At 70.2% G+C, this 57,671-nt stretch carries 47 protein-coding genes and 2 pseudogenes (2 of these 49 only partly in view); 23 read left to right on the top strand and 26 right to left on the bottom strand.

The window, feature by feature from the left end:
• Nucleotides 1-1,121, bottom strand: the 5' portion of a protein-coding gene (gene sucC, locus ABZ412_RS14765; protein WP_357280711.1) for an ADP-forming succinate--CoA ligase subunit beta. It extends 46 nt beyond the left edge of the window; the window shows 1,121 of its 1,167 coding nt (coding positions 1-1,121); it begins with the start codon at nt 1,119-1,121; its stop codon lies off the left edge, out of view.
• Nucleotides 1,122-2,176: 1,055 nt separating this feature from the next.
• Here sucC and ABZ412_RS14770 point away from each other — a divergent pair.
• Nucleotides 2,177-2,908 (top strand): annotated as a pseudogene (locus ABZ412_RS14770) (M23 family metallopeptidase); the annotation flags it as partial.
• 80 nt (nt 2,909-2,988) lie between these two features.
• On the opposite strand, the gene pgi reads toward ABZ412_RS14770, so the two are convergent.
• The gene (gene pgi, locus ABZ412_RS14775) at nt 2,989-4,629 is read right to left on the bottom strand and encodes a glucose-6-phosphate isomerase (RefSeq protein WP_357280714.1); all 1,641 of its coding nucleotides are present in this window, start codon (nt 4,627-4,629) and stop codon (nt 2,989-2,991) included.
• Between the two features lie 185 nt (nt 4,630-4,814).
• Between pgi and ABZ412_RS14780 the strand changes: the two genes are divergently transcribed.
• A complete protein-coding gene (locus tag ABZ412_RS14780) occupies nt 4,815-6,266 on the top strand; it encodes an NAD-dependent succinate-semialdehyde dehydrogenase (RefSeq protein WP_357280717.1) in 1,452 nt (483 codons plus the stop codon).
• A gap of 210 nt (nt 6,267-6,476) precedes the next feature.
• On the opposite strand, the gene ABZ412_RS14785 is transcribed toward ABZ412_RS14780, so the two are convergent.
• Nucleotides 6,477-6,785, bottom strand: a complete 309-nt coding sequence (locus tag ABZ412_RS14785; protein WP_357091322.1) for a chorismate mutase — start codon at nt 6,783-6,785, stop codon at nt 6,477-6,479.
• A gap of 364 nt (nt 6,786-7,149) precedes the next feature.
• On the opposite strand from ABZ412_RS14785, the gene pcrA reads away from it, so the two are divergent.
• Complete coding sequence (pcrA, locus tag ABZ412_RS14790) at nt 7,150-9,627, top strand: DNA helicase PcrA (RefSeq protein ID WP_357280719.1); 2,478 nt, start codon at nt 7,150-7,152, stop codon at nt 9,625-9,627.
• On the opposite strand, the gene ABZ412_RS14795 is transcribed toward pcrA, so the two are convergent.
• Both ABZ412_RS14795 and ABZ412_RS14800 read right to left on the bottom strand, forming a co-directional pair.
• Entirely contained in the window at nt 9,628-9,864 is a 237-nt protein-coding gene (locus ABZ412_RS14795) for a hypothetical protein (RefSeq protein WP_357280722.1), read from the bottom strand.
• 161 nt (nt 9,865-10,025) lie between these two features.
• Nucleotides 10,026-11,408, bottom strand: a complete 1,383-nt coding sequence (locus ABZ412_RS14800) for a DUF1731 domain-containing protein (RefSeq protein ID WP_357280724.1) — start codon at nt 11,406-11,408, stop codon at nt 10,026-10,028.
• Nucleotides 11,409-11,533: 125 nt separating this feature from the next.
• Here ABZ412_RS14800 and ABZ412_RS14805 point away from each other — a divergent pair, with 125 nt between their 5' ends.
• The gene (locus tag ABZ412_RS14805; RefSeq protein ID WP_357280727.1) at nt 11,534-11,725 is read left to right on the top strand and encodes a DNA-binding protein; all 192 of its coding nucleotides are present in this window, start codon (nt 11,534-11,536) and stop codon (nt 11,723-11,725) included.
• A 4-nt stretch (nt 11,726-11,729) separates the two neighbouring features.
• On the opposite strand, the gene ABZ412_RS14810 is transcribed toward ABZ412_RS14805, so the two are convergent.
• Nucleotides 11,730-13,352: an acyl-CoA dehydrogenase family protein gene (locus ABZ412_RS14810; protein WP_357280730.1), complete on the bottom strand. Its 1,623-nt coding sequence runs from the start codon at nt 13,350-13,352 to the stop codon at nt 11,730-11,732.
• A 12-nt stretch (nt 13,353-13,364) separates the two neighbouring features.
• Nucleotides 13,365-13,994 (bottom strand): TetR/AcrR family transcriptional regulator, encoded by a 630-nt coding sequence (locus ABZ412_RS14815; protein ID WP_357280733.1) that lies wholly within the window; start codon nt 13,992-13,994, stop codon nt 13,365-13,367.
• A 65-nt stretch (nt 13,995-14,059) separates the two neighbouring features.
• Here ABZ412_RS14815 and ABZ412_RS14820 point away from each other — a divergent pair, with 65 nt between their 5' ends.
• Nucleotides 14,060-14,821, top strand: coding sequence for a crotonase/enoyl-CoA hydratase family protein (locus ABZ412_RS14820; RefSeq protein WP_357280735.1), 762 nt, complete (start codon nt 14,060-14,062; stop codon nt 14,819-14,821).
• Between the two features lie 151 nt (nt 14,822-14,972).
• On the top strand, nt 14,973-16,223 hold the full coding sequence (locus ABZ412_RS14825) for a hypothetical protein (RefSeq protein ID WP_357280737.1): 1,251 nt from the start codon (nt 14,973-14,975) through the stop codon (nt 16,221-16,223).
• A gap of 6 nt (nt 16,224-16,229) precedes the next feature.
• Here ABZ412_RS14825 and ABZ412_RS14830 read toward each other — a convergent pair whose 3' ends face one another.
• The 4 genes from ABZ412_RS14830 to ABZ412_RS14845 form a co-directional block, all read right to left on the bottom strand.
• Nucleotides 16,230-17,843 carry a carboxylesterase/lipase family protein gene (locus ABZ412_RS14830; protein ID WP_357280740.1) on the bottom strand — a complete coding sequence of 538 codons (1,614 nt, stop codon included), beginning with the start codon at nt 17,841-17,843 and terminating at the stop codon, nt 16,230-16,232.
• A 332-nt stretch (nt 17,844-18,175) separates the two neighbouring features.
• Complete coding sequence (locus tag ABZ412_RS14835) at nt 18,176-18,421, bottom strand: DUF2630 family protein (RefSeq protein WP_357280742.1); 246 nt, start codon at nt 18,419-18,421, stop codon at nt 18,176-18,178.
• Entirely contained in the window at nt 18,418-19,818 is a 1,401-nt protein-coding gene (locus tag ABZ412_RS14840) for a PLP-dependent aminotransferase family protein (protein WP_357280745.1), read from the bottom strand. The genes ABZ412_RS14835 and ABZ412_RS14840 overlap by 4 nt, the downstream gene beginning before the upstream one ends.
• A 33-nt stretch (nt 19,819-19,851) precedes the next feature.
• Entirely contained in the window at nt 19,852-20,544 is a 693-nt protein-coding gene (locus ABZ412_RS14845; protein ID WP_357280748.1) for a DUF4184 family protein, read from the bottom strand.
• A gap of 77 nt (nt 20,545-20,621) precedes the next feature.
• Between ABZ412_RS14845 and ABZ412_RS14850 the strand changes: the two genes are divergently transcribed.
• Complete coding sequence (locus tag ABZ412_RS14850) at nt 20,622-21,308, top strand: pyridoxamine 5'-phosphate oxidase family protein (RefSeq protein ID WP_357280750.1); 687 nt, start codon at nt 20,622-20,624, stop codon at nt 21,306-21,308.
• Between the two features lie 5 nt (nt 21,309-21,313).
• On the opposite strand, the gene ABZ412_RS14855 is transcribed toward ABZ412_RS14850, so the two are convergent.
• The 3 genes and pseudogenes from ABZ412_RS14855 to cobF all read right to left on the bottom strand — a co-directional run bounded on the left by ABZ412_RS14855 (nt 21,314) and on the right by cobF (nt 23,686).
• Nucleotides 21,314-22,180, bottom strand: coding sequence for a DNA-formamidopyrimidine glycosylase family protein (locus tag ABZ412_RS14855; RefSeq protein WP_357280753.1), 867 nt, complete (start codon nt 22,178-22,180; stop codon nt 21,314-21,316).
• Nucleotides 22,181-22,296: 116 nt separating this feature from the next.
• Nucleotides 22,297-22,864 (bottom strand): annotated as a pseudogene (locus ABZ412_RS14860) (AMP-dependent synthetase); the annotation flags it as partial.
• 57 nt (nt 22,865-22,921) lie between these two features.
• Entirely contained in the window at nt 22,922-23,686 is a 765-nt protein-coding gene (cobF, locus tag ABZ412_RS14865; RefSeq protein ID WP_357280756.1) for a precorrin-6A synthase (deacetylating), read from the bottom strand.
• Nucleotides 23,687-23,706: 20 nt separating this feature from the next.
• Here cobF and ABZ412_RS14870 point away from each other — a divergent pair, with 20 nt between their 5' ends.
• The 5 genes from ABZ412_RS14870 (at nt 23,707) to ABZ412_RS14890 (ending at nt 27,351) form a co-directional block, all read left to right on the top strand.
• Entirely contained in the window at nt 23,707-24,513 is an 807-nt protein-coding gene (locus tag ABZ412_RS14870) for a thymidylate synthase (RefSeq protein WP_357280759.1), read from the top strand.
• Nucleotides 24,510-25,004: a dihydrofolate reductase gene (locus tag ABZ412_RS14875; RefSeq protein ID WP_357280761.1), complete on the top strand. Its 495-nt coding sequence runs from the start codon at nt 24,510-24,512 to the stop codon at nt 25,002-25,004. The genes ABZ412_RS14870 and ABZ412_RS14875 overlap by 4 nt, the downstream gene beginning before the upstream one ends.
• Nucleotides 25,005-25,109: 105 nt before the next feature.
• The gene (locus ABZ412_RS14880) at nt 25,110-25,436 is read left to right on the top strand and encodes a cupin domain-containing protein (protein WP_357091284.1); all 327 of its coding nucleotides are present in this window, start codon (nt 25,110-25,112) and stop codon (nt 25,434-25,436) included.
• A 74-nt stretch (nt 25,437-25,510) separates the two neighbouring features.
• The gene (locus ABZ412_RS14885; RefSeq protein ID WP_357280764.1) at nt 25,511-26,515 is read left to right on the top strand and encodes a Dyp-type peroxidase; all 1,005 of its coding nucleotides are present in this window, start codon (nt 25,511-25,513) and stop codon (nt 26,513-26,515) included.
• Between the two features lie 38 nt (nt 26,516-26,553).
• The gene (locus ABZ412_RS14890) at nt 26,554-27,351 is read left to right on the top strand and encodes a family 1 encapsulin nanocompartment shell protein (protein ID WP_357280767.1); all 798 of its coding nucleotides are present in this window, start codon (nt 26,554-26,556) and stop codon (nt 27,349-27,351) included.
• On the opposite strand, the gene ABZ412_RS14895 is transcribed toward ABZ412_RS14890, so the two are convergent.
• A complete protein-coding gene (locus tag ABZ412_RS14895; RefSeq protein ID WP_357280770.1) occupies nt 27,352-28,338 on the bottom strand; it encodes a DJ-1/PfpI family protein in 987 nt (328 codons plus the stop codon).
• Between the two features lie 134 nt (nt 28,339-28,472).
• On the opposite strand from ABZ412_RS14895, the gene ABZ412_RS14900 reads away from it, so the two are divergent.
• Entirely contained in the window at nt 28,473-29,063 is a 591-nt protein-coding gene (locus ABZ412_RS14900; RefSeq protein WP_357280773.1) for an isochorismatase family protein, read from the top strand.
• A gap of 4 nt (nt 29,064-29,067) precedes the next feature.
• Here ABZ412_RS14900 and ABZ412_RS14905 read toward each other — a convergent pair whose 3' ends face one another.
• Nucleotides 29,068-29,337 (bottom strand): YciI family protein, encoded by a 270-nt coding sequence (locus ABZ412_RS14905; protein WP_357280775.1) that lies wholly within the window; start codon nt 29,335-29,337, stop codon nt 29,068-29,070.
• Nucleotides 29,334-30,716, bottom strand: a complete 1,383-nt coding sequence (locus ABZ412_RS14910; protein WP_357280778.1) for a serine hydrolase domain-containing protein — start codon at nt 30,714-30,716, stop codon at nt 29,334-29,336. The genes ABZ412_RS14905 and ABZ412_RS14910 overlap by 4 nt, the downstream gene beginning before the upstream one ends.
• 158 nt (nt 30,717-30,874) lie before the next feature.
• On the opposite strand from ABZ412_RS14910, the gene ABZ412_RS14915 reads away from it, so the two are divergent.
• Complete coding sequence (locus tag ABZ412_RS14915; RefSeq protein ID WP_357280781.1) at nt 30,875-31,399, top strand: hypothetical protein; 525 nt, start codon at nt 30,875-30,877, stop codon at nt 31,397-31,399.
• 42 nt (nt 31,400-31,441) lie between these two features.
• The gene (locus ABZ412_RS14920; protein WP_357280783.1) at nt 31,442-31,837 is read left to right on the top strand and encodes an NUDIX domain-containing protein; all 396 of its coding nucleotides are present in this window, start codon (nt 31,442-31,444) and stop codon (nt 31,835-31,837) included.
• Between the two features lie 64 nt (nt 31,838-31,901).
• On the opposite strand, the gene ABZ412_RS14925 is transcribed toward ABZ412_RS14920, so the two are convergent.
• Nucleotides 31,902-33,569, bottom strand: a complete 1,668-nt coding sequence (locus ABZ412_RS14925) for an MFS transporter (protein ID WP_357280786.1) — start codon at nt 33,567-33,569, stop codon at nt 31,902-31,904.
• 173 nt (nt 33,570-33,742) lie between these two features.
• On the opposite strand from ABZ412_RS14925, the gene ABZ412_RS14930 reads away from it, so the two are divergent.
• On the top strand, nt 33,743-35,077 hold the full coding sequence (locus tag ABZ412_RS14930; RefSeq protein WP_357280880.1) for a TerD family protein: 1,335 nt from the start codon (nt 33,743-33,745) through the stop codon (nt 35,075-35,077).
• A gap of 10 nt (nt 35,078-35,087) precedes the next feature.
• Here the strand turns inward: ABZ412_RS14930 and ABZ412_RS14935 are convergent, their stop codons facing one another.
• Entirely contained in the window at nt 35,088-35,777 is a 690-nt protein-coding gene (locus ABZ412_RS14935; protein ID WP_357280789.1) for a helix-turn-helix domain-containing protein, read from the bottom strand.
• A 184-nt stretch (nt 35,778-35,961) separates the two neighbouring features.
• On the opposite strand from ABZ412_RS14935, the gene ABZ412_RS14940 reads away from it, so the two are divergent.
• The 6 genes from ABZ412_RS14940 to atzF are packed head-to-tail and all read left to right on the top strand — an operon-like array spanning nt 35,962 to nt 42,701.
• The gene (locus ABZ412_RS14940; protein ID WP_357280792.1) at nt 35,962-37,518 is read left to right on the top strand and encodes an amino acid permease; all 1,557 of its coding nucleotides are present in this window, start codon (nt 35,962-35,964) and stop codon (nt 37,516-37,518) included.
• Nucleotides 37,519-37,534: 16 nt separating this feature from the next.
• Nucleotides 37,535-37,684: a hypothetical protein gene (locus ABZ412_RS14945; RefSeq protein ID WP_357280793.1), complete on the top strand. Its 150-nt coding sequence runs from the start codon at nt 37,535-37,537 to the stop codon at nt 37,682-37,684.
• Nucleotides 37,685-37,686: 2 nt separating this feature from the next.
• Entirely contained in the window at nt 37,687-38,433 is a 747-nt protein-coding gene (locus ABZ412_RS14950; RefSeq protein ID WP_357280797.1) for a DUF1989 domain-containing protein, read from the top strand.
• The gene (locus ABZ412_RS14955; RefSeq protein ID WP_357280800.1) at nt 38,430-39,050 is read left to right on the top strand and encodes an urea amidolyase associated protein UAAP2; all 621 of its coding nucleotides are present in this window, start codon (nt 38,430-38,432) and stop codon (nt 39,048-39,050) included. Before ABZ412_RS14950 ends, ABZ412_RS14955 begins: the two co-directional genes overlap by 4 nt.
• Nucleotides 39,047-41,059, top strand: a complete 2,013-nt coding sequence (locus ABZ412_RS14960) for a 5-oxoprolinase/urea amidolyase family protein (RefSeq protein ID WP_357280803.1) — start codon at nt 39,047-39,049, stop codon at nt 41,057-41,059. Before ABZ412_RS14955 ends, ABZ412_RS14960 begins: the two co-directional genes overlap by 4 nt.
• Nucleotides 41,060-41,096: 37 nt before the next feature.
• Nucleotides 41,097-42,701 (top strand): allophanate hydrolase, encoded by a 1,605-nt coding sequence (gene atzF, locus ABZ412_RS14965; RefSeq protein ID WP_357280806.1) that lies wholly within the window; start codon nt 41,097-41,099, stop codon nt 42,699-42,701.
• A gap of 16 nt (nt 42,702-42,717) precedes the next feature.
• On the opposite strand, the gene ABZ412_RS14970 is transcribed toward atzF, so the two are convergent.
• Both ABZ412_RS14970 and ABZ412_RS14975 read right to left on the bottom strand, forming a co-directional pair.
• Complete coding sequence (locus ABZ412_RS14970) at nt 42,718-43,560, bottom strand: patatin-like phospholipase family protein (RefSeq protein ID WP_357280809.1); 843 nt, start codon at nt 43,558-43,560, stop codon at nt 42,718-42,720.
• 93 nt (nt 43,561-43,653) lie between these two features.
• Nucleotides 43,654-44,127, bottom strand: coding sequence for a MarR family transcriptional regulator (locus ABZ412_RS14975; RefSeq protein ID WP_357280812.1), 474 nt, complete (start codon nt 44,125-44,127; stop codon nt 43,654-43,656).
• 110 nt (nt 44,128-44,237) lie between these two features.
• Here ABZ412_RS14975 and ABZ412_RS14980 point away from each other — a divergent pair, with 110 nt between their 5' ends.
• Entirely contained in the window at nt 44,238-45,386 is a 1,149-nt protein-coding gene (locus ABZ412_RS14980) for a GDSL-type esterase/lipase family protein (RefSeq protein ID WP_357280815.1), read from the top strand.
• Here ABZ412_RS14980 and ABZ412_RS14985 read toward each other — a convergent pair.
• The 5 genes from ABZ412_RS14985 to ABZ412_RS15005 all read right to left on the bottom strand — a co-directional run.
• Complete coding sequence (locus ABZ412_RS14985) at nt 45,359-45,604, bottom strand: hypothetical protein (protein ID WP_357280817.1); 246 nt, start codon at nt 45,602-45,604, stop codon at nt 45,359-45,361. The two genes, ABZ412_RS14980 and ABZ412_RS14985, sit on opposite strands and share 28 nt — an antisense overlap.
• 230 nt (nt 45,605-45,834) lie before the next feature.
• Nucleotides 45,835-47,403 carry a hypothetical protein gene (locus tag ABZ412_RS14990; protein WP_357280820.1) on the bottom strand — a complete coding sequence of 523 codons (1,569 nt, stop codon included), beginning with the start codon at nt 47,401-47,403 and terminating at the stop codon, nt 45,835-45,837.
• Nucleotides 47,388-48,137, bottom strand: a complete 750-nt coding sequence (locus tag ABZ412_RS14995; RefSeq protein WP_357091369.1) for an ABC transporter ATP-binding protein — start codon at nt 48,135-48,137, stop codon at nt 47,388-47,390. The genes ABZ412_RS14990 and ABZ412_RS14995 overlap by 16 nt, the downstream gene beginning before the upstream one ends.
• A gap of 135 nt (nt 48,138-48,272) precedes the next feature.
• On the bottom strand, nt 48,273-48,842 hold the full coding sequence (locus ABZ412_RS15000; protein WP_357280823.1) for a Uma2 family endonuclease: 570 nt from the start codon (nt 48,840-48,842) through the stop codon (nt 48,273-48,275).
• A 160-nt stretch (nt 48,843-49,002) separates the two neighbouring features.
• Nucleotides 49,003-57,671, bottom strand: the end of a protein-coding gene (locus tag ABZ412_RS15005) for a non-ribosomal peptide synthase/polyketide synthase (protein ID WP_357280882.1). It continues 9,235 nt past the right edge of the window; 8,669 of the gene's 17,904 nt are visible here — the last part of the coding sequence; its start codon lies beyond the right edge, outside the window; it ends in the stop codon at nt 49,003-49,005.

A 57,671-nucleotide genomic window follows, 5' to 3' on the forward strand; every position in this document is an offset into this window, starting at 1 on the left:
ATGGTCTGAGCGAGAGTCACCAGCGGGTGGTTGAAGTCGGCGAGGATCTTGCGACCCTCCTCGACCTTGTTGCCGTCGAGGCGCACGACCAGCGGCTTGTTGGCCTCGGCGCCCAGGGTGTTCAGGGCGCCGACGATGCCGTTCGCGACCGCGTCACAGGCGGTGATGCCACCGAAGACGTTCACGAACACGGACTTGACCTGGGCGTCGCCCAGGATGACGTCGAGGCCGGCGGCCATGACGGCCGCCGAGGCGCCGCCACCGATGTCGAGGAAGTTGGCCGGCTTCACGCCGCCGTGGTTCTCACCGGCGTACGCGACGACGTCGAGGGTCGACATGACCAGACCCGCGCCGTTGCCGATGATGCCGACCTCACCGTCGAGCTTGACGTAGTTGAGGTCGTTCTCCTTGGCCTTGAGCTCCAGCGGATCGGTGGCGTCGATGTCCGCGAACTCGGCGTGGTCGGCGTGGCGGAACTCGGCGTTCTCGTCCAGGGTGACCTTGCCGTCGAGGGCCAGGATCTCGTCGTTGGGGGTGCGCACCAGCGGGTTGACCTCGACCAGGGTGGCGTCTTCCTTGATGAAGACTTCCCACAGCTTCTGGATGGTGACCGCCGCGGCATCCAGGATGTCGGCCGGCAGGTGGCCCTGCTCGGCAATGCTGCGCGCGAAGGCCAGGTCCACGCCCTTGACCGCGTCGACCGGCACCTTGGCCAGACGATCCGGCTTGGTGGCGGCGACCTCTTCGATCTCCATGCCGCCCTCGACCGAGCACATGGCCAGGTAGGTGCGGTTGGAGCGGTCCAGCAGGAAGGAGATGTAGTACTCCGCCGCGATGTCCTTGGCCTCGGCGACCAGGACCTTCTTGGTGATGTGGCCCTTGATGTCCAGGCCCAGGATGTTGGTCGCGTGGGTGAAGGCGTCGTCCGGGGTGGCGGCGTACTTCACGCCACCGGCCTTGCCGCGGCCACCGACTTTGACCTGCGACTTGATCATCACCGGCTTGCCGATTTCTTCCGCGATCGCACGGGCGTCCTCGGCCGAGTCCGTGACGCGGCCCTCCGACGAAGGCACTCCGTGCTTCACGAAGAGTTCCTTCGCCTGATATTCGAAGAGATCCATGTACTCACCGTCTCGTCTGCGTTGTTGTGACAACGTCTTGGTTGGCGGCCCGTCGTCGGAGGCGGGTCGGCTCGGACTCTAATCAGTCACATGGAGCGGAAATCAGCCGCATACAGCCTAAGTGGCGCAGGTCACGGGATTGTCTCCGGGAGTGGAAAACCCCTCGTCAATGCTACTGACGGGTAGCTTGTTGACCCGGTGCCAGGTGGAGCCCGCGAATCCCGGAGAGTGACACTGGCTACTACGTGGCGTAGTTGACAAACCTCACGCGGTTACCCAGGGCACAGTGAGCACATTCCGGATAAACGAGTGATGAATGTCACAGCAGTGTGTCGAAGCAGTCCCATCGCTTGCTGAGCCGCAATCGTTTCGTTACCGTCGTTGCGGTCGATGTCACAACCCGGTCACGGACAGGAGGACGGCAGGCTTTGAGCGACAGCTCGTTCCCTTCGCAGCACCGGCCCCGCCGCGGCCACCGCTATCGCGAGGACGCGGATCAATCCGGCGGCGCAACGACATTCGATTCTCCCGTCAGTACCCACAGCGCGGTCGCCCACGGCGAGTGGGACGCGACCCAGGCCTGGAACGGCGGCGCCCAGTGGGAGCAGCCCGCCCAGCCGTGGGAGCAGCCCGCCCAGCCGTGGAACCAGCAGGCCCAGTGGGATCCGCAGGCGCAGTGGCAGTCCGACGCCGACTGGAACGGCGGCGCGCAGTGGGATGAGCCCCAGCAGCACTGGGACGAGGCCCCGCAGTGGCAGCAGGCCGAATCCGATGACTGGCAGGCCGAACCGAACTGGGACTACAACGCCCAGACCACGGTGAACGGCTGGGCCGCACCGAATCCCACCGATTGGGCGCCGCAGTCGCGGACCAACTGGGATCCGACCGCGGACCCGACCCCCTCCGACAACTACCGGCCGGTCTACACCTTCAAGACCGCGTCCGGCGAGAAGCTCCAGTTCTCCGGTGACGGCGCCCGCGTCGATCACGGTGCGCTCGACGACTATTCGGCCGACGAGCCGCGTCCGGCCCGGACCGGCGGCAAGCGCCGCGCCGGCGGCTCGCACCGCCTACCCGCCCCGCCGAACGCCCTCAAGGGCCGGGCGGCCGTGGTCGCGGTCGCGGCCGGTGCGGTCGTGGCAGCCGGTCAGGCCACCATCGAAGCCTCGGCCAGCGACAGCAGCAATGTCGACTACCAGGCGGCCAACCAGGTCAAGGAGGTCGCCGCGACCTCCGTGGTCGGCGGTTCCGACACCACCGCGGGCTCCCCGCAGGTGCTGAACCCGAACGCGCCCGCGAACCTGGACCAGTTCAACGACATTCTGGCCAAGGGCAAGCAGTTCGCCGCCGACATGGCCAACCAGGAGGCCTCGAAGTACCGGCCGCTGTGGACCAAGTTCACCGCCGCGGGCACCTTCACCTCCGGCTTCGGCATCCGCTGGGGCGTCGCCCACCAGGGTGTGGACATCGCCGCCCCGATCGGCACCCCGATCTACGCGGTCGCCGACGGCACCGTGCTCGAGGCCGGGCCCGCTTCGGGTTTCGGCATGTGGGTCCGCCTGCTGCACGACGACGGCACGGTCACCATCTACGGCCACATCGACACCGCGACGGTCTCGCAGGGCCAGCGCGTGATGGCCGGCGATCAGATCGCCACGGTCGGCAACCGCGGGTTCTCCACCGGCCCGCACTGCCACTTCGAGGTCTGGCTCAACGGTGTCGACAAGATCGACCCGCTGCCCTGGCTGGCCTCCCGCGGCATCTCCCTCGGCCCCGAAAGGGACTGACAGCCTCCGAAACAGCGAAAAGGCGCGTCCTGCGGGACGCGCCTTTTCTCGTATCTCGCCGGGCCGGTGCCCCGGTCCGGTCAGCGCCGGTTCGCGCGGTACCAGCCGATCAGCGCGTCCGTGGAGGAGTCCGCCTGCGGCTGTGGATCTTCCGCGGCGGTGAGCAACGGCGCCAGCGCCAGCGCCTGCTGCTTGCCGAGCTCCACACCCCACTGGTCGAAGCTGTCGATGCCCCAGATCGCGCCTTCGGTGAAGACCTGGTGCTCGTACAGGGCGATGAGCTGTCCGAGTACCGACGGGGTCAGCTGGGGCGCGAGAATGGCCGTGGAGGGCCGGTTCCCGGGCATCACCTTGTGCGGCACCAGGTTCGGGGCGGTGCCCTCGGCGGCGATCTCCTCGGCGGTCTTGCCGAAGGCCAGCACCTTGGTCTGGGCGAAGAGGTTGCTCATCAGGATGTCGTGCATGCTGCCCGTGCCGTCCATGGTGGGCAGATCGTCGGTGGGACGGGCGAATCCGATGAAGTCGGCGGGCACCAGCCGGGTGCCCTGGTGCAGCAGCTGGTAGAAGGCGTGCTGGCCGTTGGTGCCGGGCTCGCCCCAGAAGATCTCGCCGGTGGAGGTGGTGACCGGGGAGCCGTCGGCGCGCACCGATTTGCCGTTGGACTCCATGGTCAGCTGCTGCAGGTAGGCCGGGAAGCGGGCCAGGTCGTTGGAGTACGGCAGCACCGCGCGGGACTGGGCGCCGAAGAAGTTCGAGTACCAGACGCCGAGCAGACCGAGCAGGACCGGCGCGTTCTCAGCCAGGGGCGCGTTCCTGAAATGCTCGTCCACGGTGTGCATTCCGGCCAGGAACTCGGCGAAGCGCTCCTTGCCGACGACCGCCATCACCGACAGTCCGATGGCCGAGTCCACCGAGTAGCGGCCGCCGACCCAGTCCCAGAACCCGAACATGTTGGCGGTGTCGATGCCGAAGTCCGACACCCGCCGCGCGTGCGTGGACACCGCCACGAAGTGCTTGGCGACCGCGTCCTCACCGAGCGCCGCCACCAGCCAGCGGCGGGCCGCGGTGGCATTGGTGAGCGTCTCCAGGGTGGAGAAGGTCTTGGAGGCGACGATGAACAGCGTGGTGGCCGGGTCCAGGCCGTCGAGCTTCGAAACCAGGTCCGCCGGATCGACATTCGAGACGAAGCGGGCGGCGATGCCGGCGTCGGCGTAGTGCCGCAGCGCCAGGTACACCATGGCCGGGCCCAGATCGGAGCCGCCGATGCCGATGTTCACCACCGTGGTGATGCGTTCGCCGGTCGCGCCGCGCCACTCCCCCGATCGCACGTCGTCGGTGAACGCGCCCATCCGCTCGAGCACGTCCTGCACCTCGGGGACGACGTCCTCGCCGTCCATGTCGATGCGCTGCCCGGCGGGAACCCGCAGCGCCACATGACCGACCGCGCGGTCCTCGGAGGTGTTGATCCGTTCCCCCGCGAACATGGCGTCGCGGCGTCGCTCGACCCCGGCCGTCTCCGCCAATTCGACCAGCAGATCCAAGGTTTCGCGGGTGACTCGGTGCTTGGAGTAATCGATATGCAGGTCACCGACCCGCACGATCAGCTCCCGGCCGCGCTCAGGGTCCTCGGCGAAGAACTCGCGCAGGTGCCGCGAGGCCAGGGAGGAGTGGTGATCGTGCAGTTTCCGCCAGACCGCCGACGCGGTGATGTCGCTGCTCACTCTCGGCAGGTTACAACCACCGTGCCGAATTTGCCCTCCGCTTCGCTACGGGCGGGTTCGCGGCCCCGAGGTCTCGATTCTTCCCTCCTCCGCTCCTCCGCTTCGCTCCCCCGCTCCGTCGGTCCAGAATCGAGACGGCCGCGAACCTGCGGGCGAGGCTGTCCACACGGTCCTACGCTGAGGACATGGTGTCTGAGACTGAGCTTCTTTCCTCCATTCCCACACAGCTCTGGATCGGGGGGCCGGTGGATGCCACCGGCGGCGCGACCTTTCCCGTCCACAATCCGGCCACCGGCGAGATCATCGCCCAGGTGGCCGACGCGACCCCCGAGGACGCTGTGCGCGCTCTCGACGCGGCGGCCGCGGTGCAGGCCGAGTGGGCCGCGACCCCGGCTCGCGAGCGCGGGGAGATCCTGCGCGAGGTCTTCGAGGCGATCACCGCGCGGGCCGACGAGTTCGCTCTGCTGATGACCCTGGAAATGGGTAAAGCCCTGCCGGAGAGCCGCAATGAGGTCCGCTACGGCGCCGAGTTCTTCCGCTGGTTCTCCGAGGAGGCGGTCCGGGTGCACGGCCGCTACCAGGCCGCCCCGGGCGGGACCGGGCGAATCCTGGTGCACAAGCAGCCCGTCGGGCCGTGCCTGGCCATCACGCCGTGGAACTTCCCGCTGGCCATGGGAACTCGCAAGATCGGCCCGGCGCTGGCGGCGGGCTGCACCATGATCGTGAAACCGGCGGGCGAGACCCCGCTGACCATGCTGCTGCTGGCTCAGCTGTGCAGTGAGGCCGGGCTGCCGGACGGCGTGCTGTCGGTGATCACCACCTCGCGGTCGGGCGCGGTCACCGCTCCCCTGCTGAACGACCCGCGCCTGCGCAAGCTGACCTTCACCGGGTCCACCCCGGTCGGCAAGAAGCTGGTCGAGCAGTCGGCGCACGGTCTGTTGCGCACCTCCATGGAGCTGGGCGGCAATGCCCCCTTCGTGGTCTTCGACGACGCCGACCTGGACGCGGCCGTGCAGGGCGCGGTGCTGGCCAAACTGCGCAACGGCGGTGAGGCGTGCACCGCGGCCAACCGTTTCCACGTCCAGAATTCGGTTCGCCAGGAATTCACCGACAAACTGGTGGCGGCCATGGCCGAATACCGGCTGGGCAATGGCGTTGACCCGGACACCACCCTGGGCCCGCTGATCAACGAGAACCAGCTCGACACCGTGAGCGACCTGGTGGACGACGCGGTGTCGGCGGGCGCGCAGGTGAAGCTGGGGGGCAAGGCCCCGGGCGGGGCGGGCTGGTTCTACCCGGCCACCGTGCTCACCGACATTCCGTCCCAGGCCCGCATCCTGCGGGAGGAGGTGTTCGGCCCGGTCGCCCCGATCGTCGGTTTCGACACCGAGGCCGAGGGCCTGGCGGCTGCGAACAACACCGAATTCGGCCTGGTCGCATACGTTTACACGCGCAGCCTGGACCGGGCGCTGCGGGTCGCCGAGGGCCTGGAGACCGGCATGGTCGGCGTCAACCGCGGTGTCATCTCCGACCCGGCCGCGCCCTTCGGCGGCGTGAAGGAATCCGGCTTCGGCCGGGAGGGCGGCTACGAGGGCATCGAGGAGTACCTCGACATCAAGTACATCGCCCTGCCCTAGGAAGACGAAGAACCGCCCCGGGGTAAAGACACCCGGGGCGGCCTGGGGGTGCTGCATCCGTGGCTCCGCATGCAGCGTGGCTTGTGTGCCCGCGATTCGCGACGCACCGCCTGTTGTATCGAGTCGGGCGGCGCTCAGCGTTAACGGACCTTCCCGAGTCGGAAGGGTCCGGGGTCTCAGGGGTGAAGCCCCTGAGAGTTACGAGAGTTGTCAATGCCCGAGCCGACCGCGGCCCAGACGCAGCAGGAGCATGGCGAGGGTGTGCCCCTCCTGGCCCAGCTCGCTGAATCGCTCGAGTACCTTCATCTCGCGGGAGTGGACGAGCTTGGGCCCGCCGTTCGCCATTCTGGTCCGTCCGATAATGCGCGAGACCTCGGTGCGGCGCTTGATGGCCGCGAGGATCTCGGCGTCCAGCTTGTCGATCTCCAGACGCAGCTTTTCGATCTCCGCTTCGGAGGGCAGCGGGGCGGAGTCCGAGCCGGTGGCAGACTCGGAATGTCCCGTCGTCGAGATGCTCATACTTTCAACTCCTCGTGGTCCAGAACGTGGATCGGCGGGTGGACCCAACCTGTTACCGATCGGTTCTTCACCAAGAATCTGACCTGTCGGCCATACATTGTCCCCCCTGGAAAATCATTGTCTCCCGGGGATCGGGCTCAGGTGCGATACACATTGGGTGCACAGGCGTGTCGCACCGCCGTCGAGCCGGTCATGGGACGAGTCTGCCACGGAGAGGTACCCATGCAAAACGGGTACGTTTGTGAATCTCCTGAGTTTCCTCCTGTCACACGGTTCACCAGAAGTTCGCCGGACCGGCACTAATCGGACACCTGTGCGATCCCGCCCGACGCCTGTCGGTGCGCGCCGGTAGCGTGGATGGGCGATGAATACGACGGTGGCACAGGACGAGCAGAAGCCCCAGCAAGCGCGGGGTGGCGGAGCGTTGCTCGAAGGGTTGAATCCACAACAGCGCGCCGCGGTGATGCACACCGGCACCCCGCTGCTGATCGTGGCCGGGGCCGGTTCTGGAAAGACCGCGGTCCTGACCCGTCGTATCGCCTATCTCCTCGACGCCCGCGGGGTGCGGCCGAGCGAGATCCTGGCCATCACCTTCACCAACAAGGCCGCCGCCGAGATGCGTGAACGCGTCGCCGGGCTGGTCGGACCGCGCGCGGCCGGTATGTGGGTGTCGACGTTCCACTCCTCCTGCGTGCGCATCCTGCGCACCCAGGCGTCGCTGCTGACGGGGATGAACTCCAACTTCTCCATCTACGACGCCGACGACTCCCGGCGGCTGCTGGGCATGATCATCCGCGATTTCGAGATCGACCCGAAGAAGTACACGCCGCGCCTGCTGGCCACCGCCATCTCGAACCTCAAGAACGAGCTCATCGACGCCGCCCAGGCCGCGGCCGACGCCGAGACCGAGGAGGCCGAGCTACCGCGCATCGTGGCCCGGGTCTACGGCGAGTACCAGCGGCGGTTGCGCGCGGCCAATGCCTTCGACTTCGACGATCTGATCGGCGAGACGGTGTCGGTGCTGCAGCGGCATCCGCAGGTGGCCGAGTACTACCGCCGCCGCTTCCGGCACGTGCTGGTCGACGAGTACCAGGACACCAACCACGCCCAGTACGTGCTGGTGCGCGAGCTGGTCGGCCATCACCGCGGCGGGGTGTGGGGCGACGACCCGGACACCGGCTCCGAGCATCGGGTGCCGCCGTCGGAACTGTGCGTGGTGGGTGACGCGGACCAGTCGATCTACGCCTTCCGCGGCGCGACCATCCGCAATATCGAGGAGTTCGAGCGCGATTTCCCGGACGCGGAAACCATTCTGCTGGAACAGAACTACCGTTCCACCCAGCACATCCTGACCGCCGCCAACGCGGTCATCGCCCGCAATGAGGGCCGCCGCGACAAGAAGCTGTGGACCGATCAGGGCGACGGCGATCTGATCGTCGGGTATGTGGCCGACAACGAGCACGACGAGGCCTCGTTCGTGGCCCGCGAGATCGACCGGCTGGTGGATCAGGGCGACGCCAACTACGCGGATGTGGCGGTCTTCTACCGCACCAACAACAATTCGCGCGCCCTGGAGGAGATCTTCATCCGGATGGGCCTGCCCTACAAGGTGGTCGGCGGCGTCCGCTTCTACGAACGCAAGGAGGTCCGCGACATCGTGGCCTACCTGCGGGTGCTGGAGAATCCGGACGACGCGGTGAGCCTGCGCCGGGTGCTCAACACCCCGCGCCGCGGTATCGGCGAGCGCGCGGAGGCGTGCGTGGCCGTGCACGCCGAGCAGCGGAACATCGGTTTCGCGCAGGCGCTGCGGGATGCGGCCGCCGGCAAGGTCGCGCTGCTCAATTCCCGGTCTCAGAAGGCGATTTCGGGGTTCCTGGAGCTGCTGGAGGAGATCCGGGCCGCCGGAGCGCAGGCCGATATGGACTTCCCCGATGTGGGTTCGATCGTCGAGGCCGTGCTGGATCGCACCGGGTACCGGGCCGAGCTGGAGGCCTCCGACGATCCGCAGGACGGCGCGCGGCTGGACAACCTCAACGAATTGGTCAGCGTCGCACGGGAATTCAGCTCCGAGGCACGCAACAACGTGGAGGCCGCGCGCGACGAGGGCCTGGTGCCCGAGCAGGCCGAGGGTGAGCCGGAGCCGGGGTCGCTGGCGGCGTTCCTGGAGCGGGTCTCACTGGTGGCCGACGCCGACCAGATCCCGGAAGAGGGTTCGGGCGTGGTCACCATGATGACCCTGCACACCGCCAAGGGCCTGGAGTTCCCGGTGGTGTTCGTGACCGGCTGGGAGGATGGCCAGTTCCCGCACATGCGCGCACTGGGCGATCCGGCGGAGTTGCAGGAGGAGCGCCGGCTGGCCTACGTCGGCATCACCCGCGCCCGCAAGCGCCTGTACCTGACCCGCGCGGTGGTGCGTTCGGGCTGGGGGCAGCCGGTGTCGAATCCGGAATCCCGCTTCCTGCAGGAGATTCCGGGCCATCTGATGGATTGGCAGCGGCTGGAGCCGACGCCCTCGCAGTCGCAGTCGCGCGGCTTCCGCCGCCGCGGCGAGGACGACGGCCTGGAACGGGATTGGACGCGCGGCGACAGCTGGTCGGACTCTCGTCCCGGTCTGCGCGGTCGCGGCGAGGGTCGGCCCGCTCCGGCGGCGGCCGGGGTGAAGCGCAACAACACCGGCCTGGTGCTGGCGGTCGGCGATCGCGTCAATGACGACAAGTACGGTCTGGGCCGGGTCATCGCGGCGGAGGGTTTCGGCGCGCTGGCCACCGTCACCATCGACTTCGGCACCGCGGGCAAGATCCGGCTGATCCCGTCCTACAGCCGGACCCTGACCAAGCTCTGATCAGCCGAGGCGGCTGAGGACGTCGTAGGCGCGCGCGGCGTCCTCGGGAAACACCAGAATCCGGAAGTGGTCCTTCAGGTTCCGCCACCGGTGGATGCGCGCCGGCCCCAGCGTGGCCCGCACCCCATGGCTGTTCAACAGTTGCCGCACCTGCCGTGCGGACTGCATGTCGTACGCGGTGGCGGCGGCCACCAGCAGCCCGTATTCGCCGTCGCCGGTGCGTGCCCGGAGTTTCATACTCGACTCCCGTTGTCCTGCTTCGCTTTCAGCACCATCAGCTGCGCGCGCTCCCCATGATGACTCGAGGCGCCGAGCACCCCGCGCTCGGCATGGATCCGCCGCAGTGGGAGCGGCCTCGCGGACAGGACACGCAGGCGGATGTGGGCCCGGGCTGCCGGCTACCGCGGGAGCAGGTTCGAGAGGGCCTCGTCGAGGGTTGGGTAGCGGAATCGGAAGCCGTTGTGTCGCAGCACTTCCGAGGTGGCGTGGCGGCCGGTGAGGCCGAGCGCGGGATCTGTGCGCAGCAGGACCGCGCCGACGGTGAGGGCGGCGGCGGGGGTGGGTGGCGACCAGGGGCGGCGCAGCTGCCTGCGCAGGGTGGCCATCAGTTCCTTGTTACGGACGGGGAAGTCGGTGGCGGCGACGAGGACGCCGCTGGGCAGGGCGACGCGTGGATCCAGGCCGAGGCTCGCGCGCACGATGGCCAGCCAGTCCTCGAAGTGGATCCAGCTGAACCATTGCCGGCCGTCGCCGACGCTGCCGCCCAGTCCCAGCTTGGTCAGCTGGGCCAGCCGTTTCAGGGCGGGCGCGTCCGGGTCCAGCACGATCGAGGTGCGCAGGATGGTCCAGTGGGCGGCGTTGGCCCCGTCGAAGGCGGCCTCCCAGGGTGCGGCCACGCCGGTCATCTGCGGCAGGCCGGGTTCGGGCAGCGGGGTGCCCTCGACGCAGCGGGTCTCCCCGGCGTCGGACCAGATGGCGGTGGTACTGGCCTGGATCCAGTAGTCGAGCGGCCGGTCCAGGGTCTTCGACGCCTCCACCAGCGCCCGGGTCGAATCGACGCGGCTGCGGCGCAGTTCGGCGATATTGGCGGGGGTGGGACGACAGTCGACGAGCTTGCCCGCGAGGTTGATCACCGCGGTGCGCCCCGGGTTGCGCAGGGCATCGGCCCACGCCCCGACACCGTGGCCGTCCCATTCGTATTGCGGGTAAGGCAGTTCCGGCAGGGTGCGCCGAGTGAGGATGACCACCCGCTGGCCGCGGCAGGCGAGATCGGCGGCCAGGATGCGGCCCAGCGCGCCGGTGCCGCCGGCGATCACGACGGTCAGCGCGTCCTCGGCCGGGCGCAGTCCGGCCAACTGGGCCAGGCGGGTGAAGCCGGTGTGGGTGTCGGTCTCCAGCAGGTTGCCCACGATCGTGCGCATGGCCGACGCCGAGACGCCGCTGAAGGTCAGCTGCCGGGTGAGTTCGGTGCCGCCGTCGCGCGGGGTCAGCACCCAGCGCAGCCGCATGGTCCCCGCGGGTTCGGGCTGCTCGATGGTGATTTCGCGATCGGGCACGAAGGTCGACAGCACGAACGGTTTCGCCAGCCGCCCGTGCACCGCCCCGGTGACGCGCCCGCGCGGCAGGTAGTCGCCGGTGACGCCCGCGGCGGGCGCGCCGTGCAGGGTCAGCGCGGTGACGGCGGGATTCCATTCGGGCAGCCGGGCCGGATCCCCGAGCACCGTCCACAGCTGCCGCGGCGGCAGGTCGATCCACTGGGTGTACGTCGTCGTACGAGGCATGCTTCGACGCTATGCCCGCGGCAGCGCACCGGGAAGCGTGGCCTTCGTCGCAACGCCGGACGAATGTTCGCGGGCCCGGCAGCGGGTCGCCGGACGGGCCCGCCGTCGCGGCCTAGGCTCGGGCCATGAGCGATCCGATCTGGCCGCACGGCGTCTCCGCTCCGGCGGCGCGGGCTCTGGCCTCCGCCGGATACCAGAGCCTGGACCAGCTGGCCGGGGTGCCGGAACGCGACCTGCTCGCCCTGCACGGCATGGGGCCGAAGGCGATTCGGGTGTTGCGCGAGGCCCTGGTCGCCCAGGGCCTCGACTTCGGCTGAGCGGTCAGTCCACGTAGCCGCGCTGGATGATCGATTCGACGTCCACGCCCCCGGGCAGGGTGCCGAACGCGATGCCCCAGTCGCCGCCGAACCTGGTCTCGCAGAAGGCGTCCGCGACGGCCGGGTGACCGTGCCGCACCAGCTGCGCACCCTGCAGCACCAGCGCCATCAGCTCGACCACGCGGCGGGCCCGGTATTCGATGTCGGCGAAGTCGGTGAGCTCCTTGCCGATTCGGTCGATCGCCTCGTCCAGGTGGCGGTTGCCGCCGCGAGCCAGGTTGACCTCGTTGAAGAACGCCTCGACGGTCTCGGGCTGACGGCCCATGGCGCGCAACGCGTCCAGCGCCGCCACATTGCCCGAGCCCTCCCAGATCGACATGAGCGGGGCTTCCCGGTAGAGCCGCGGCATGCCGGATTCCTCGGCGTATCCATTGCCGCCGAAGCATTCCAGCGCCTCGGCCGCGTGCGCGGGGGCCCGCTTGCACACCCAGTACTTGGTGACCGCCAGCGCGATGCGGCGCAGTGCGGCCTCGGCCGGATCGGAGTCGGCGCGGTCGGTGGCGCCGGCCAGGCGCATCATGACGGTGGTGGCGGCGTCGGATTCGATCACCAGGTCCGCCAGCACGTTTCGCATGGCGGGCTGGTCGATGAGCTTCTTGCCGAACACCTCCCGGTGGCGGGCGTGGTGGGTGGCGAAGACGACCCCGGCGCGCATGCCGGTGGCCGAGCCGATCACGCAGTCCAGGCGGGTCATGTTGACCATCTCGATGATGGTCTTGACGCCCGCGCCCTCCGCGCCGACCAGCCAGCCGATGGCGTTCTCGTACTCGAGTTCGGAGGAGGCGTTGGACTTGTTGCCCAGCTTGTCCTTCAGCCGCTGGATGCGCAGCGCGTTGCGGGTGCCGTCGGGCAGCACCCGGGGCAGCAGGAAGCAGGACAGGCCGCCGGGAGCCTGGGCCAGGGTGAGGAACAGGTCGCCCATGGGGTGCGAGGTGAACCACTTGTGGCCGACGATGCGGTAGCTGCCGTCGCTCAGCGGGGTGGCGGTGGTGGTGTTGGCGCGGACGTCGGAGCCGCCCTGCTTCTCGGTCATGGACATGCCCGCGATGAGACCGGCCTTGGTGGACGGCTCGCGCAGGCCGAAATCGTAAGTGCGCGAGGCGAGCAACGGCTCGTACTCGGCGGCCAATTCCGGATTGTGGCGCAGCGCGGGCACCACCGCGTAGGTCATGGAGATCGGGCACATGTGCCCGGCGTCGGCGATGCCCCAGGTGAAGAACTTGGCGGCGCGGGCGGTGTGCGCGCCCGGCCGGTCGTCGCGCCACGGCGCGCCGTGCAGGCCGTGGGTGACCGCGACATCCATCAGGTTGTGCCAGTACGGGTGGAATTCCACCTCGTCGATGCGGTGGCCGTAGCGGTCGTGGGTGTGCAGGACCGGCGGGTACTCGTTGGCGATCCGGCCCCACTCCTGGGCCTCGATCCCGCCCGCGAGCACGCCCAGTTCCCGCACCTCGGCCTCGGCCCAGCCCGCGCCCTCCCGGTGCAGGCCCTCGATCAGCGCGGGGTTGCGGGAGTTGTCGAACGGGGAGATGGGCGGCACCTGGTTGAAGACGTCGTGGGTGTGCATGACGGGTGACTCCTATTCGTGGGGGACGCCGTGGGCTTCGGCGGGGACGCCGAGGGCGCGCAGGGCGAAGGCGACCAGTTCCGGCAGCACCGACTCGCTCTGGAGCTGCTGGGAGAGCGGGCCGACCAGCACCTCGCCGATCGCGCCGACCAGCGCGGTGGCGGAGGTCGCCGGATCCTGAGGCGGCAGTTGGCCATTGGCGATGCCGTCGGCGATGGCGGCCACGTAGGTCTCGGCGAAGGCCCGGCGGAAGCGCAGGCGCTCGGCGTCGACGGCGGTGTCCACGGGCTCGGCGAGCAGCACGTAGGCGAGTTTGGGGTTCTTGAGGGCGCGGCCCGCGAAGGTCTCGACGGCCGCGGTGACCCGGTCGGAGGCGGTGCGGCCGGCCCCCGCCGCGCCCGCTTCGGCGACGGCGTCGACCTCGCGGGTGACGACTTCGCGGAAGACGGCGGTGACGAGTTCGGACTTGCCGCTGAAGTTCTTGTAGACGGTGCCGGTGGCGACCCCGGCCTCGGCGGCGACGGCGGCCATGGACAGTCCGGCGAAGCCGTCGCGGGAGAGGACGGTCATGGCCGCGCGCACGATCGATCCCGCCTGAGCGTCCAGTCTGGCCTGGACAGCGGGTGTTCTCCGATAGGCCATGCAAGAAGTGAACCACCGATTCATTTCTTGACGCAACCCCCGGTTTACGGCGTAACGTCGGCTTCGTGACAGTACGAGTGGAGCGCAACGGTCCCGTCTACACCGTGATCCTGCACCGCCCCGGAGCCCGCAACGCGGTGGACGGACCCACCGCGAAAGCCCTGGCCGACGCCTTCCGCGACTTCGACGCCGACCCCACCGCCGCGGTCGCCGTGCTGTGGGGCGACGGCGGCACCTTCTGCGCCGGCGCCGACCTCAAGGCGCTGGGCACCGAACGCTCCAACCAGGTCACCGAGGACGGCGACGGGCCCATGGGCCCCACCCGCATGAAACTGTCCAAGCCGGTCATCGCCGCGGTCTCCGGCTACGCGGTCGCGGGCGGCATCGAGCTGGCGCTGTGGTGCGATCTGCGAATCGCGGAGCAGGACAGCACCTTCGGCGTCTTCTGCCGCCGCTGGGGCGTGCCGCTCATCGACGGCGGCACGGTACGGCTGCCGCGCGTCATCGGCGAGGGCCGCGCCATGGATCTGATCCTCACCGGCCGCGCGGTCGGGGCCACCGAGGCGCTGCAGATCGGCCTGGTGAACCGGGTGGTGCCGAACGGCGAATCCCGGCGCGCCGCCGAGGAACTCGCACTCGAGCTGGCGGCGCTGCCGCAGACCTGCCTGCGCTCGGACCGGATGTCGGTGCTGGAGCAGGACGGACTCGAGGAGCCGGCGGCGATCTCCAACGAACTGCGGCACGGCATGAAGGCGCTGATGGACGGCGCGCTCGACGGCGCCCAGCGTTTCGCCGCCGGCGCGGGGCGGCACGGCGACAGCGCGTAGTCAGCGCAGCCGAAGCGCGGAGAGGCGCCGACGGAGCGGACCGCGCGAGCGGCGGGGCGACAGCCCGACTCGGCACGGCGTGCCCGCCTCGCGGAAGCCCCGTATACGCCCGGCAGCGCACTGCCGGACCGATCGGTACGCTAACCGTTCGATGAATCGGCTGAGCGTGCTGGACGAGATCTTCCTGCGGTCACATCGGGGTCTGGGCACCCCGATCGTCCTGCAGGGACTCTGGCGTACCGCCGAACCCGTGCACCCGGCCCTGCTGTGGCGGGTGCACCGCGATCTGCGCACCGGGCCGCTGGGCCGGCGCGTGGTCCGCTCCCGGGTGCCCGGGGCGCGGCCGCGCTGGCAGCCCAACGAATCCGCCTACCCGTTCACCATGACCAGCGAGCCGATCCCGGTCGCCGCGATCCTGGAGTGGGCCGACCGGCAGGGCGAGGACCTGAACCCGGAGACCGGGCCCGGCTGGCGGCTCTCGGCGGCGCGGCTCGACGACGGCGGCTGCCTGGTCGCGCTGACCTGCTCGCACGCCCTGGCCGACGGGCGGGCACTGACCCTGGCCATCGACAACGCGCTGTCGGGCATTCCGCTCGCGGCTCCCGTTGCGGGGCATTCGGATTGGGCCGACGCGCGCGGCATGTGGGCGACCGTGCTGGGCGGAACCGCTCGCGCGCTGCGCCGCGGCATCCCGGCGCGACCGGTCCCGAACGCCGACCGCAACACGGTATCGGGCGGCAGGAAATCCGGTGACCGACCGGCCACCCGCGCGACCGTACTGCAGATTCCGGCCCGCGACTGGAATCGCGTCGCCGTCGCACACGCGGGGACGGCCAACAGCCTGTTCGTGTACGTGATCGCGAAAATGCTGTGGGCCGGCGGATTCCAGCCCGACACCATCGCGGCGAGCCTTCCCGTCGACACCCGCGACGAACCGCGCGTGGACAACGACATGTCCATGACCGAGATCGCCATCACCCGCGACGACACCCCGGCGTCCTTGCGGCAGCAGGCCCGCCGGGCCTACGAGCACCGCATGACCAGCCCCGGCGGCATTCCCGAGGAACTGCTCCAGGTCATCCCCGACCGCTGGGCGTACCGGCTGGCCAAGGGCGCGGGCGAGCGGGACATCCTGTGCTCCAATATCGGCAATCTGCCCGAATCGCTGCTGGCGCTGGGGCCGCATGCCTGCACCGGGGTGGCGGCGCGCGCCATCCACCCCGGGTTACGGCTCGACGCCCTGCCCCGCACCCGGCTGTCCGGGTATCTGACCCGGATCGCCGACACCTACACGCTGTCGCTGGTGAGCCTGGACCCCGACGCCGTCCCCACGGCCGCGGCGCTCACGGCGCTGGCCGACTCGGAACTGTCCGCGCTCGGCCTGCCGTACACCCGGTGGTGACGCCGCTCAGGTGAGCGCCGGAATCCGGACCCCTTGCCAGGCCAGGCGTTTGGTGCGGTCCGGGTCGAATTCGACCCGGCTCGGTGCGTCGATGATGAGGGTGGCGCGCTGGTCCTCGGTGTAGGCGGGCCAGGCCGGGAGCGGGGCGCCGGTGCGGGCGAAGGACAGCCAATTGTCCTGGAACTGCTTGGACACCGACCGGAATCCGCTGTGCCCGCCCAGTGCGGTCATGGCCCGCCCGATGCCCGTGTCGACCGCGCCGAACACGGGGATCAAATCGAGGGCGTGGGTCGCGCCGAACCCGCTCACCTGGACTGCGCGCGGGGCGAAGTCGTATCGGTAGGCGTAGGTCGGCGCGAACCGGCTGTGCGCCTCCATGACCCGGACCGAGGGCCGCCAGAAGGTGAAGTCGCCGCCCATCCGGACGGCGGCCTTCTTGCCCGGGAAGCCGGGATAGGCGGCGGCGACCCGGGATTCGACGGCCGCGCCGTAGTCGGACAGTGCGTCGTGCAGGCGTTCCTCCGAGGTCGGCATGGTCCGGCCGAGTTTGGTGAAGATGGGGCCCTCACCGTCGGCCTCGAGGGCCTGGTCGACGTGGCGCAGCAGCCAGCGCATGCGGTCGGGGGTGGTGGGCAGGGTGTCGTCGAGACGCACGAACAGGGTGGCCTCGTCGCGGTTGGTGCCGAGGATCAGTGGCACCCGGTGCGCGGTGCCGTTGGCGAACGCGGCGACCGGTGCGGCGGGCAGGAATTCGCCGTCCACCACCGGGGCGACCGGGAACAGGCCCGGCTGCTCGTGCATGACCCGGGCCAGCGCGCGGTCGACGCCCTTGCGGATGGCATTGGCCCCGGCGGTGCTCAGGGCCTTGGCGGCGTCGGCGGGGTCGATGCCGAGTTCGTCGAGGCAGCGGCGGGCGAAGAGGCGGGCCTCGGCCTGGCTCGGCGCCCAGTCGGCGGGCGCGCTCTGCGCGATGCCGCGATGGAACAGCCCGGCCGCGGCGGGGGTCGCCATGAGCGACAGCACCGCGTGCGCGCCCGCGGATTCGCCGAAGATGGTGACGTTGCCGGGGTCACCACCGAAGGCCGCGATATTGCGCTGCACCCATTCCAGGGCCGCGACCTGGTCCCGCAGACCCAGATTGGAGTCGAATTGCCGGTCGGGCGTGGAGTATTCACCGAAATCGACGTACCCGAACGCGCCCAGCCGGTAGTTGACCGACACGACGATGACATCGCCGCGGACGGCCAGCCGTGCGCCGGAATACAGTCGCAGCGCGGAGGTTCCGATCATGTAGCCGCCGCCGTGGATGAACACCATCACCGGGCGCGGTGTGCCCGACGGCGAGTTCGGCGCCGCCACATTCAGCGTGAGGCAGTCCTCCCCTGTCGCCTGTGCTTGCCGTGGCCCGATCCGCGCACCGTCACGGTGTTGCATTGCGGCGTAGCCGAAGTCGGTCGCGTCCCGCACCCCGGTCCAGGGCCGCACCGGCTGCGGCGCCCGAAAGCGCAAGTCGCCGACCGCCGGCGCGGCGAAGGGAATGGACCGCCAGCGTGAGACGCGGCGGCCCCGGATTCCGCGAACCACACCGTCCGCGGTCGTGATATCTGTGGTTGCCACCATTCGAAAAGCGTAGACCCAACGCTTGGGCGCTCCCAGGGGCTACGCGTCGGGACCCCCACATTTGGCGACTCCCGCCACCCCCGAGGCGCGCGGCGCCCCCTGCGGGGGCCGCGGCTCCAGCCACTGCGGGACGGAGGCTCCGCTTGTCCACGGTGGACGGCTACCGCTACTCCGTGACGGAGGGTCCCGCCTTCTGTCCGAGGGCGGACGACACCGGCCGGTTCACGAGGCCGGGACACGCCTTGCAGGCGGCGCGCGGCGAGGTCACGGGCCGGTCCGGACCGGACACGGGTCCAGGGCCGCTCTCGAGCTGCCGGAGGCGCGGGACTCCGCTACTGGAGGTAGCCCTCGACCTGGCGGGCGGAGTTGGGCTGGGCCTCGTCGGGGTTGCGGCCCTGGTCGAGGCGGGCGCGGCGCTGGCGGAGCAGGTCCCAGCACTGGTCGAGCTGGACCTCGATCTCGGCGAGCTGGCGGCGTTCGGCCTCCGGGTCGAGTTCGCCGCCGGTGGTCTGGGCGCGCAACTCGTGCTCACGATCCACGAGTTCCTTGATACGAGCGTGGATGTCCTTTTCGGTCATGCGGTCCACTGTACGACCCGGGCCAGCGCGTTTCCGGCCAACCGGACCGCGCCGGGCAGGTCCGCCGCGGGCAGGGCGGCGTATCCGAGGGCTATGCCGAAGGTGTGCCGGGGCCCGACGTGGTGGCGGGCCAGGCCGTCGAGGTAGACGCCGTGCGCACGGGACGCGGCGATCGCGCGATCCTCCTGCTCCGCGCTCGCGAGGGGGACGTAGACGTGCGAACCCGCGTCGTCGCCGCGCACCTCCAGACCGTCGCGGCGCAGTTCCTCCAGGACGAGCGCGCGGCGGGCGGGCATGTCGCGGCGCAGGCGGCGCAGATGCCGGGCGAGGTCTCCCGCGCGGGCGAGTTCGGCCACCACCTGCTGTCCGGCGGGCGAGGGGCTGGCGCCGGTGAGTTCGCGGTGGGCGAGCACGGCCTCGGTGACGGCGGGATCAGCCACCAGCCAGCCGGTTCCGAGCGTCGGGGTGAGGATCTTGCTGGTGGTGCCGAGGTGTACGACCACGTCCGGGGCGAGGGTGGCCAGCAGGGGCAGCGGCGCGGTGTCGTACCGCAATTCGCCGTCGTAGTCGTCCTCGATCACCAGGGCTCCGGTGCGGCGCGCGAATTCGATGAGCTGTACCCGCCGGGCCGCGGGCATGCGCGCGCCGAGCGGAAACTGGTGCGCTGGAGTGCAATACACCATGCGCGCGTGCTCGGGGAGCAGCTCGACGCGCAGCCCGCCGGCGTCGACCGGCACCGGCACCAGGCGCGCGCCCGCCGCCCGGAACGCGCCGCCCGCCCGCTGATACCCCGGATCCTCGATCGCCACCACATCGCCGGGCCGCAGCAGCGCGGCCGCGAGTTCGCCTGCCGCCGCGCTGGTTCCGGCGGTGGCGAGCACGGTCGCCCCGCTGCCCGCACCCAATCCTCGATGCCGCAGCAGGTGCTCCACCACGGCTTCGCGATACGCGGCCTCCCCCCGCCGATCCCGCCGGATCACCGGCGTCCGATCCGACGCGGCCCGCCACGCGCGACGCCACGCCGCAGCATCGATGGCCTCGATCGACGGCGCTCCCGCCCCCAGATCCAGCAGCCCGGCCAGCGGATCGACCCGCTGCGGCCCATCGGCCTGCGCGTCCACCCGCGGCGGCGTGGCCGTCAGATACGTCCCCGACCCGTGCCGGCCGTCCAGCCACCCCTCCGCGTGCAACTGGTCATAGGCGGCGGTCACCACCGTCCGGCTCACCCCCAACCGAGCAGCCAACTCCCGCGAGGACGGCAGCCGATCACCCCCGGGCAGCGCCCCGCTGGTCGCGGCCCGCCGCAGCCCATCGGCCACCTGCACGGCCAGCGGCTCCCGTCCCTCCCGCTCGATGGCGAACGGCAGATCATCGTCAACCAGGCGATTCCCCCGCAAGTGGCCTCCTGATATCTCGGCGAACAGTAGATATCAGGATGCCACTCGACACCTCAGGACCTGCGAGCCGACGGCGTAGAGAACGAACACCGCACCGGCGCTGGTGATCGCGTAGATCGTCATGTGCCGGACGCAGTCGTAGAGGCTCACGCCCGCGATCGGATCGGTGCGGGCGTAGAGGGCCGCGACCGCCGCGACCACGACCAGCGCGGCCAGGAGCCGGCCACGCCGGGGATCCGGGTCGACGGGCCGCGCCCCGCGGTACCAGGCGATCACATACCCCGCGAGCAGCAGCATGCCACCGACGGACGAGACGTACCCGATCACGTTGTACACCCGATGCGGCCCGATCACCGCCGCCCGCAACACTTCCCAATGCAGTACCGCGATACCGCCGGTGTGGGTGAACTCGTCCCACGCCAGGTGTGTCATCGCGCCGACCATCAGGGCCGCGACCGCCGCCACCGCCCCCGGCCGACTCCCGCCGATCGCCTTGCCGAGCATCCCCTGCACCGCCCCGCGTAGTCCCCAGCCGACCGCGACCAGGATCGTCCCCAGCAGTGCGTCCACCGGCAGCCCCCACGGCGCATGCGTCACCGAACCGTCCACACCCGTCCACAGGTAGTAGGGCAGGTCCGGCGCGATGCTCCCGGCGATCAGCCCGGGAAACCACAAGACCCGCCGCAAGGGCAACACGGCCGCCGGATGCGCCAGCGTGAACGGCACGAACCCCCCAAGTGGTCTGTGGATCTTCCGAAGAATTGGCTATTCAACAATGCCAATTCCCGGCCGAAACTGGTCATATGAGTGAGACAGCGACGACCCGGACCTCATTGTCACCCACCCCGCGCAGCAGCCTCACCCGGTCCAAGGAGCGGGGCAGTACCGACCGCGCCGACCTGGACGCCATTCTCGACACGGGCCTGCTCTGCCACCTCGGTGTTCTGCTGCACGGCGCCCCGGTGGTCATCCCCACCATCTACGGCCGCGACGGCGACACCCTCTATCTGCACGGCTCCACCGGCGCCGGCAACCTGCGCGCCGCCATGACCGGCGACGTCTCCCTGACCGTCACCCACGTCGACGGCATCGTCTACGCCCGCTCCGCCATGCACTTCTCCATGAACTACCGATCGGCCGTAATCCACGCCCGGCCAACCGAACTCACCGACCCGGAAGAACGCATGCACGCCCTCCGCGTCATCGTCGACCAGGCCGCCCCCGGCGCGTGGGACTCGGTGCGCTCCCCTGACAAGAAGGAGATGGCCGCGACCCTGGTCCTGGCCGTCGACCTCACCGAGGCCTCGGTCAAGATCCGCACCGGCGGCCCCCGCGACACCCCCGAGGACATCGCCGCCGGCGGCGTCTGGGCAGGCGTCCTCCCCCTCCGCCAGGTCTTCGACGCCCCGATTCCCGCCGCCGATCTAGAAGCGGGAGTGGAGATTCCGGCGCATGTACTGGACCGCTGCACCGAGACGGCGGCGGTCTAGCCCCGCTACTTCAGCAGGCGGGACATGCGGCGGTCGGCGAGGATCTTGCCGGAGGTCTGGCAGGTGGGGCAGTACTGGAAGGACTTGTCGGCGTAGGAGACTTCGCGGACGGTGTCGCCGCAGACCGGGCAGGGGAGGCCGGTGCGGGCGTGGACCTGGAAGCCGGAGCGTTTCTCGCCCTTGAGGCGGGCGGCGTCCTGGCCTACCGAGCGCAGGATCGCGTCGGAGAGGGTGGCGCGCATGGCGGAGTAGAGGGCGGTCAGCTGCCGGGGGTTGAGGGTGCCGGAGTTGGCGAAGGGGGAGATCTTTGCGGTGTGCAGGATTTCGTCGGAGTAGGCGTTGCCGATGCCCGCCATGAGGGTTTGATCGGTGAGGGCGTTCTTGACCCGCTGGGAGGTGCCGCCGAGGATCTCGGCGAATTCGGGTTCGCTCACCGCGAGGGCATCCGGTCCCAGGCGGGCGATGCCGGGCACCGAGAGCGGGTCGGCCGTAATCCACACGGCGAGCCGTTTCTTGGTGCCCGCCTCGGTGAGATCGAAGGCGGGGGTGGCCCCTTCGGGGGTGAAGAAGTGCACGCGCAGGGCGAGCGGACCTTTGCCGGGCTTGGGTGGATTGGCTCCCGGCTCGTCGATCCACCGCAGCCAGCCGCCCCGGGACAGGTGCGTGATCAACCACAGCCCGTCGCAATCCATTCCGAGGTGTTTGCCCCAGTGCCCCACCCCGGTGACATCGCGCCCCGGCAGCGCCGTCACCGGCGGATCGAAGGTCTTGAGCACGCTCAGCGCGGCCACGTCTACCCGGCCGACCACCGCCCCCACCGCATGCTCGGCCAGAAACTGCTCGAGCGCCACTATCTCCGGTAGTTCGGGCAACGGATCTCCTCCAATCCCCGAGGCATCCATCCGGGCCTGCCGACCCGGATGATCGCCTCCCACCCTAGCCGTCCCCGCCGACACCCCCGGGATTCAGCGCGGCCAGCGGTTCGCCCTCAATCGCGGAACCGCTGCCGCAGCAGGTAGCGCTGGACCTTGCCGCTCGGGGTCTTGGGGAGTTCGGGGGACGTAGTGGATGCGGCGGGGGTAGACGTGGGCGGCCAGTTTCCGTTTGACCAGGTGCTGGAGGTCGGTGGTGAGGGTGTCGTCGGGGTCGATTCCGGGGGTGACGACCGCGACCGCGATGAGCACCTCGCCGCGCAGTTCGGCGGGGACACCGATGACCGCGGCCTCGGAGATCGAATCAGGCTCGGTGAGAACGCTTTCCACCTCGAACGGGCCGATGCGGTAGCCCACCATCAGGATGACGTCGTCGTCACGCGAAGCGAACGTGAGGTAGCCGTCGGCGTCGCGGGAGGCGACGTCGCCGGTGAGGTACCCCCGGCCGTCGGCGGTGAACCGGGCGGCGCCGGCCTCGGGGGCGTCGCGGTACTCACGGAACAGCAGCAGTGGACTGGAGGTCGCGATGGCCACCCGGCCGGGCTGCCCGACGGGCGCCGGATCGTCGGAGTCCAGGCCGAGGATCTCGGCGGTATAGCCGGGCATGGTGTGACCCATGGACCCGATCTTGATGTCGGCCACGCTCCGCCGGTAAGAGTCGGCAGCCGCGCGCCGGATCCGTCAGAGGGAGCGGCGCAGGAGGTAGATGTCCATGATCCAGCCCTTGGCCTCCCGGAGCGCCGCGCGGCGGCGGGTGATGCGGGATTCGACGACCCGCAGCGGGCCTTCGATGACGACCTCGTCGGGCATGCCGAGGTAGGCGCCCCACCAGATGTAGATGTCGTCGCCGGGCAGCTGGGTGAACGAGCATTCGCCGTCGAGCATGACCAGGGTGGATTGACCGTCGGCCAGCCCCTCGTCCCGAAGTCGGCGGCCGGTGGTGATGTGGAGGGGTTCGCCGATCTCGTGCAGGACGGTGCGGTGGGCCGCGGCGAGGGCCTGCACGCTGGTGATGCCGGGAATGACCTCGTAGTCGAATTGGACGCGGCCGCGATCGAGGACGCGTTCGACGATGCGCAGCGTGCTGTCGTAGAGAGACGGGTCGCCCCAGACGAGAATGCCGCCGACACCCTCGGTTCCGGCGAAGGCCCGTTCCAGGAGTTCGGCGCGCGCCTCGTGCCAGTCGGCGACCACGCCCTGGTAGGCGGCGTCGGCGCCACGCGCGGGCACGCTGCGATCGCGCGGCGGGTCGGTGATCTCCACGACCGTGTGCCGATGCTGGACGTGTTCGGCCAGGATCGCCGCCCGCACGTCCGTGAGCTCCTGTTTCTCGGCTCCCTTGCCGATCAGGAAGAACACGTCCACCTGGCGCATCGCCTTGATGGCCTGCACCGTCACCTGGTCCGGGTCCCCCGCCCCGATTCCGATCACAAACAACTTTCGCACGGTGCGTAAGCTTGCCAGGCGTGGAGAGCGCCCGAGATACCCAGTACGAGGACCTGCTCCGACTGGTGCTGGAGTCCGGCACCCCGAAGGCGGATCGCACCGGCACCGGCACCCGCAGCATCTTCGGCCATCAGCTGCGCTACGACCTGTCGCAGGGATTTCCGCTGATCACCACCAAGAAGGTGCATCTCAAGTCGATCGTCTACGAGTTGCTGTGGTTCCTGCGCGGTGACTCGAATGTGAGCTGGCTGCGCGAGCACGGCGTTACCATCTGGGACGAATGGGCCGACAAGCAGGGCGAATTGGGCCCGGTCTACGGCGTGCAGTGGCGGTCGTGGCCGAGCCCGGACGGCACCCACATCGATCAGATCTCGCAGGTGCTGCAGACCCTGCGCACCGACCCGGACTCGCGCCGCATCATCGTGTCGGCCTGGAACGTGGCCGAGCTGGACAAGATGGCCCTGGCCCCCTGCCACGCGTTCTTCCAGTTCTACGTGGCCGACGGCAAGCTGTCGTGCCAGCTGTATCAGCGCAGCGCGGACCTGTTCCTGGGCGTGCCGTTCAATATCGCGAGCTACGCGCTGCTGACCCTGATGGTGGCGCAGCAGACCGAACTGCAGCCCGGCGAGTTCATCTGGACCGGTGGCGACGTCCACATCTACGACAATCACGTGGAGCAGGTGCGCGAGCAGCTGACCCGCGAGCCGTACCCGTTCCCGAAACTGCACCTGCGTCCCGCCCCCTCGCTGTTCGACTACGAATACGAGGACGTGGAAATCGAAGGCTACCAGCATCATCCGGCCATCAAGGCGCCGGTGGCGGTGTGAGCAGAACCGTCGGCCTGATCTGGGCGCAGACGACGCGGGGAATCATCGGGCGGGACAATACGATTCCGTGGCGGGTGCCCGAGGACATGGCGCATTTCAAGGATGTCACCTTCGGCCATCCGGTGGTGATGGGCCGCAAGACCTGGGATTCGCTGCCCGCCCGTTTCCGTCCGCTGGACGGCCGCCGCAATATCGTCGTGACCCGGCAGCCGGAATGGGCGGTGGACGGCGCGGAGCGCGCGGGTTCGCTGGCCGAGGCGCTGGAGATGACCGGCGACAAGTCGGTGTGGATCATGGGTGGTGGTGAGATCTACCGCGCGGCAATGCCTTTCGCGACCGAGCTGATGGTCACCGAGATCGACGCGGAGATCGACGGCGATACTGTCGCGCCGGCGATCGACCGGCAGTGGCGGGCCGAGGCGGCCGATTGGCGTGAGTCGTCGACGGGTCTGCGCTATCGATTCCGTCGTTATACCCGCCCGCGCGGATAACGGTCGGATTCCTCGTCCGGCAATTCCCGCACACACCGCGTCGAAACCGCCGAGCGCCCCGGGTGTGTCCGGCATACTCAGCGATACCCCGGCGAAAGGCAGTCCATGGACAAGAAGTCGCTGACCGCGGTTGCTCGCCAGCAGCTGAAGCTGGCCGCCACGGCCTCGAGCGGGCGTAGTTCGTCGACCATCTACGGCGGCCACGCGCATTCGCTGCGGCAGACGGTGATCGCGTTGACGGCCGGACAAACGCTGGCCGAGCACGAGAATCCGGGCGAGGCGACGCTCATGGTGATCAGCGGGGTGCTGGTGCTGATCAGTGGCGCCAACGAGTGGAAGGGCTCGGCGGGTGATCTAATCGTCATTCCGAACGCCCGTCACAGTGTGAAAGCCATCGATGACGTGGCGTTTCTTCTGACCGTCGCCAAGTAGCCGCCCGAGCCGAAATGCCGTGCGGGCCGTACCGGGAAGGCGGGCGGCCGGTGGTAGGGCCTAGGGTGGTTGCCATGGGTGAGCCACAGCCGATCCTCGACCCGCTCACGCCGGCAGCCATCTTCCTCGTCGTGACCATCGACGAGGGTGGCGAGGCGGTGACGCGGGATTTGCTCGCAGATCTGCCCGGGTTGCGGCGTTCCGTCGGTTTCCGGGTGCCCGGTTCCGGCCTCGCGTGCATCACCAGCATCGGGTCCGCCGCCTGGGACCGCCTGTTCGCGGGGCCGAAACCCGCACAGCTGCACGAGTTTCCGGGCTACCTGGGCGAGAAGCACCAGGCTCCGGTCACGCCGGGCGACCTGCTGTTCCACATCAAGGCCGAAACCCAGGACGCCTGTTTCGAATTGGCGATGAAGATCGCCGAGCGGCTGACCGGGGCGGGCACCATCGTGGATCAGACGGTGGGCTTCCGTTATTTCGAGCAGCGCGATCTGCTCGGCTTCGTGGACGGCACCGAGAATCCGGAGGGCGGGCTGGCCGTCACCGCCGCGCTGGTGGGTGACGAGGATCCCGAATTCGCCGGTGGCAGTTACGTGACCGTACAGAAGTACCTGCACGACCTGGATTCGTGGAAGGCGCTCTCGACCACCGAGCAGGAAAAGGTCATCGGGCGAACCAAACTCGACGACTACGAGCTCGACGCGGCCGAACAGCCCGCGAATTCCCATGTGGCCGTGAACGACCAGGACGTCAGCGGCAATATCGTGCGCGCCAACATGCCGTTCGGCTCGGTCCAGGACGGCGAGTTCGGCACCTACTACATCGCCTACGCCGATGATCCGGCCGTCACCGAGACCATGCTGACCCGCATGTTCCTGGGCAGCCCGGACGCCGCCTACGACCGCATCCTGGATTTCTCCACCGCCGTCACCGGTACCTCGTTCTTCACCCCGCCCGCCGAGTTCTTCGACGCGCTGCCCGACGCGCCCGCCCCGGCGGCGTTCGCGGCCGCGCCGGAATCCGATGGCGCGGGCGGCGGAAACGGATCGCTGGGAATCGGGACGCTGCGAAATCGTTGAGTAGCTACGAAATCGTCGAACCGGCAAGGAGCTGACGTATGAACAACCTGCATCGCGAACTGGCGCCGATCACCTCGGAGGCATGGAAGGCCATCGAGGAGGAGGCGACGCGAACCTTCAAGCGGCACATCGCGGGTCGCCGCGTGGTCGATCTGTCGGGACCGCACGGTGTCGACTACTCCGCGGTCGGCACCGGCCGCACCACGGCGATCGAATCCCCGGGCGATGGGGTGCAGGCGCGGCAGCGCGCGGTGGTGCCGCTGGTCGAATTGCGGGTGCCGTTCACCCTCTCGCGCACCGAGCTCGACAATGTGGAACGCGGAGCCCAGGACGCCGACCTGGACCCGGTGAAGGCGGCCGCCAAGAAGATCGCGTTCGCGGAGGACCGCGCGATCTTCGAGGGCTATCCGGCGGCGGAGATCCAGGGCATCCGGGCCGCCACCTCGTGCGAGCCGGTGAAGCTGCCCGGTGACGCGCGCCTGGCGCCCGAAGCGGTCGCGCAGGCCCTGAGCAAGCTGCGGCTGGCCGGTGTGGACGGCCCGTATTCGGTGCTGTTGTCGGCAGACCTGTACACCGCGGTCAGCGAGACCTCCGATCACGGTCACCCGATCCGCACGCACATCGAGCGGCTCATCGACGGCGAGATCATCTGGGCGCCGGCCATCGACGGCGCGTTCGTACTGTCCACGCGCGGTGGCGATTTCGATCTGCAGCTGGGCCAAGACCTGTCGATCGGCTATCTGTCCCACGACGCGGAGACGGTGCAGCTGTACTTCCAGGAGAGCCTGACGTTCCTGGTGTACACAGCCGAGGCGGCGGTCGCGCTCGAAGCGTGATCAGGTGATGCGGAAGCGGTTTCGATACTCCGTCGGCGTCGTGTCCAGCGTGCGCCGGAAGGCCCGGGTGAGGGTGTCGGTGGTGTTGAAACCGCTCAGCGTCGCCACCCGTTCCAGGGTGTGATCGGTCGTCTCGAGCTGATTGCGCGCGAATTCCACGCGCGCGGACTCGATGTAGGCGGCCGGGGTGGTGCCGAGGTCGGTCTTGAAGATGCGGGTCAGCTGCCGTTCGCTGACATGCGCCTCGGCGGCGAGGCCGGCGACGGTGAGCTGGTCGCCGATGTGGCGGGTGATGTAGTGCCGCAGGTCGTCGATGCGCCGCGTGGTCGAGATGGGTTCGAGTGACACGCTGAACTGGCTCTGCCCGCTGGGCCTTTTCAGGAACATGACCAGCTGCCGGGCCACCCGCAGTGCGAGGGCGTCGCCGAAGTCGTCGGCGACCAGGGCGAGCGCCAGGTCGAGGCACGCGGTGAGTCCCGCTCCGGTCCAGACGTTCTCGTCGCGGATGAAGATCGGGTCGGCGTCGACCTCGACGGCCGGGTGCTCGGCGGCGAGCTGGGTGGCGGTGGACCAGTGCGTGGTGGCGCGTCTGCCGTCCAGGAGTCCGGCATCGGCGAGGATGTGCGCGCCCACGCACACCGAGGCGACCCGCCGGGTCTGTCCGGCGAGTCTGCGCACCCACTCGACCACGGCCGGGTCGCTGAGCGCCCGCACCCGGCCGTCCGCGTCCACGTCGACCGCGCCGGGCACGACCAGGGTGTCGATGCCGCGGTCACCGATCTCGGCGAAGGTGATGTCGGGCAGCACCCGCACGCCCGCCGAGGTGGTCACCGGGTCGAGGGTCTCCGCGGCGAGCGCGACGCGATATCCGGTCTCCCCGTTCATCTCTCGCCGCAGCAGCGCGAAGACCTCGGGCGGTCCGGTCACGTCGAGCAGGTCGACGTGGTCGAACAGCACGATGACCACGAATCGTTCGATGGCGCCCACGGTCCTCCGTCTGCCTCCGGCAATGTCCGGATTTGCAGGTTACATGACATTTCCGACACGCCCGCGGGCTCATAGCGTGGACGACGTCCCCCGCACCAGGCGGCGCGGACGACGACACGACCGGAGGAAATCCCATGTCCGCCCAGACCCTGCGCGACCTCAGCGGCTTCGATCAGACCCCCGCCACCCTGGCCGACGCCACCCTGATCCTGGTGGACTACCAGAACACCTATACCCGCGGCGTGATGGAGCTGACCGGCTGGGAGCCCGCCCTCGACGCCGCCGCCGACCTGCTGGCCCGGGCCCGCGCCGCCGGCGCGGCGGTCATCCACATCGTGAACGACGGCGGCCCGGGCACGCCCTACGACATCACCGACGAGATCGGCCGCATCCATCCCCGGGTGGCCCCGATCGACGGCGAACCCGTTGTGGTGAAGACGGTTCCGAACGCCTTCGTCGGCACGGACCTGGCCGCGCACGTGGACGCGGCGGGCCACGAGAACGTCGTGATCGCCGGTTTCATGACCCACATGTGCGTCACCTTCACCACCGAGGGCGCTTTTCTGCACGGCAATCGCCCGACGGTCGTGGCCGACGCGTCCGCCACCCGTCCCCTGCGGTCGGCCGCCGGTGAGGTCGGCGCCGCCCAGTTGCACGAGAGCGCGCTGGCCACCATCGCCGACCTCTACGGTGTCGTGGTCGCCTCCGGCTCCGAGCTGAACTGACCGCTCAGACGAGCGCTTCCCGCCACGGTTTGACACGCCAGGCGCTGACCACGCCGTGCAGCACGAAGGGATCGCCCTCGGCGAACCGGCGGGCGGACTCCTCGGTGGTGAAAATGGCCATGGCGCCGTCGCTCTCGGCGTTCGAGAAGGGCCCGATCATGAGGAGTTCGCCGCGGTCGGCGAATTCGCGCCAGCGGGCACTGTGCGCCTCGAACCAGGTTGGCGCCGTGGTGGCGAAGTCGGGGGCCGAGTCGTAGAAGAGGACGAACTTCATGAGCGCTCCTCGGAGGGCTGGCGGGGCATCGCGCGGCTGGTGTGAAGGTAGCGCGTCCCGGCGTGCCCGTCGCCGTTGATCAGGCCGTACACGGTGTGGCGGCCGCGGATCGGGTGGGCGGCGATGAGCGCGTCGGGCCGCAGGTGCAGCACTTCGATGCGGTCGGGGACCGCGACCAGGGCGGCCTCCGTGGTGAGGGGTTTGGTGGAGAGCCAGGCGCGTCCGTCGGGGTCCACGTCGATGGCGTGCTCGTACATGGCGGAGCGGTAGCGGCCGCTGACGCGGACGGCGTCGACCGGTTCGGGGTGGGCCGGGGGCACCGGGCGGGCGGGCAGCCGGATGCCCGCGTGCTCCCACAGCAGGTCCTCGACCAGGTCCCGGTAGAGCGCGAACGCGCTCCCGCCATTGGCCAGCAAGGCGATCGCGACGCCGGAGGCGGGCGCGACGCGCAGGAAGGCGTTCTGGCCGAGGGTGCTGCCGTCGTGCCCGAACAGCCCGGTCGCGGTGTCGAACAGCTGCCAGCCCAGTCCCCAGTGGGTGCCGTAGCCGATATCGGGCACCTCGATGTGCGGCCGGGTCATCTCCCGGACCACGGATTCCGGGAGCACGGCGGTTCCGTCCGGGGCGCGCCCGCCGGACAGGTGCAGCCGGGCGAATCCCAGCAGGTCGCGCGCGGACATGGCCAGCCGCGCTCCGGCCGGGGCATTGGAGGCCGGGAGCGCCCACACCGGCGCGGGCAGCGGACCGGTCCCGGGCTCGAATCCGGTGTGCCCGACCGCGGCCCGGAACAGGATGGCCTCGTCGGCGTCGGCGGCCACCCGGGTCAGTCCGAGCGGCGTCACCAGCCGTTCTCGCAGCAGCGTGTCGAAGGGCTTGCCGCGCAACACTTCCAGGATGCGGCCGAGCAGCACGTACCCGCTGTTGCAGTAGGAGAACATGGCGCCGGGCCGGTGCACCTGCCCGGCGTCGGCGATGGCGGGCACGAAGTTGGCGACCGCGTCCGCGCCACGCCCGGTGTCGAGGAACAGGTCGCCGTCGATGCCGGAGGTGTGGCCGAGCAGCTGCCGGACGGTGATGGCGGCGGCCGCGGCCGCGTCGCGCACCCGGAATTCGGGCAGGTAGCGGCGTACCGGGGCGTCGAGGTCGAGCAGGCCCTCGGCGACGGCCTGCATGATCAGGGTCGCGGTCCACGGCTTGGTGATCGAGCCGATCTGGAACACCGAATCGGTGGTCGCCGCAACGCCGGTCGCGGTGTTGAGGACCCCGGCGGCCGCGTCGGTGATCCGGCCGCCGGACAGGACCGCGACCTGCGCACCGGGTACCCCGTACTCCTCGATCAGGTCGCCCAACCGGCGTTCGAGATCGACGGCTGGCACCATGGGTCGCTCCTTCGGGTAATGCTGACCCACACCGCCGGAGGCGGTAGGAGTGGGCACCGTAGGTTAGGTCGGCGACAGCGCCGGTGTCGAGATCGCCGGGCACCCGGGACCCGGGACGGGTACGGTGACGCGCAGTCGGTTGCGGGAGGCGATGAGCGATGGTGCGGGCGGGCGTGGTGCCGGGACGCCGGATTGCCGCTTACGCGGTGGCGGGCGTGTTCCTGGTCGCGGTGGTCTGCGCCGGCACGATCGGCGTCTTCGGGCCGAATCGGGTGTTCACAGGGTTGTTCTTCGGGGCGGCAGCCGCGGTGGGACTGTTGATCCTGCTGTTCGGGCGGGACGGGGTGGAGCTGACCGAGGCGGCGATCGTGCGCCGGACGCCGTGGGGCACGTCCACGGTGGCGTGGGATCGGGTGGTGGCGGCGCGGTTCGCGCTCGACGAGCACGGCCGCTGGACGCTGGCGCTGGACCTGACCGACGGCGACGAGCCGCATCGGGAGCTGGTGCTGCTGTCCATCCCGCCGGTGCACCGCCCGGTGGCCGGCGCCTACGACCAGCGCAAGCGCGAGCAGATCACCGAGATCCGAACCATGTTGCGGCAGCGACGGATTCCGGTGACCATCCTGCCGGAGATCGCCGAGGCGTTGCAGGAGTACTGGAAGATCGCCCCGCCCACGCGGTGATCCCCGGCGGGCCCGCATCGGTACCCGGTTAGGGTGGGTGCCGTGATTCGTACCGCGGCACTGGCGCACATCCGGGACCGCCGCATGCTGCAGACTCGGTCCGACGGCAAGACCGTCTTCTACATGGCGGGCGGCAAGATCGATCCGGGCGAGACCCCGGAGACGGCCCTGCACAGGGAGATTCGCGAGGAGCTCGGGGTCGGCACGGCCGGGGTGAGCGAGCTGGGCGTGTTCGAGGCCGAGGCGTACGGGCACGCGCCCGGCACCCGCCTGCACATGACCTGCTTCCTGGGCGAGCTCACCGAGGAGCCGCGGCCCTCGGGCGAGATCGCCGAACTGCGCTGGTTCACCCTCGCCGAGTACGCCGCCATGGACGAGGTCGCTCCCGGTTCGCTGCTGGTCTTCCAGCACCTGCACGCGCTCGGCCTGATCGACTGATCCCGAGAACCGGTATGACGTGACCGGAGACGTCGACCCGTTCGTCCGGCCCGCGCCGGGACCGTCAGCTGTTCTGATCGTCCCCGGTGCCGTCGGACAATGCGCGCGAGTCGTCGGGCGGCACGTTGTCGGCGGTCCCCGTGTAGGGCCGGTTCGGGATGCGGGTGGCCGCGGCCAGGCCCACCAGCAGGAACAACGCGGCGGCCAGCAGGGTGGTGCGGGTGGAGTCGGTGAAGGCCCGGCTCAGCGCGTCCGCGATGGCCGCGCCGCCCCCGTGCTCGCGCACCCCGGGAATGGCGCCACCCGCGGATTCCCGGGTGGCGGTGGCGAGGGTGTCGGCGACGTTCGGCGGCAGATCCTTGACCGCCGAGAGGCGGCTCGGCAGATCGTGCGCCAGGGCCGCGGACAGCAACGCACCGACGACCGCGGTACCGAAGGCCGACCCGACCTGCCGCACCGTGCTCTGGGTCGCCGAGCCCTGACCCGAATTGCGCGGCGGCACATCGGCGAGCACGGTCCCGGTCAACTGGGCGGAGGCCATCCCGAGCCCGATGCCGTACCCGATCAGCAGCACGGCCAGCCACCAGCCGGAGATGTGCGGGGTGACGAACAGCGCGGCCAGGGCCACCGCGACGACCTCGAAGGCGAGGCCCAGCTGCACCACCCGCACCGGCCCGTAGCGCCGCACCAGCCCTTCGGCGATCCCCGCGGCCAGGAACGCACCGACGGCCATGGCGGCCAGGACGTAGCCCGCGCCGAGGGTGGACAGCCCGAGCACGTTCACCATGAACAGCGGCAGCACGAACAGCAGGCCGAATTCGCCCAGCGCCACCAGGAACGCGGTGATATTGCCCCACCGGAAGCTGGGTATCCGGAACAGCGCGGGATCCAGCAGCGCGGAGCGTCCGATCAGATGGCGATGCTGTTCCCACTTCACGAACAGGTACAGCGCCAGCACACCCAGCACCAGCAGCACCGGGATCGGTGAGATGGGTGCGCTGACCGGCCATTTCCATCCGGCGATCGGGAACTCCCGCAGCGGTTTCCACCAGCCGTAGGTCTGGCCCTCGATGAGCGCGAACACCAGCAGCGCGAAACCCATTGCGCTGAGCAGGAATCCGTCCACGTCCAGGCCGGGCGCGTTCTTGCCGGTGCGGGTCTCGGGCACGAACAGCACCAGCCCGATCAGCACCACGATGCCCAGCGGGATGTTCACCAGGAAGATCCAGGGCCAGGTGAAGTAGGTGGTGAGCCAACCGCCGAGCAGCGGCCCGATGGCGGCGACACCGGAGATGACCGAGCCCCACACCGCGAAGGCGATGGCCCGGTCGCGGCCTCGGAACAGCGCGTTCACGGTGGCCAGCGTGCCGGGCATGACGCCCGCCGCGCCGATGCCCTGGATGACGCGTCCGAGGATGAGGGGTCCCGCGCTGTGCGCCCGCGCGGCGAGCAGGCTGCCGAGCAGGAAGACGATGACGCCGGCGGCGAACATGGTGCGCCGCCCGAGCCGGTCGCCGAGCCGGCCGCTGGTGATCAGCAGCGCGGCCAGGACCACCGCGTAGATGCTGTTGATCCATTGCGCCTGAGTGAAATTCAGACCGAGCTCGTCGATGAGGACCGGCAGTGAGACCGAGACGATGGTGCCGTCGAGCACCACCATGCCCAGGCCCAGCGCCAAGACGCCGAGGGTGATCCACTTCTTGCGCCCCAGATCGGGCCGAATTTCCGTCATCCGTCGCTCCCGCCGCTGAACAGTTGTCCGTGGACGCCGATGTTTCAGTTAGCCACCTATGCGCGAAATGTCCGTTGATCAGTGTAGGCCGAGGGTATTGGACAGCTGAACATTAGCCGGTCGGAAAGGGGGAACGGTGCATGCCGGAATCGGATAACTTGGAAATCGTGTCGATGATGAAGGGTTCCAACGTTCCGGTGGCGGCCTCCGAGGTTCGGATCGAACTGGGCTGGGAATCGGGACCCGGGGTCCCCGACGCCGACGCCTCCGCGCTGCTGCTGGCCGGTGGGCGGGTCCGCTCGGACGCCGATTTCGTGTTCTACAACCAGCCCGCGCACGCCTCCGGCGCCGTGCACCACCGGGGCAAGCAGCCCGGACCCGTGGTGGTCGACGCGCTGTCGGTGGATCTGCCGCGCGTGGAGCCGCAGATCGACAGCATCGTGCTGGCCGCCTCCGCGGACGGCGGCACCTTCGCCCAATTCCGGGGCCTGCACGTGCGTTTGGTGGATGCCCGCGGGATGGAGCTGGCCCGGTTCGACAGCGCCGACGCCACCTCCGAGACCGCGTTCGTGCTGGGTGAGCTGTACCGCCGCGACGGGGGCTGGAAGTTCCGCGCGGTCGGACAGGGCTACGCCTCCGGACTCGCCGGACTCGCAACCGATTACGGCATCACCGTCGACGATGCGCCCGCCCCGCAGCCGATTCCGCCGCAGCCGGCCGCTCCCCCGCAACCGTTCACACCGCCGCCCGCGCCGCAGCAGTTCGCGCCGCCACCGCCGCCGCAGCAGTTCGCTCCCCCGCCCGCGCCGCAGCAATTCGCGCCCCCACCGCCACAGCAGTTCGCTCCCGGGCCGCCGCCCGCGCCCGCGGCGCGGGTGAACCTGGCCAAGATCTCGCTGACCAAGGAGGCCCCCGCGGTCTCGCTGACCAAGGCGGGCGCGACCGGCGGCATCATGCGGGTCAACCTGAACTGGTCGGTCCCGAGTTCGGGCGGCCTGTTCGGGCGCAAACGCGCGCAGGGCGGCCTGGATCTGGACCTGTGCGCCTTCTGGGAGCTGACGGACGGTTCCCGCGGCTGTGTCAGCGCGCTGGACACGTTCGGCAATCTCACCAAGCCGCCGTTCATCGCGCTGGATCAGGACGACCGCACCGGCGGCAGCGCGACGGGCGAGAACCTGGCCATCAATCTGGACCAGACCGCGGCCTTCCGCCGCGTCCTGGTGTTCGCCTCGATCTACGAGGGCGCCCAGGATTTCCGTGGCGTGCACGCCACCGCGACCCTGTTCCCGCGCGACGCCCCGCCGATCGAGATGGAAGTGGGCGGCTGCCAGGACGATTCGCGCGAGATGGTGCTGGCGCTGATCGAGAACATCGGCGGCGAGCTGGTGGTGCGCCGCGAGGGCCGGTTCATCCGACCGCCGGAGGGCCGCAAGTTCTGGGGCAAGATGGCGGTCGATCAGGCCTACGGCTGGGGCCTGAAGTGGGGCACCTCGAAGGGCAAGTCCTGAGCCGACCGGCTCAGTTCGACGGCGCCCGGTGTACCGCCGGGCGCAGTTCGCGCGCCAATTCGAGTGCGGCGAGCCGGTTCTCGGCGAGCGGGCCGGTCCAGCAGAGCAGCCGCAGGATGGCGTCGGGGATGAGTTGTTCGGCGTACTCGGGCGCCGCGCCCTCGTCGGAGCGCATATTGATCACCGATTCGACCAGCCGGAACGGCAGTCGTTCGGCGCCGGCGACCGCGCCCGTCGCGGCCTCGGCGATGACGGCGGCGGCCAGGGTCTCGTAATGACCGCGCAGTTCGTCGCGGCGTTCCCGGAAGCGGGCGAAGCGTTCGCTGCGCAGCTCGGGTAGTAGGTACAGCGCGCCGAGGTTCCAGCGGCCGGCGCACAGCTGACTGACGTCGAACCAGGCCAGCGCGTAGAGCCGCACGGCGGCGGGTTCGGGACGTTCGGCGAGGGTGCCCGCCAATTCCAGTGGTGCGGTGACCGTTTCGGCGAGCAGCGCGTCGAGGATGTCGTCCTTGGCGGCGAAGTGGTGGTACAGCGAGGCCTGCCGGATGCCGACGGCGTCGGCGACCGCCCGGGTGGAGGTGTTTCCGTACCCGTGGCTGGTGAACAATTCGGCGGCGGCGTCGAGGATTTCGGCACGCGGCGTCTGGCCCGCGCGCCGACGCGGTTCGAGCCTGGGCCGGCCGGGTCCGAGTTGGGTCACCTTTTCATTCTGTCCTACCGTCACCGCGACCTGGCGGGTGAGGTTCCTGTCACTTGATAGAAATACCGGCAATGCAGAAGTTACGGCGGGCCACGCACCCGATACATCGGCGTCACCGGAGCGGCGATCGCGGATGGAAACCTTTCAATCGATAGATATTCGCCTCGGGAAAGACTCACCGCCCATGGTTGCCTCCGCCGAAGCCCTCACCCCGGGCTCCCCGACCGGTCCCGATACCAGCGCCGACAGCACCGATCTGGCGCGTTTCGGCTATCAGCCGGTGCTGCACCGCAAACTCGGCCGCTACGCCTCCTTCGCGGCCGGCTTCTCCTTCGTCTCCATCCTGACCACGATCTTCCAGTTCTTCGGTTTCGGGTACTCCTTCGGAGGCGCGGCCTTCTTCTGGACCTGGCCGATCGTCTTCGCCGGCCAGTTCCTGGTGGCGTTGAACTTCGCGGAACTGGCCGCCCGCTACCCGATCTCGGGCTGCATCTATCAGTGGTCGCGCCGCCTGGCCGGGGAGGTGGTGGGCTGGTTCGCGGGCTGGATGATGATCATCGCGCAGATCGTGACCGCCGCGGCCGCCGCCATCGCGTTGCAGGTGGTGCTGCCGACCATCTGGTCCGGCTTCCAGCTGATCGGCACCGACACCGCTCTCACCTCCCGCGACGGGGCCTCGAACGCGGTGCTGCTGGGCAGCGCGCTGCTGGCGCTCACCACGCTGATCAATGTGATCGGCATCGACTGGATGGCGCGGATCAACTCCCTCGGCGTCACCATCGAGATCATCGGCGTGCTCGCGGTGATCGCGGTCTTCTTCACCCACACCGATCGCGGCCCGGGCGTGGTCACCCACACCGATCAGGCGGCGGCAGGGCCCTATTGGGCCGCGTTCCTGGCCTCGGGACTGATGGCCGCCTACGTGATGGTCGGATTCGACTCCGCCGGTGAGCTTTCCGAGGAGACCAAGAACCCCCGGCAGGTGGCGCCGCGCACCATCCTGTCCGCATTGGCGGTATCGGCGCTGGGCGGCGGACTCATCCTGCTGGGCGCGCTGATGGCCGCCCCGAGCCTGTCCGACGGCTCACTGGCGAGCGGCGGCCTGGCGTACGTGATCGAGGCCAAGCTGGACACCACACCCGGCAAGGTGGTGCTGGCGTGCGTGGCCTGCGCGATCACGGTGTGCACCTTGGCGATCCAGACGGCGGGCTCACGACTGCTGTTCTCCATGGCCCGCGACGAGCGGCTCCCGTTCTCCAAGCAGCTGGCGGCCGTGCACCCCCGCTTCGGCACCCCGGTGTGGCCCGCGATGGCGATCGGCGTGCTCGGCATCGGCCTGCTGCTGCTGAACCTGGGCAACGCGGCCATCTTCGCGACCCTGGCCAGTGTCTGCATCGTCATGCTCTACCTCGCCTACCTGCTGGTGACGGTGCCGCTGCTGGTGCGCCGGATCAAGGGCTGGCCCGCCGACGTGGCCGGTGACGCCGCGGGCACCAAGCTCTTCGCGCTGGGCCGCTACGGCATCGCGATCAACGCGCTGGCCGTCGTCTGGGGCGTCGCCATGGCGGTGAACCTGGCCTGGCCGCGCAGCGCCGTCTACACCCCCAGCGGTGGCGGCTGGTGGATGCTCTGGGCCGCACCGCTGTTCGTCGTGGTCACGCTGGCGGTGGGGGCGGTGGTGCACCGGCTGGTGACGCCCGCCCGCGTACCGGTCACCGAGCCGGTCGCCCAGATCGCCTGACCCGCAGGGCATCCCGATGATCTCGCCGGAACCCGACCCACGTCTGCACGGTCGCCCGGAACTGGCCATGGTGCTCGACGACCTGCTGCGCCGGGCTTACCGCCGGTGGCGCGAGCGCCGAGCCGACCATGGCCGGGATTCCGGCGACCCCCGAGGAACGGAGTAGTAATGACCACAGCGAATACGACCGGAGCGCGTGATCACGCCCGCGCGCAGGCGGCGGCCGCCGCCGGCCACGGACCGAGTCTGCCCGCCGACATCGACGCCGCGACCGTCACCTTCGCCCAGCGCATTCCGGCCGGCGGCTACGCGAATGTCGTGCTGGCCCGCGGCACCCGGGTGCGGTTGTCCGACCCGGAGGGTGGGGCGTGCGCGCACGTCCTGCTGCTGCGGGCCGAATCACCGTGGGAGCGGCTGAATGTCGCGGACACGGTGAAGGTGCCGTGGCAGGCGTACCTGGGCGAAGGCCATCCGCTGCTGTCGGATCAGGGCCGGGTGCTGGCCACCGTTCTCCCGGACACCTCCGGGCAGCACGACACCCTGTGCGGTCCGTCTCCCGCCGCACGCCAGGGCTTGAAGATGGCCGGGGTCAAGCAAGGACTGGACCCCCGCGACATCGGTCCGACGGTGTCGTTCTTCCGGGGCGTGCGCGTGGCATCCGATGGCGCGCTGACCGGCACCGGCGGCGCGGGCGCGGGCGCGGCGGTCGACCTGCTGATCCACCTGCCGGTAACACTGCTGATCGCCAATGCCGAGCACCCCCTCGATCCCACGCCGGTGACCCCGCTCGAGGTCGTGGCCTGGGCCGCGCCCACCGACCTCGCCCTGCCCCCCGACTCCGATCCGGAATACCTGCGCGCGGTGGAGAACACCGAACAGGACTGGCACGCACGCACTCTGGAGGTCCGCGCATGATCACCACCACCGACCGCATCGTGGTCCTCGACGAGACCGTCCCCGCCCGCGCCCCCTGGTCGGCCGTCGTCCGGGCCGGGGAGCAGCTGGAGATCATCGACCTGCACGGCAATCAGGCCGTGGACTGCCTGCTCTACAACGCCGCCGACCACGCCGACCGCTACAGCGCCCAGGCCACCGTGACCGCGCAGCGCAATATCTTCCTCACGACCGGCAGCGTGCTGCTCACCGAGGCGGGGACCCCGCTGATGACGGTGGCCGCCGACGAGGTCGGCAATCACGACACCGTGGCGGGCGCGTGCTCGCAGGAGTCCAACACCCTGCGCTACGGCCACCACACCCGCCATCAGCACGCCTGCGTGGAGAACTTCCTGGCCGAGGGCCTGAAGTGGGGGCTGGGCAAACGGGACCTGGTCTCGAACATCAACTGGTTCATGAACGTTCCGGTCGAGGCGGACGGGACGCTGGGCATCGTGGACGGCCTGTCCGCGCCCGGCAAGACCATCACCTTGCGCGCCGAGATCGACACCCTGGTGCTGGTCTCCAACTGCCCGCAGATCAACAATCCCTGCAACGGTTTCGACCCGACGCCCGTCCGCATGGTGGTGACCCGATGACGGCCGTGCTCCCCGATCTCGCCGTGACCGAGAACTCCTCCCCCGCACCGGCTTTCCGGGTCGTCCGCCCGGGCATGCAGACGACGGTGCAGGACTGGCCCGCCCGGGTCGGCTACTGGCACGTGGGCGTGCCGCCATCGGGCCCGATGGACGACCTGTCGTTCCGGCTGGGCAATCGGGCGCTCGGGAATCCCGAGGGCGCGGCGGGTTTGGAGTGCACGCTCGGTGGTCCGGCGCTGCGCTTCGACACCGACACCTGGGTGTGTGTGACGGGCGCGCCGGCGCCGGTCACGGTGAACGGCCGCGCGGTCCGGCAGTGGCGCAGCGTGCTGGTGCCCGCGGGCGGGGTGCTGGATGTCGGCATGGTGCGCGGACCGGGCATGCGGTGCTACGTCCTGGTGGCCGGCGGAATCGAGGTGCCCGAATACCTGGGCAGCCGTTCGACTTTCACGCTCGGCAAGTTCGGCGGCGGTACCGGGCGGGCGCTGGCGGCCGACGACGGGTTCGAGCTCGGCCCGGCGGGCCGGGTGACGGCCGGGGTGCCCGGCGACGATCAGCCGGTGCTGACCCGGCGATGGGAGCTGGCGGTCACCGAGGGCCCGCACGGTGCGCCGGAGTTCTTCACCCGCGCCGACTTCGACACCATCATCGGCACCGACTACGAGGTGCATTTCAACTCCGATCGGACCGGTGTCCGGCTGATCGGGCCGAAGCCGCAGTGGGCGCGCCTGGACGGCGGCGAGGCGGGCCTGCACCCCTCCAACATCCACGACACCGCGTATTCCGTCGGCGCGCTGGACTTCACCGGCGACACCCCGATCCTGCTCGGCCCGGACGGCCCCAGTCTGGGCGGGTTCGTCTGCCCGGTCACCGTGGTCGCCGCCGATCGCTGGAAGCTGGGCCAGCTCACCCCGGGTGACAGCGTGCGCTTCGTGCCGGTGCGCGCCGAACGCGCGGCGTCGCTGCGGGAACTGGGAGCCGAGCGCCGCGCCGCCTGGCCGGTGGTGCTGTCCACCGGCGGCGACGGCGACGACGGCGTGCTGGCCCGCCGCGACGGCGCGGACACCGCCGTCACCTACCGCCGTGCGGGCAATGACGGCCTGCTCGTCGAATACGGCGATATGACACTGGATCTGGAGCTGCGCGCCCGCGTGCACGCCCTGCACCAGGCGCTGCTGGAACGCGCCGAACCGGGCATCACCGAGCTGACCCCGGGCGTCCGGTCGCTGCAGGTGCGCAATGATCCCGATCGCCTGCCCACCCGCAAGCTGCTGGACCTGCTGGCCGAGGTGGAGGCCGACCTGCCCTCCGCCGACCGGCTGGTGGTCCCGAGCCGCACGGTGCGCCTGCCGCTGTCCTGGGACGACCCGTCCACCCGGGAGGCCATCACCCGGTACATGCACGGCGTGCGCGCCGACGCCCCGTGGTGCCCGTGGAATATCGAGTTCATCCGCCGGATGAACGGATTGGCTTCCGTGGACGAGGTTTTCGACACCGTCTTCGCCGCCGAATACCTGGTGCTGGGCCTCGGCGACGTCTACCTGGGCGCGCCGGTCGCCACCCCCACCGATCCCCGGCACCGGCTGGTCACCACCAAGTACAACCCGGCCCGCACCTGGACGCCGGAGAACGCGGTCGGCATCGGCGGCGCGTACCTGTGCATCTACGGCATGGAGGGTCCCGGCGGCTACCAGTTCGTCGGCCGCACCACCCAGGTGTGGAACCACCGCTCCAGCGGGATCGGCGAAGACCCGTGGCTGCTGCGCTATTTCGACCGGATCAGCTGGTATCCGGTGAGTGCCGAGGAGCTGCTCGACCTGCGCGCCGACACCGCCGCCGGGCGGGGGCGACTGCTGGCCGAGGACGGCGAGTTCCGGCTCGTCGACTACCGGAAGTTCCTGGCCGACAACGCCGCCTCCATCGCGGACTTCCGCGCCCGGCAGGCCGACGCCTTCACCGCCGAACGCAACTCCTGGCGCGAGGCGGGCGAACTCGCCGAAACGCCCTGACCCGATCCCACCACTCCGACCTGATCCGGGAGCACGAATGACCACGTGGATTCACCGCCGCGACGATGCCGAGGTGGCCGCCGACCTCGCCTCCGCCGCGGGAGCTCTGGCTGGGCTGCGACTGGCCGTCAAGGACAATGTGGACGTGGCGGGACTGCCGACCACCGCGGCCTGTCCCGACTTCGCCTACACCCCGGAGCGGGACGCGCCCGCGGTGGCGGCGCTGCGGGCGGCGGGCGCGGTCGTGGTCGGCAAGACCAATCTCGATCAGTTCGCCACCGGCCTGGTCGGCACCCGCTCGCCGTACGGCGTCGTCGAGAACCCGCTACGGCCCGGATACGTCTCGGGCGGTTCGAGTTCCGGCTCGGCGGTGGCGGTGGCCGCGGGCGAGGCGGATATCGCCATCGGCACCGATACCGCGGGTTCGGGACGCGTCCCGGCCGCGTTGCACGGCCTGGTCGGCATCAAGCCGACGGTGGGCGTGATCTCGACCGCGGGCGTGGTGCCCGCGTGCCGGTCCTACGACTGCGTGACGATCTTCGCCGCCGACCTGAGCCTGGCCGACCGCGCCATGCGGGTGATGGCCGCTGGGGCCGGGGACCGCCCGTGGCCCGCCGACACCCGCCTGGCCGCTCCGCCCCAGCCCGTGGTGGCCGTCTTCGGCACGCTGCCGGACCTGGATCCGCGGTGGCACACCGCTGTCGAGCGCACGGTCGCGGCGCTGCGCGATGCGGACGCGACCATTGTCGAAATCGATCCGACGCCGTTCCTGGCCGCCGCGAAGCTCCTCTACGAGGGCGCGCTGGTCGCGGAACGCTACGCCGCGGTCGGGGAGTTCGTCGACGCGCATCCCGAATCCGCCGATCCCACAGTCGGTTCCATCATCCGGGCCGCCCGCGACCTGCCCGCGCACCGGCTGGTCACCGATCTCGCCGCACTGGAACGCCTGCGCGCCACCGCCATGGCGAGCCTCGCGGGCGCGGACGTGCTGCTGACGCCGACCGTGCCGGTCCACCCGACCATCGCCGAGGTCGCCGCCGACCCGATCGGCGTCAACTCCCGGCTGGGCACGTACACGAACTTCTGCAACCTCTTCGACCTGTGCGCGGTGGCGGTCCCCACCCAGGAGCCGCACTTCGGGGTGACGGTGCTGGCCCGCGCGTTCGAGGACGCCGTCGCGATCGATATCGCCGCGCTGATCACCGGCACGCCGCTCGACCGGTGCTGGCCGACGGCCGTCGCGCCCGTGCAGGACCTGATCGTCTTCGGCGCGCATCTGCGTGGACAGCCCCTCGAACACCAGCTGATCGAGCTGGGCGCCCGCTGGGGCGGCCCGGTCGAGACCGCCCCGCACTACCGCCTCGGTGCGCTCGACACGGTCCCGCCCAAACCGGCCGTAACTCGCGTCGCCGCGATCGAATCCGGCGTCGCGGTGGCCGGGGAGCGCTGGCTGCTCTCCCCCGCCGCCCTCGGCCGCTTCCTCGCGAATCTGCCCGCCCCGATGCAGCTCGGTGCCGTCGAGCTGGCCGACGGCACCTGGCACACCGGTTTCGGCTGCGCCGGTGCGGCCGCCGAATCCGCCAAGGACATCAGCGAATACGGCGGCTGGAAGGCGGCGCTGGCGGCCGGCGCCGTCGGCTGAGGCCGATCCCGCTCGATCAGTCCTGCCAGAGCGCGGCGATCCGCGCCGCGTCCGACTTGCCCTGGGCGCGACCGGCTTCCAGTGACGGGAGCCGGGTGGCGGTGTCGAGGGGATTGAGTCCGAAGGCGGTGGTGGCCGCCTCGTCGGGCGCGATCACCTCGACCCGCGCCCCGGCCGCGACCAGTCCCGCGACCTGGGCCTCGAGCTCCTCGTCGGGCATCGGCGCGATCACCAGCACCCGGGCGTAGCCGGTGGCGAGGTCGGCGTTCACCGAGGTCCGGACGCCCCCGTCGGTATAGCGCACCCCGTCGATGGTGGCGCACGGCCACACCATGGGTACCGCCGAACTGGCCAGCACGGCGTCGACCAGCGCGACCCCGGAGTCCTTGTCGAAGACCCGAGGTTCCCCGGTCTCGGCGTTGACCGCGACGATGCGCAGGTCGCGGGCGGGCCACTCGTGCACCGGCAGCCGGGTCTCGATCACGGCCCGGCGGTCCGCCTCGGGGACGGTCTCGGCGGTCAGCGCGAGCGCCCCGATCCGCTGCCGCCGCTCGGGCGAATCCCCCTGCGTCTCTTCGATGATCGCCGTCATGGTCTCCCAGAGTCCGGCGAACTTCTCCATGGACGGCACGATCTCGCGGCTCTGCACCGCCGGATCGACCTGCCGCCGCACCAGTTCCGCGAGCTCGGTCCCGCTGCCGAGCTGCGCGGTCACGTTCGACCCCGCCGACGTCCCGAGGAGCAGGTCCGCCCCCGTCACATCCACCCCCGCGTCGGCGAGCCCGGCGACGATGCCGGTCGCCCAGGAAATCCCCGCCACACCACCGCCGCCGATGACCAGCGCACGTTCGGTCGTCATTCCGTCCCACTTTCTCACCGCAAAGAAGACACACCCTGCGGTTCGCAAGTTACCGCCTGCGCGCCCGCCGCGACGGTTGTGCGGAATGTCGGCTCATTCCGAGATCTGAGTGGCCGCGGCATTGGTGGCGTCGCGGATCACGCGCAGGCTCGCGGTGAGGTCGTCGAGCTGGGCGGGGGTGAGCAGGCTGGTGAACCAGCGGTCGATGCCGTCCAGGTAGGCGGGCAGCACGCGGGCGACGCGGGTGGCCCCGGCGGCGGTGAGGACGGCATAGGAGCTGCGACGGTCGGCGGGGTCGGGTTCGCGGCGCACGAAGCCGTTGCGTTCCAGGCGGTCCACCAGACGGGTGACGCCGCTGGTGGACAAGCCGGTCTGGGTGGCCAGGTCGGTCATGCGCAGCCGGCGACCCGGTGAGCGACTCAGGCGCATCAGGGCATTGAGGTCGAGACCGGAGAGTCCATTGCTCTTCCAGGTCTCCTCGAGCCGGGCGATGAGCCCCTCGTGGGCCTCGTAGAGCAGGCCGACGGCGGTCAGCCGGGGGTCGTCGAAGAGATGCTTGGGATCCACGCCGACCAGCGTAAACCAGATGATTTCGCTGGGGATAGTTGACACGCGGAACAAATGCGCTATCTTGTTGTCAGCGCAATATTCCGCACCGCAACTAAATGGAGGTTCTCATGACGACACAGCACTGGGCAGCGGGATTCCGTGCGCCGCTGGTGAATCCGGCCGAGGAGATCAAGCTGGCCGAGCCGCGGGACTTCGCCGACGAGACGGTCCGCCAGGTGGTGCGGGTGGCCGGCGGTGGGTCGAGCCTGCGGGTCCGGCTGACCAATCGGTACGGAACCGAGGACCTGGTGATCGGGGCGGCCCGGGTCGCTCTCCGCAAGGCGGGCGGCGAGATCGTGGCGGAGACCGATAGCGAGGTGCGGTTCGCGGGGTCCGCATCGGCGCGGATCCCGGCCGGGGCCGATCTGGTCAGCGATCCGGTCGAGCTGCCGGTGGAGGCGGGCGCGGAACTGGCGGTCAGCGTGTACCTGCCGGAGCCGACTCGACCCGCGTTCGCCCAGTTCCCGATGGATTCGAGCTGGATCAGCGCCGGCGATCGGACGGGCGACGCCGCACCGTCCGATGCCGAGGAGACCGCGTTGCGGTTCTTCCTCACCGGCATCGACGTCGCTGTCGATGCCGACGTGCCGGTGCTGGTCGCCTTCGGCGACTCCTGGTTCGAGGGTGTCGGTTCCACCCACGCCGCCAACCGGCGCTCGGTGGATGTCCTCAACGAGCGGCTGGCCGCCGGGTGGGCGGTGAACCAGGGCATCAGTGGCAACCGGCTGCTGACCGACGAGATCGGCGAGCACGGCCTGGCCCGATTCGAGCGGGACGTGCTGTCGGTGCCCGGGGTCGCGGCCGTGTGGGCCAACTTCGGCATCAACGACCTCATCCTGGCCGGGACCGCCACCGCCGAGGCGCTGATCGCCGGGTTCACCGCGCTGGCCGAGCGGGCCCACGCGGCCGGACTTCCGGTGTACGCCAACACCATCGGGCCGTTCGCCGGGGCGATCTACCCCGGACTCTCGCTGGAGGACGGCGTTCCGGTCCGGAACGTGGTCAACGAGTGGCTGCGCGGCACCGACGTGTTCGACGCCGTCTTCGATGTGGCCGCGGCGGTGGAGGATCCGGCCCGGCCGGACTTCATCCGTCCCGACCTCGACGGCGGCGACGGCATGCACCTCAATGACGCGGGAGCCCAGGCGATGGCGGAGACGGTGGATCTCACCGCGCTGCCGCCCGCTTTTCAGGGCACGCGCGGTCCGGCGGCCTGATCCTGCCGCAACCCGGCGACCCACAGATCGTCGGTGAGGCTTTCGGGACCGTCGGCGGCGGCGTAGTAGCCGACGATGGTCCGGAAGGTCGTGCCGACGAAGGCGGCGTCGTCCCCGCACCGGATCGCGGTTCCCGCAAGGGCGGCGTTGACCAGGGCGAACAGGCGGGCGTTCTGTTCCACGTCATTGCGCTGCACGATGGCGATCTCGCGGGTCATCAGATTGCGGAAGCGGGTCGGGGCGGCGGAGGAACCGTGATGCGTTGTGCCGCAGCCCGGTTCCGGGCCGACCGGATCATCCGCGCGGGCCTTCGGGATCGCGTGGGCGACGGCCTGTCCCTGGTGGACGCCCCGGCGGGTGCCCGGTCCGCGTAATCCCGCTTCCCGCAGGGCCTCAGTGCGCTACCCGATTCCGGGCCGATGATCGGCGGCGGGGTGAGTAGCGGTGGTCAGCGCGGTTTCACCTCGGCCAGCAGTTCCGGACCCCGCTCCGCCAATCGGGTGGTCGCCAAGCGGATTCCCAGCAGCGCGGCGAGTACACCGAGCAGCACACCGACCGGCAGGGCAGCCCATTGCACGAGCGAATTGTGCAGGTAGGCACCGACTCCCAGGATGGCCAGGGCGGGAGCGGCGGCCAGCAGCTGCACCACGCCCACCGCCAACTGCATGAGCATCTTCATGCAGCCGGGGTTCCCGGTGCCCGCGAACGGATTTCCGCGCTGCGGCGGCAGCGCGAAGGCGGCGTGGGTGGACAGGTACACGACGGCCCCCACACCCACACCGAACAGCACCGGCAGCGTGGACATCGCCCACGGATACAGGTGGGCCAGCCCGAGCGCGCCGGGCAGGACGAGCGTGGAGATCACGGAGACCGGCCCGACCAGCAGAGCCCAGGCGTAGGCCCGGCCGCGCACGTCCGCCCGGGCCGCGCCCGGCGTCACCAGCGTTTGCCAGACCGCCGTGCCGTCGAATCCGTACAGGTTGGTACTGGACATGGTGGCCAGCCACACCACGAAAGCGCCCGAGAACGCGATGGTCCCGCTACCGCCGTTGCGGACCGACAGGAAGATCGGCAGCACGAAACCGATGATCAGCAGCGGGATCAGGGCCGCGCGCCGGCGGCCGTCCCGCCACCAGGTGCGTAGTTCCTTGGCGACCACCGCGCCGACCGGAGTGGTGGGCAGGAAGCGATCGAGCAGGCCGCCGCCGGTGTCGACCATCTGGGCCTCGGGTGCGGGCGGGGTGGTGAGCCGGCGTTCCAGCAGCACCGCCCACGACTGCCACAGCACCAGCGACAGCAGGGCCAGACCCAGCAGTGCCAGCAGCGCGAGCAGGTAGTCGCCGCGGGAGGCGGCCTCGACGGCGTACGGGGCCCAGCCCGACGGGACCGAGCGCAGCAGGATGGACAGGCCGCCGCGGTCGCCGTCGAGTTTCGGCCCGGCCGTGGTGATGAGCAGGTTCAGCGGGTAGTACGCCAACCCGATGAGCGCCGCGAACAGCACGCCCAGATCCTTGCCACGCCGGGAGCGCATGGCCGCGCCCAGCCAGGCCACCACCACGCGGGCCAGCAGCACCACGAACACGAGTTGCAGGACCGCGCCGAGCGCCGCGATTCCGGCTGCGGCCCAGCCGATCTGAGCTCCCAGCAGTACCAGCCCGCCGAAGGCGATGAGGTTGACGATGGGCGCGGGCCCCACGAACGCGGCGGCCCCGAGCCCGTAGGCGAGTTCCCGAGTCGTCAACGGCAGCAACCGGAACTGCTCGGGTTGCAGGGTTTCGTCGCTGGTTCCGGTGACGACCGGCCCGCAGATCCAGCCCAGAGTCCATGCCCCGAACAACGCCGCGGCGATGGTCACGCCGCCGTGTACGCTCTCGTGTCCCGTGGCGATGATGAGCGCCGTGAACAGGGCCGCCAGCAGCCCGAAGATGCTGCCCAGCACGAAGTTCAGCGCCGACCGGGTCTCGCGCAGGCTGCGTCCGATGATGCGCAGCCGCATCCGGATCAGGACGCCAACCACGACAGCCCCTCCTCGCCGCCGACCCGCCCGCCGACGAGCCGCACGAACGCCTCCTCCAGGGTCCCGTCGCCACGGACCTCGGCGAGGGTGCCGCCCGCGACCACGCGGCCCCGGTTGATCACGGCCACCCGATCGCAGATCGATTCCACCAGGGCCATCACGTGACTGGACAGGACCACCGATCCCCCGGCGGCCACGAACCGTTGCAGGATCGTCCGGATGGTCCCCGCCGACACCGGATCCACGGCTTCGAACGGCTCGTCCAATACCAGCAGTTTCGGCGCGTGCAGCAGCGCTGTGGCCAGCCCGATCTTCTTCCGCATACCGGCCGAATAGTCCACGACCACAGTGTTTTCCGCGCCGTCGAGCTCCAGCACGTGCAGCAGTTCGTCCGCCCGGCCGACCACGGTCGCCTTGTCCATCCCGCGCAGCAGCCCGGTGAAGTTCAACAGCTCGCGCCCGGTCAGCCGCTCCGGCAAGGCCATCCCGTCGGGCAGCACCCCGACCACGGCCTTCGCGGCGACCGGGTCCGCCCACACGTCGTGCCCGAAGATCCGCGCCAGCCCCTGGTCCGGCCGCAACAACCCCACCGCCATCGACAGGGTGGTCGTCTTCCCAGCGCCATTGGGCCCCACCAGCCCGAAGAACGACCCGGGCGGCACCGCCAGGCTCACGCCCTCGACCACCCAGGGCCCGCCGAATCTCCTGTACAGCCCGCTCAGCTCGAGCGCCATCTGCCCATTGGTCGTCACAGCCCCTCCTTCGCGCGCGCCCCCACGGCGCCTTGCCCACGATACGTCCGAACCCGCTGTTCAACGAGTTATCGCGAGCGGCTCTCACAGCGCAACGAACCCGCGCCCGGACCGCGGCTAGGGCAGGAGTCTCGCTGTGTCGAAAGCGATTTCGAAGGGCCGCTGCATGACGACCTTGGATCCCGTGGCGGCGCGCCGCACCAGTTCGTACTCTCCGGTGTCGGCGAGCGCGTAGGCGAACAGTATCGGCAGTTCCTCGCCGGGCAATTGGCCCTTGAAGCGAGCGGTCTCCAGCCGCCAATAGTTGGGGATTCCCGCGTCCGCGTAGAGGTCCGGTTTGATCCGGCGATCCATCGCGGCGGTAGACCTCGAGACGATCTCCACCACGAGCTGTACCTGCGCGGCAGGTATCCCCCGGTCATCCCACGCGATCGGCCCAGCACAGACCAGCAGATCCGGAATCGGCTCGTCGTCACCGATCAGGACGCCGACACCAGGGATCATGTAGAGCCCTTCGGGTAGCGCCTCCTCCAGGATTCTCCCCAGCACGGAAACGAACCGCTGGTGGATCGGTTTGGGCGCGGCGTTCACGACGAGCTGACCATTGAGGACCTCGTATCTGAGTCCGTTCTCGGGGAGATGGTCGAGATCGGCAGCGGTCCAGTGATCGGAAGCGGGCACGTGCATAGTCGAATTGTCCAGCTCTTGTACCGGCATCGCCAAGGCAAACACCCCCTGATTCGCAGCTGAAGTCCGAAACCACCGCCGGCGAAGTCGAGGCTAGCTCGGTTCAGCAGACGACTCGCCGGTGACGAACATTTGTTCGTTCGTCACCGGCGAGTTGCCGCTAGCTGGGGATGACGCGGATTTCGTCGCCCGCTTCGGCCGCCGGGTCGGCCTCGGTGGTGAACCAGTGGGTCACCTCGCCGTCTTCCAGGTCGGCGGGGATGTCGCCGGTGGGGAGGACGGCGAGCGCGCCCGCGGTCGACGACGACAGGAACTCGTCGATGGCCGCGGTGCCGGTGGAGGCGGTGGTGTACGTGGTCGACTCGTAGTCGATCTCGTGGTCGGCGCGCAGGGTGGCCGCGCGGTCGAGGGCCTCGGACTGGGTGAGGGTGGCCCAGGTGTCGGCGTGGCGGTAGATGAAGGCCGGGTCGGTTTCGGACAGCGGGCGGACTCGGTCGGTGTAGGAGACCGGGTGCGCCGGGCGGGCGGTCAGGTCCGCCTGGACCTTGGGGTCCGAGGGGACCAGCCAGCGGACCGAGCTGGCCGCGGGTTCCAGGGCGATGCCGAAACCGGCTCCGGCGGCGAGGATGTCGCCGAAGGAGAGGGTGTCGGCGAACAGTGCCGCGGCACCGGCCTTCTGGATGGCCCAGACCGCCACGACCGCGTCGACCGAGTGCGGGAGGGCGACGGCGACGACGTCGCCGGGGCCCGCGCCGCGGTCGATGAGCAGACGCGCCAGCTGGGAGCTGCGGCGGTCCAGGACGTGGTACGCGATCTCCTCGCCGCCGGACAGCAGGGCGGGCGCCTGCGGGTCCTCCTCGACGACCTCGGCCAGCACGTTGGCCACGGTCGCCGTGCCCACCCGCGCCGCGTCGGCCGCGGAATCGGCCGGGGTGACGGCGCTTTCGGCGAGGATGCGGGCGCGTTCGGTGGCATCGAGGATGTCGATGTCACCGACCAGGCCGTCGGCGTCGCCGACCAGCGCGTCCAGGATCCGGTTGAAGCGCGCGGCGAGGATGACGACCTCGTCGGCGGTGAACCGGCTGCTCAGGTAGCGCATGGAGATGTCGATGGTCTCGCCCGCCATGATGACCAGGCTCATCGGGTAGTGGGTGTTGTCGTTGATACCGACACCACTGACCGACATGCCGTCGATGGAGCTGGCGGCCGCGATCGCGTCCTTGTCCACCGGGTAGGACTCGAACGCCATCATGGTGTCGAATTCCGCTCCGGCGCCGGCCAATTGCAGGATCTCGGTGAGCCCGATGTGGTGGTGCTCGAGCAGGTCGGCCTGATCGCTCTGGACGCGCCGCAGCAGCCCGCCGATGGTCAGGCGATCGTCGACCCGGATGCGCACCGGCACCGTGTTGATGAACAGACCCACCATGGCTTCCACGCCCGGCAGGTCGCCGGGGCGGCCGGAGACGGTGGCGCCGAACACCACGTCGCTGCGCCCGGTGAGGCGCCCGATCAGCACCGCCCAGGAGGTCTGGATCAGCGTGTTCAGCGTGACGTCGAGTTCCCCGGCGCGCTTGGTGAGCGCGCGGGTGCGGTCGGCGTCGATGTCGACGGTGTAGCGGCCGATCTCGTAGTTCTCGTCACGGGCGGCGGCCGGCGCGAGCTGGGTGGGCTCGGTGACCCCGGCCAGGGCGCGCTTCCACGCCTCGATCGACTCGTCCCGGTTCCGTCCGGCCAGCCAGGCCAGGTAGTTCCGGAACGACGGCACCCGCGGCAGCACCGACGCGTCGCCGCGCACCGCGTACAGCACCAGCAGGTCCTGCATGAGCAGCGGCATGGACCAGCCGTCCACCAGGATGTGGTGGGTGGTGATGACCAGGTGCACCAGGTCGTCGCTGATCCGGAACACGGTGAACCGCATGAGCGGCGCCGCGGACAGGTCGAAGTGATCGGCGCGATCGGCCTCGATCATCTCCCGCATGCGCGGATTGCGTTCGGCCTCGGGCAGATCCGTCAGGTCGATGACATGGAACGGTGCTTCCACGCGATCCAGCACGACCTGGTGGGCCTGACCGTCGGCGTCGGTGACGAACGCGGTCCGCAGGCTCGGGTACCGGTCGAGGATGGCCTGCGCGGCCACCTTCAAACGGTCCACGTCCACCACACCGCTCAGGTCGAGCACGGTCTGAATGGTGTAGACGTCCACCGTGTTCTGGGTGAGCAGCGCGTGGAACAGCAGACCGGACTGCAGCGGCGAGAGCGGCCACACGTCGCCCAGGGCGGGGTAGTTCCGTTCCCAGACTTCGATGTCGGACTGCGCGACCCGGACCAGCGGCAGGTCGGACGGCGTGAGACCGCCCGCCTCCGGCCGCTCGGCGTGCGCGGCCAGCGCGGTCAGCGCTGCCACGAACAGGTCGGCGAACTCCTGCACCCGCTCGCGCTCCAGCAGACCGCGCGGGTAGGAGAAGGCCGCGCCCAGCTGCGGGCCGTCCTCGCCGTCGGTGACGATGGCGTTGATGTCGAGGGTGGCGTTGGCGGGCATGTCGGCGTCCATGTCGCCGTCCAGGCGGCCCAGGTCGTCGACGGGCACCCAGCCGATCTCGGCCATGCCCTCGGGCGCTTCGCCCGCGGACATGCGGCCCAGGTAGTTGAAGCTGATCTGGCCGACGTCCCGCAGCTGCGGGGCGGTGTCGGGGTTGAGGTGCCGCAGCAGACCCCAGCCCAGACCCTTGTCGGGCATGGCGAGCAGCTGTTCCTTGACCGATTTCACGATGTCGCCCAGGGCGTTTCCGCCCGCGAACGCGTCGTCGAGGTTCGCGCCGTTCAGGTCCAGGCGGACCGGGAAGGCGGCGGTGAACCAGCCGACCGTGCGCGAGAGGTCCGCGCCCGGAACGATCTCCTCTTCACGGCCGTGGCCCTCGAGCTTGATCAGCGCCGAGCCGCCGGTGGTCTCCCCGCGCCAGCGCGCGACGGCCATGGCCAGCGCCGAGAGCAAGCCGTCGTTCACGCCGCCGCGGTACAGACCGGGGACAGCGGTGAGAACGGCGTCGGTGACCTCGGCCGGAACGCTGACCTCGATCCGCTCGACGGTGTCGAAGATGTCGACCTTCGGGTCGAAGGCCCGCGAACCCAGCTGCGGGTCCGGGGTCTCCGTGACCCGCTGCCAGAACGGCAGTTCCGCGACCCGCGCCTCGCTGCGCGATTCCTCGACCAGTGCGTGCGCCCAGCGTCGCAGCGAGGTGCCGGTCTCGGGCAGCGCGATCGGCTGCTCGAAGGCCACCTGCGACCAGGCCAGACCCAGGTCCGGGATCAGGATGCGCCAGGAGACGCCGTCCACCACCATGTGGTGCGCGACGATCAGCAGCACGTCGCGGCGGACGCGGGCCTCGTCGGAACCCTCCGGGGCGAAGGCGAACCAGACGAACTGCACCATGGCGGCGTTCGCCGGATCCAGTCGGCCCAGGGCGGCGTCGAATTCGACGCTGCCGCGGCGGGTCAGTTCCTCGTCGGAGACGTCCGCGGCCAGTTCGACCCGGTGCACCAGCGCGTCGACGTCGACGGCGCCGCGCGGCAGCGCCTCGAATTCGAAGCCGTCCGAGGCGTTTCCACGCAGGCGCGACCGCAGCACGTCGTGGTGGTCGAACAGGGCCGAGATGGCCCCGACGAGCACCGGTCGCGTGATGCCGTCCGGCAGGCGCAGCGGCATGGTCTGCGAGAACCGTTCGTAGGACGAACCGCTCGACAGGATGGCGTGCATGATCGGCGTCAGCGGGATGTCGCCGACTCCACCGCCGGGCAGTTCGGCCAGCTTCTCCTGCGCGCTGTCGCCGCCCAGCGTGGCCACTTCGGCCAGGCCCGCGACGGTCCGCTGTTCGAACACGTCGCGCGGCGAGAACTTGATTCCGCGCGCCTTGGCCCGCGAGACCAGCTGGATGGACAGGATCGAGTCACCGCCGAGGGCGAAGAACGAGTCGTCCGCACCCACCTGTTCCACGCCGAGCACGTCGGCGAAGACCTCGGCGAGCGTGGCCTCGAGTTCGGTGACCGGAGCGCGGAAGTCGCGCGCGGTGAACACCGGCTCGGGCAGCGCCCGGCGATCCAGCTTGCCGACCGGGGTCAGCGGGATGGCGTCCAGGACGGTGATGGCGGTCGGCACCATGTATTCCGGCAGGCGGCCCGAGACGTGCTCGGTCAGCGCCGGAATGTCGATGCTGCGGCCCGCGACCGGGAGCACGTAGGCCGCCAGGATGGTGGCCCCCGCCTCGGTCTTGTGGCCCACGGTGACCGCGAAGTCGACCGTCTCGTGCGAGGCCAGCGCCGCGTCGATCTCACCGAGCTCGATACGGAAACCGCGGACCTTCACCTGGAAGTCGTTGCGGCCCACGTATTCGACCAGGCCCTCCGGGGTCCAGCGCACCACGTCACCGGAACGGTACATGCGCTCGCCCGCCACGAACGGGTTGGCGACGAACCGCTCGGCGCTCAGGCCCGGGCGGTCGTGGTAGCCGCGCGAGAGCTGGATACCCGACAGGTACAGCTCACCCGCGACACCCACCGGCACCGGCCGCAGCCGCGCGTCCAGGATCAGCGCCTGCATACCGCGGATCGGGCCACCGATGGTGACCAGATCGCCCGGCACCAGCGCATCGCTGATGTTGGTCATGATCGTGGTCTCGGTGGGGCCGTAACCGTTGTGGAACGCACGAATCGTGCCGTTCGCCAACGGGATGGCCCACTTCTCCACCAGGTCGGCCGGGACGGCCTCACCACCGGCGACCAGCACCCGCAGGGAGTCGAGGCCCTTCGGGTCGAGGGTGGCGAGCGCGGCCGGGGTGATGAACGCGTGCGTGGCCCGCTCGCGCTTGATCAGCTCGGACAGCTCCTCGCCGCCGTAGACGCCCGGCGGGACCACCACGAGGGTGCCGCCCGCGCCGATGGCGAGCAGGTACTCCAGCACCGACGCGTCGAACGACGGCGACGCGAAGTGCAGTGCGCGCGAACCGGAGTCGAGGTGGTAGCGCACGATCTGCTCGGTGGCGAAGTTGGCCAGACCGGCGTGCGTCACCACGACGCCCTTGGGCATGCCCGTGGTGCCGGAGGTGTAGATCACGTACGCGACGTGCTCGGGCCGGACCACGCCCCACCGCTCGGCGTCGGTGACGGGTTCGGCCGAGTGCGAGGCGATCTCGGCGTGCACCATCGGATCGTCGAGCGAGATCCAGCCGGCCAGGCTGGCGACCGGCGGCAGCCCCTCGAGTTCGGCGTCGATGGTCAGGCCGAGCACCGCGCCGGAGTCGTCGACCATGTGCGCGATGCGGTCCGCCGGGTAGGACGGATCGACCGGCACGAACGCCGCGCCCGACTTGGCGACGGCCCAGATGGCCAGCACCGATTCGAACGAGCGCCGGATGGCCACGGCGACACGGGTTTCCGGTCCGGCGCCGCGCTCGATGAGCACCCGCGCCAGACGCGAGGAGGCCGCGTCGAGTTCGGCGTAGCCCAGGGCCTGGCCGTCGAAGGCGACCGCTTCGCCGACCGGGTTGTTGGCGACGGCGTCGGCCAGCAGCTCGGGCAGCGTGCGCGGCGCGATGGCCGGTCCGCCGGTGCGGGCGATCAGGTCGGCGCGCTCGTCGGCGGCCAGGATCTCCAGGTCGCCGACCGCCTTGCGGGGCGCGGAGACGATCTCGGACAGCAGGCGGACGAACCGCTCCGCGAAGCCCTCGACGGTCTCCTGGTCGAACAGGTCACGGGCGAAACCGAATTCGGCGTACATGCCCGCGTCCGCGTCGGCCGGGGCCTCGGTCAGGGTGAGCATGAGGTCGAACTTGGCGATCTCGTTCTCGAAGTCGACCGCGGCGGCCTTCAGGCCGGGCAGCTCGAAGGAGCCGCCGGGCAGGTTCTCGAACGACAGCGCCACCTGGAACAGCGGGTGCCGCGCGGTGGAGCGTTCCGGGTTGAGCAGCTCGACGAGCCGCTCGAACGGAATGTCGGCGTGCGCGAACGCCGCCAGGTCACTGTCCTTGTTGGCGGCGAGCAGCTCGGTGAAGCCGGTCTGGCCGCTCACCTCGGTGCGCAGCACCAGGGTGTTGACGAACATGCCGATCAGGTCGTCCAGCTCGGCTTCGCCACGGCCCGCGATGGGCGCGCCGATGGCGATGTCGGTGGTGCCGGACAGACGCGCCAGGAACACCGCGAGGGCGGTGTGCACGACCATGAACATGGTCGCGTTGTTGGTGCGCGCGATCTGCTGCAGGCCGCGGTGCAGATCGTTGGAGATCGGGAACAGCACCCGGCCGCCGCGGAAGGTCTGCGCGGTGGGGCGCGGGCGATCCGAGGGCAGGTTCAGCTCGTCGGGCAGGTCGGCCAGCGCGGTCCGCCAGAATTCGGCCTGGGCCGAGATCAGGCTGGTCGCGTCGTCCTCGGAGCCCAGCACCTCGCGCTGCCAGATCGAGAAGTCCGCGTACTGCACCGGCAGCGGGGCCCAGCCGGGCTGCACGCCGGCGGCGCGGGCGGCGTAGGCCACCATGACGTCGCGGGTGAGCGGGCCCATGGACCAGCCGTCGGCGGCGATGTGGTGGGTGACGAAGACGAGCACATGCTCGATCCCGGCGGCGCCGCCACCCATGGATTCCGTCGAACCTTCCACGCGGAACAGCTTGGCGTGCAACGGAACTTCGGTGGTCACGTCGAAGCCGGTGGTGACCAGCGCGGCGATCCGCTCGGTCACCGATTCGGCCGTGACGGTGACCGGCCGCAGATCCGGCATGGCCTGTGCCGCGGTCACGATCACCTGGGCGGCGGCGGCGTCCACCTGCGGGTAGATGGTGCGCAGCGTCTCGTGGCGGCCGATCACGTCGGACACGGCCTCGCGCAGCGCGTCCACATCCAGCGCGCCGGTCAGGCGCACGGCGACGGGCACGTTGTACGCGGCCGACGCGGTGTCGAACTGGTTGAGGAACCACATGCGCTGCTGTGCCAGCGACAGCGGCACCGTCTCCGGTCGCGGTCCGGCGGTGAGCGCCTTGCGATCTCCCGCTCCGGCGTGCTGCTCGACCTTGGCGGCCAGCCCGGCGACGGTCGACGCCTCGAACACGGCCCGCACCGGCACCCGCGCGTCCAGGGCCGCGCCGATGCGCGCGGCGACCTGGGTGGCGAGCAGCGAGTTGCCGCCGAGGGCGAAGAAGTCGTCGTCCGCGCCGACCCGCTCGATCCCGAGCACCTCGGCGATGACGCCCGCCACGATCTCCTCGATCGGGGTGGAGGGCGCGCGGAAGGCGGTGGTCTCGAACTCGGGCTCCGGCAACGCCTTCCGGTCCAGCTTGCCGTTCACATTGAGCGGCAGGGCGTCGAGCACCACGAAGGCCGACGGCACCATGTACGACGGCAGACCCGCCGACAGCGCCGACTTCACCAGCGGCACATCCACACCCGAGCCGGACGGCACCAGGTAGGCGACCAGGCGGTCACCGGTCTTGGCGTCCTGCTTGGCCAGCACCGCGGTCTGCGCGATCTCCGGCAGCGCCAGCAGCGCGGCCTCGATCTCGCCGAGCTCGATGCGGAAGCCGCGGATCTTCACCTGGAAGTCGGTGCGGCCCCGGTACTCCAGCTCGCCGGTGTCCGACCAGGCAACCAGGTCACCCGTGCGGTACATGCGCTCGCCGACGGCGAACGGGTTGGCCACGAAGCGATCCGCGGTCAGGTCCGGTCGCGCGAAGTAGCCGCGGGCCAGCTGGGTGCCGGCCAGGTAGAGCTCACCGGACACGCCGTCGGGCACCGGGTTGAGGCGCGCGTCGAGCACGTAGACCCGCGAGTTCCATTCCGGCGCACCGATGGACACCGAACCCTGGTCGGCGTCGGTGACCTGGTGGCTGGTGATGGACACCGCGGCCTCGGTCGGGCCGTACAGGTTGAACAGCCCGGCATCCGGGTTCCCGGCGCGGAAGCGCTGCGCCACGGCGGCGGGCAGCGCCTCACCGATGGCAAGCACCCGGCGCAGCGCGTCGTTCATGGTGCCGTCGCCCGCGGTGAGCAGCGCGTCGAGCATGGACGGCACCACGTGCAGGGTGGTGACCCGTTCACGCGCCATCAGCTCGTTCAGGTACGCCGGATCGCGGTGGCCATCGGCCGCGGCGATCACCAGGCGGCCACCGGTGACGGCGGCCGACCAGAACTCCCAGACCGAGAGGTCGAAGGTGGCGGCGGTCTTGAGCAGCACCGCATCGTCCGCACCGAGCCCGAATTCCGCTGCCTTCCACTGCAACTGGTTGGCGATGGCGGCGTGCGGCAGCGCCACGCCCTTCGGACGACCGGTGGAACCGGAGGTGAAGATGACGTAGGCCGCGTGGTCGGGGCGCAGCGGGGCGACCCGCTCGGCGTCGGTGACCGGAGCGAGGTTCGCACCGGACAGCGTCAGCTCGTCCATGCGCACCAGCGGCGCGATGCCGGTCGAGAACTCGGCCGCGGCGTTGGTCAGCACGCACACCGGCGCGGCGGTTTCCAGGATGTACCCGGTCCGCTCGGCGGGCTGGTCGGGATCGACCGGCACGTACGCGCCACCGGCGACCGAGACCGCGTACATGGCCACCACCAGGTCGACCGAGCGCCGCAGCGCCAGCGCGACCCGCGCCTCCGGGCCGACACCGATCGAGATCAGGTGGCGGGCCAGGCCGTTGACCCGCGCGCCGAGTTCGGCGTAGGTCAGCGTCTCGCCGTCGGGGCCGATGAGAGCGATGGCGGTCGGCTTGGCGGCCACCGTCGCGGTCAGCATCGACGCCAGCGTGGCGGTCGAATCCACCCGGTGCGCGGTGTCATTGCGCCGGTCCAGGATCTCGG

This window comes from Nocardia sp. NPDC005746, from assembly GCF_040630785.1.
Taxonomy (GTDB): Bacteria; Actinomycetota; Actinomycetes; order Mycobacteriales; family Mycobacteriaceae; genus Nocardia.

Coding starts and splice junctions, on each gene's coding strand:
- ABZ412_RS14795 (WP_357280722.1), bottom strand. CDS start 9,864: ATGAAACTCCGGGCACGCACCGGCGACGGCGAATACGGGCTGCTGGTG.
- ABZ412_RS14905 (WP_357280775.1), bottom strand. CDS start 29,337: ATGAAGTTCGTCCTCTTCTACGACTCGGCCCCCGACTTCGCCACCACG.
- pcrA (WP_357280719.1), top strand. CDS start 7,150: ATGAATACGACGGTGGCACAGGACGAGCAGAAGCCCCAGCAAGCGCGG.
- ABZ412_RS14780 (WP_357280717.1), top strand. CDS start 4,815: ATGGTGTCTGAGACTGAGCTTCTTTCCTCCATTCCCACACAGCTCTGG.
- ABZ412_RS14970 (WP_357280809.1), bottom strand. CDS start 43,560: ATGACGACCGAACGTGCGCTGGTCATCGGCGGCGGTGGTGTGGCGGGG.
- ABZ412_RS14810 (WP_357280730.1), bottom strand. CDS start 13,352: ATGCACACCCACGACGTCTTCAACCAGGTGCCGCCCATCTCCCCGTTC.
- ABZ412_RS14980 (WP_357280815.1), top strand. CDS start 44,238: ATGACGACACAGCACTGGGCAGCGGGATTCCGTGCGCCGCTGGTGAAT.
- ABZ412_RS14915 (WP_357280781.1), top strand. CDS start 30,875: ATGGTGCGGGCGGGCGTGGTGCCGGGACGCCGGATTGCCGCTTACGCG.
- ABZ412_RS14940 (WP_357280792.1), top strand. CDS start 35,962: ATGGTTGCCTCCGCCGAAGCCCTCACCCCGGGCTCCCCGACCGGTCCC.
- ABZ412_RS14850 (WP_357280750.1), top strand. CDS start 20,622: ATGAGTGAGACAGCGACGACCCGGACCTCATTGTCACCCACCCCGCGC.
- ABZ412_RS14945 (WP_357280793.1), top strand. CDS start 37,535: ATGATCTCGCCGGAACCCGACCCACGTCTGCACGGTCGCCCGGAACTG.
- atzF (WP_357280806.1), top strand. CDS start 41,097: ATGACCACGTGGATTCACCGCCGCGACGATGCCGAGGTGGCCGCCGAC.
- ABZ412_RS14985 (WP_357280817.1), bottom strand. CDS start 45,604: ATGACCCGCGAGATCGCCATCGTGCAGCGCAATGACGTGGAACAGAAC.
- ABZ412_RS14885 (WP_357280764.1), top strand. CDS start 25,511: ATGGGTGAGCCACAGCCGATCCTCGACCCGCTCACGCCGGCAGCCATC.
- ABZ412_RS14800 (WP_357280724.1), bottom strand. CDS start 11,408: ATGCCTCGTACGACGACGTACACCCAGTGGATCGACCTGCCGCCGCGG.
- ABZ412_RS14830 (WP_357280740.1), bottom strand. CDS start 17,843: ATGGTGGCAACCACAGATATCACGACCGCGGACGGTGTGGTTCGCGGA.
- ABZ412_RS14950 (WP_357280797.1), top strand. CDS start 37,687: ATGACCACAGCGAATACGACCGGAGCGCGTGATCACGCCCGCGCGCAG.
- ABZ412_RS14910 (WP_357280778.1), bottom strand. CDS start 30,716: ATGGTGCCAGCCGTCGATCTCGAACGCCGGTTGGGCGACCTGATCGAG.
- ABZ412_RS14925 (WP_357280786.1), bottom strand. CDS start 33,569: ATGACGGAAATTCGGCCCGATCTGGGGCGCAAGAAGTGGATCACCCTC.
- ABZ412_RS15000 (WP_357280823.1), bottom strand. CDS start 48,842: ATGCACGTGCCCGCTTCCGATCACTGGACCGCTGCCGATCTCGACCAT.
- ABZ412_RS14785 (WP_357091322.1), bottom strand. CDS start 6,785: ATGAGCATCTCGACGACGGGACATTCCGAGTCTGCCACCGGCTCGGAC.
- ABZ412_RS14880 (WP_357091284.1), top strand. CDS start 25,110: ATGGACAAGAAGTCGCTGACCGCGGTTGCTCGCCAGCAGCTGAAGCTG.
- ABZ412_RS14900 (WP_357280773.1), top strand. CDS start 28,473: ATGTCCGCCCAGACCCTGCGCGACCTCAGCGGCTTCGATCAGACCCCC.
- ABZ412_RS14890 (WP_357280767.1), top strand. CDS start 26,554: ATGAACAACCTGCATCGCGAACTGGCGCCGATCACCTCGGAGGCATGG.
- ABZ412_RS14960 (WP_357280803.1), top strand. CDS start 39,047: ATGACGGCCGTGCTCCCCGATCTCGCCGTGACCGAGAACTCCTCCCCC.
- ABZ412_RS14815 (WP_357280733.1), bottom strand. CDS start 13,994: ATGGCCTATCGGAGAACACCCGCTGTCCAGGCCAGACTGGACGCTCAG.
- ABZ412_RS14955 (WP_357280800.1), top strand. CDS start 38,430: ATGATCACCACCACCGACCGCATCGTGGTCCTCGACGAGACCGTCCCC.
- ABZ412_RS14995 (WP_357091369.1), bottom strand. CDS start 48,137: ATGGCGCTCGAGCTGAGCGGGCTGTACAGGAGATTCGGCGGGCCCTGG.
- ABZ412_RS14825 (WP_357280737.1), top strand. CDS start 14,973: ATGAATCGGCTGAGCGTGCTGGACGAGATCTTCCTGCGGTCACATCGG.
- ABZ412_RS14835 (WP_357280742.1), bottom strand. CDS start 18,421: ATGACCGAAAAGGACATCCACGCTCGTATCAAGGAACTCGTGGATCGT.
- ABZ412_RS14930 (WP_357280880.1), top strand. CDS start 33,743: ATGATGAAGGGTTCCAACGTTCCGGTGGCGGCCTCCGAGGTTCGGATC.
- ABZ412_RS14805 (WP_357280727.1), top strand. CDS start 11,534: ATGAGCGATCCGATCTGGCCGCACGGCGTCTCCGCTCCGGCGGCGCGG.